General features: G+C 35.1%; 49 protein-coding genes (2 of these 49 cut by a window edge). 31 read left to right on the forward strand and 18 right to left on the reverse strand.

Annotation, left to right across the window (positions count from 1 at the left end):
* Positions 1–181: the final stretch of a MocR-like pyridoxine biosynthesis transcription factor PdxR gene (gene pdxR / locus BGI23_RS03030; protein ID WP_070805180.1), read on the forward strand. It extends 1220 nt beyond the left edge of the window; 181 of the gene's 1401 nt are visible here — the last part of the coding sequence; the start codon falls outside the window, past its left edge; the stop codon is at positions 179–181.
* A gap of 34 nt (positions 182–215) precedes the next feature.
* Here the strand turns inward: pdxR and BGI23_RS03035 are convergent, their stop codons facing one another.
* From BGI23_RS03035 to BGI23_RS03045, 3 genes are all read right to left on the reverse strand, one after another.
* On the reverse strand, positions 216–728 hold the full coding sequence (locus tag BGI23_RS03035) for a GNAT family N-acetyltransferase (protein WP_000351212.1): 513 nt from the start codon (positions 726–728) through the stop codon (positions 216–218).
* A gap of 146 nt (positions 729–874) precedes the next feature.
* The gene (locus BGI23_RS03040; protein ID WP_070805181.1) at positions 875–2329 is read right to left on the reverse strand and encodes a sensor histidine kinase; all 1455 of its coding nucleotides are present in this window, start codon (positions 2327–2329) and stop codon (positions 875–877) included.
* Positions 2330–2394: 65 nt separating this feature from the next.
* On the reverse strand, positions 2395–3066 hold the full coding sequence (locus tag BGI23_RS03045; protein WP_000238949.1) for a response regulator transcription factor: 672 nt from the start codon (positions 3064–3066) through the stop codon (positions 2395–2397).
* Between the two features lie 329 nt (positions 3067–3395).
* Here BGI23_RS03045 and BGI23_RS28585 point away from each other — a divergent pair, with 329 nt between their 5' ends.
* Positions 3396–3518, forward strand: a complete 123-nt coding sequence (locus BGI23_RS28585; RefSeq protein ID WP_001068392.1) for a hypothetical protein — start codon at positions 3396–3398, stop codon at positions 3516–3518.
* 357 nt (positions 3519–3875) lie between these two features.
* Here the strand turns inward: BGI23_RS28585 and BGI23_RS03055 are convergent, their stop codons facing one another.
* Both BGI23_RS03055 and fdhD read right to left on the reverse strand, forming a co-directional pair.
* Complete coding sequence (locus BGI23_RS03055; protein WP_000405875.1) at positions 3876–4382, reverse strand: GNAT family N-acetyltransferase; 507 nt, start codon at positions 4380–4382, stop codon at positions 3876–3878.
* A 229-nt stretch (positions 4383–4611) separates the two neighbouring features.
* Positions 4612–5418, reverse strand: a complete 807-nt coding sequence (gene fdhD / locus BGI23_RS03060; RefSeq protein ID WP_070805182.1) for a formate dehydrogenase accessory sulfurtransferase FdhD — start codon at positions 5416–5418, stop codon at positions 4612–4614.
* 300 nt (positions 5419–5718) lie between these two features.
* Here fdhD and fdhF point away from each other — a divergent pair, with 300 nt between their 5' ends.
* The 7 genes from fdhF to BGI23_RS03100 all read left to right on the forward strand — a co-directional run bounded on the left by fdhF (position 5719) and on the right by BGI23_RS03100 (position 17267).
* Positions 5719–8655, forward strand: coding sequence for a formate dehydrogenase subunit alpha (gene fdhF / locus BGI23_RS03065; protein ID WP_070805183.1), 2937 nt, complete (start codon positions 5719–5721; stop codon positions 8653–8655).
* 12 nt (positions 8656–8667) lie between these two features.
* Entirely contained in the window at positions 8668–9150 is a 483-nt protein-coding gene (locus BGI23_RS03070) for a helical membrane plugin domain-containing protein (protein WP_044791413.1), read from the forward strand.
* Positions 9151–9332: 182 nt separating this feature from the next.
* A complete protein-coding gene (locus tag BGI23_RS03080) occupies positions 9333–11204 on the forward strand; it encodes a glycerophosphoryl diester phosphodiesterase membrane domain-containing protein (RefSeq protein ID WP_070805185.1) in 1872 nt (623 codons plus the stop codon).
* Positions 11205–11574: 370 nt separating this feature from the next.
* Complete coding sequence (gene ald / locus BGI23_RS03085) at positions 11575–12708, forward strand: alanine dehydrogenase (RefSeq protein ID WP_001219742.1); 1134 nt, start codon at positions 11575–11577, stop codon at positions 12706–12708.
* A gap of 103 nt (positions 12709–12811) precedes the next feature.
* Entirely contained in the window at positions 12812–14227 is a 1416-nt protein-coding gene (locus tag BGI23_RS03090) for an amino acid permease (RefSeq protein ID WP_001284877.1), read from the forward strand.
* A 266-nt stretch (positions 14228–14493) separates the two neighbouring features.
* Positions 14494–14871 carry an ArsR/SmtB family transcription factor gene (locus BGI23_RS03095; RefSeq protein ID WP_000918377.1) on the forward strand — a complete coding sequence of 126 codons (378 nt, stop codon included), beginning with the start codon at positions 14494–14496 and terminating at the stop codon, positions 14869–14871.
* A gap of 23 nt (positions 14872–14894) precedes the next feature.
* Positions 14895–17267 (forward strand): heavy metal translocating P-type ATPase, encoded by a 2373-nt coding sequence (locus BGI23_RS03100; RefSeq protein WP_070805186.1) that lies wholly within the window; start codon positions 14895–14897, stop codon positions 17265–17267.
* A 352-nt stretch (positions 17268–17619) separates the two neighbouring features.
* On the opposite strand, the gene BGI23_RS03105 is transcribed toward BGI23_RS03100, so the two are convergent.
* On the reverse strand, positions 17620–19083 hold the full coding sequence (locus BGI23_RS03105; protein WP_000222900.1) for a nicotinate phosphoribosyltransferase: 1464 nt from the start codon (positions 19081–19083) through the stop codon (positions 17620–17622).
* Positions 19084–19283: 200 nt separating this feature from the next.
* Here BGI23_RS03105 and BGI23_RS03110 point away from each other — a divergent pair, with 200 nt between their 5' ends.
* The 3 genes from BGI23_RS03110 to BGI23_RS03115 all read left to right on the forward strand — a co-directional run bounded on the left by BGI23_RS03110 (position 19284) and on the right by BGI23_RS03115 (position 22555).
* On the forward strand, positions 19284–20543 hold the full coding sequence (locus tag BGI23_RS03110) for a helix-turn-helix transcriptional regulator (RefSeq protein ID WP_070805187.1): 1260 nt from the start codon (positions 19284–19286) through the stop codon (positions 20541–20543).
* 14 nt (positions 20544–20557) lie between these two features.
* A complete protein-coding gene (locus BGI23_RS28080; RefSeq protein WP_000733137.1) occupies positions 20558–20686 on the forward strand; it encodes an NprX family peptide pheromone in 129 nt (42 codons plus the stop codon).
* A 168-nt stretch (positions 20687–20854) separates the two neighbouring features.
* A complete protein-coding gene (locus tag BGI23_RS03115) occupies positions 20855–22555 on the forward strand; it encodes a M4 family metallopeptidase (protein WP_070805188.1) in 1701 nt (566 codons plus the stop codon).
* A gap of 63 nt (positions 22556–22618) precedes the next feature.
* Here BGI23_RS03115 and BGI23_RS03120 read toward each other — a convergent pair whose 3' ends face one another.
* Entirely contained in the window at positions 22619–23167 is a 549-nt protein-coding gene (locus tag BGI23_RS03120) for a TVP38/TMEM64 family protein (RefSeq protein ID WP_070805189.1), read from the reverse strand.
* A 377-nt stretch (positions 23168–23544) separates the two neighbouring features.
* Here BGI23_RS03120 and BGI23_RS03130 point away from each other — a divergent pair, with 377 nt between their 5' ends.
* On the forward strand, positions 23545–24063 hold the full coding sequence (locus BGI23_RS03130) for an RNase A-like domain-containing lipoprotein (protein WP_070805191.1): 519 nt from the start codon (positions 23545–23547) through the stop codon (positions 24061–24063).
* 15 nt (positions 24064–24078) lie between these two features.
* A complete protein-coding gene (locus BGI23_RS03135) occupies positions 24079–24351 on the forward strand; it encodes a hypothetical protein (RefSeq protein ID WP_070805192.1) in 273 nt (90 codons plus the stop codon).
* 46 nt (positions 24352–24397) lie between these two features.
* Here the strand turns inward: BGI23_RS03135 and BGI23_RS03140 are convergent, their stop codons facing one another.
* The 3 genes from BGI23_RS03140 to BGI23_RS03150 all read right to left on the reverse strand — a co-directional run bounded on the left by BGI23_RS03140 (position 24398) and on the right by BGI23_RS03150 (position 28277).
* Entirely contained in the window at positions 24398–25660 is a 1263-nt protein-coding gene (locus BGI23_RS03140; protein ID WP_070805193.1) for a VanW family protein, read from the reverse strand.
* Between the two features lie 234 nt (positions 25661–25894).
* Positions 25895–26911: an LCP family protein gene (locus BGI23_RS03145; RefSeq protein ID WP_070805194.1), complete on the reverse strand. Its 1017-nt coding sequence runs from the start codon at positions 26909–26911 to the stop codon at positions 25895–25897.
* A gap of 187 nt (positions 26912–27098) precedes the next feature.
* A complete protein-coding gene (locus BGI23_RS03150) occupies positions 27099–28277 on the reverse strand; it encodes a NupC/NupG family nucleoside CNT transporter (protein ID WP_070805195.1) in 1179 nt (392 codons plus the stop codon).
* 91 nt (positions 28278–28368) lie between these two features.
* Here BGI23_RS03150 and gloA2 point away from each other — a divergent pair, with 91 nt between their 5' ends.
* From gloA2 to aspA, 3 genes are all read left to right on the forward strand, one after another.
* Positions 28369–28755, forward strand: a complete 387-nt coding sequence (gene gloA2, locus BGI23_RS03155; protein ID WP_070805196.1) for an SMU1112c/YaeR family gloxylase I-like metalloprotein — start codon at positions 28369–28371, stop codon at positions 28753–28755.
* Between the two features lie 107 nt (positions 28756–28862).
* Positions 28863–30161: a hemolysin family protein gene (locus BGI23_RS03160; protein ID WP_000353305.1), complete on the forward strand. Its 1299-nt coding sequence runs from the start codon at positions 28863–28865 to the stop codon at positions 30159–30161.
* 162 nt (positions 30162–30323) lie between these two features.
* Complete coding sequence (gene aspA / locus BGI23_RS03165; RefSeq protein WP_070805197.1) at positions 30324–31757, forward strand: aspartate ammonia-lyase; 1434 nt, start codon at positions 30324–30326, stop codon at positions 31755–31757.
* 39 nt (positions 31758–31796) lie between these two features.
* On the opposite strand, the gene BGI23_RS03170 is transcribed toward aspA, so the two are convergent.
* On the reverse strand, positions 31797–33416 hold the full coding sequence (locus BGI23_RS03170) for an L-lactate permease (protein WP_070805198.1): 1620 nt from the start codon (positions 33414–33416) through the stop codon (positions 31797–31799).
* A gap of 811 nt (positions 33417–34227) precedes the next feature.
* On the opposite strand from BGI23_RS03170, the gene BGI23_RS03175 reads away from it, so the two are divergent.
* Together BGI23_RS03175 and BGI23_RS03180 are read left to right on the forward strand one after the other, a co-directional pair.
* A complete protein-coding gene (locus BGI23_RS03175) occupies positions 34228–34515 on the forward strand; it encodes an ArsR/SmtB family transcription factor (RefSeq protein WP_000081429.1) in 288 nt (95 codons plus the stop codon).
* A 191-nt stretch (positions 34516–34706) separates the two neighbouring features.
* Complete coding sequence (locus BGI23_RS03180) at positions 34707–34886, forward strand: acid-soluble spore protein H (RefSeq protein WP_000382683.1); 180 nt, start codon at positions 34707–34709, stop codon at positions 34884–34886.
* Positions 34887–34927: 41 nt separating this feature from the next.
* Here BGI23_RS03180 and BGI23_RS03185 read toward each other — a convergent pair whose 3' ends face one another.
* Both BGI23_RS03185 and BGI23_RS03190 read right to left on the reverse strand, forming a co-directional pair.
* Positions 34928–36313: a peptide MFS transporter gene (locus tag BGI23_RS03185; protein WP_000338322.1), complete on the reverse strand. Its 1386-nt coding sequence runs from the start codon at positions 36311–36313 to the stop codon at positions 34928–34930.
* A 381-nt stretch (positions 36314–36694) separates the two neighbouring features.
* Positions 36695–37660: an ABC transporter substrate-binding protein gene (locus tag BGI23_RS03190; protein WP_070805199.1), complete on the reverse strand. Its 966-nt coding sequence runs from the start codon at positions 37658–37660 to the stop codon at positions 36695–36697.
* A gap of 172 nt (positions 37661–37832) precedes the next feature.
* Between BGI23_RS03190 and BGI23_RS03195 the strand changes: the two genes are divergently transcribed.
* Genes BGI23_RS03195 through BGI23_RS03205 form a run of 3 tightly spaced genes read left to right on the forward strand, consistent with a single transcriptional unit; the run spans position 37833 to position 40726 of the window.
* A complete protein-coding gene (locus BGI23_RS03195) occupies positions 37833–38837 on the forward strand; it encodes a FecCD family ABC transporter permease (RefSeq protein ID WP_000925218.1) in 1005 nt (334 codons plus the stop codon).
* Positions 38834–39892: a FecCD family ABC transporter permease gene (locus BGI23_RS03200; RefSeq protein ID WP_000760066.1), complete on the forward strand. Its 1059-nt coding sequence runs from the start codon at positions 38834–38836 to the stop codon at positions 39890–39892. The genes BGI23_RS03195 and BGI23_RS03200 overlap by 4 nt, the downstream gene beginning before the upstream one ends.
* 12 nt (positions 39893–39904) lie before the next feature.
* A complete protein-coding gene (locus tag BGI23_RS03205) occupies positions 39905–40726 on the forward strand; it encodes an ABC transporter ATP-binding protein (RefSeq protein WP_061131300.1) in 822 nt (273 codons plus the stop codon).
* Between the two features lie 32 nt (positions 40727–40758).
* Here BGI23_RS03205 and BGI23_RS03210 read toward each other — a convergent pair whose 3' ends face one another.
* On the reverse strand, positions 40759–41490 hold the full coding sequence (locus BGI23_RS03210) for a class I SAM-dependent DNA methyltransferase (protein WP_070805200.1): 732 nt from the start codon (positions 41488–41490) through the stop codon (positions 40759–40761).
* A gap of 213 nt (positions 41491–41703) precedes the next feature.
* On the opposite strand from BGI23_RS03210, the gene BGI23_RS03215 reads away from it, so the two are divergent.
* From BGI23_RS03215 to BGI23_RS03225, 3 genes are all read left to right on the forward strand, one after another.
* The gene (locus tag BGI23_RS03215; RefSeq protein ID WP_000095906.1) at positions 41704–42894 is read left to right on the forward strand and encodes a glycine C-acetyltransferase; all 1191 of its coding nucleotides are present in this window, start codon (positions 41704–41706) and stop codon (positions 42892–42894) included.
* Between the two features lie 44 nt (positions 42895–42938).
* Positions 42939–43904 (forward strand): L-threonine 3-dehydrogenase, encoded by a 966-nt coding sequence (locus tag BGI23_RS03220; RefSeq protein WP_000723139.1) that lies wholly within the window; start codon positions 42939–42941, stop codon positions 43902–43904.
* A 112-nt stretch (positions 43905–44016) separates the two neighbouring features.
* Positions 44017–44439: an NUDIX hydrolase gene (locus tag BGI23_RS03225; RefSeq protein WP_070805201.1), complete on the forward strand. Its 423-nt coding sequence runs from the start codon at positions 44017–44019 to the stop codon at positions 44437–44439.
* Between the two features lie 39 nt (positions 44440–44478).
* Here the strand turns inward: BGI23_RS03225 and BGI23_RS03230 are convergent, their stop codons facing one another.
* The 3 genes from BGI23_RS03230 to BGI23_RS03240 all read right to left on the reverse strand — a co-directional run bounded on the left by BGI23_RS03230 (position 44479) and on the right by BGI23_RS03240 (position 48916).
* Positions 44479–46362 (reverse strand): vWA domain-containing protein, encoded by a 1884-nt coding sequence (locus BGI23_RS03230; RefSeq protein WP_070805202.1) that lies wholly within the window; start codon positions 46360–46362, stop codon positions 44479–44481.
* A 3-nt stretch (positions 46363–46365) separates the two neighbouring features.
* A complete protein-coding gene (locus BGI23_RS03235) occupies positions 46366–47259 on the reverse strand; it encodes an ATP-binding protein (RefSeq protein WP_070805203.1) in 894 nt (297 codons plus the stop codon).
* 127 nt (positions 47260–47386) lie between these two features.
* Positions 47387–48916, reverse strand: a complete 1530-nt coding sequence (locus tag BGI23_RS03240; RefSeq protein ID WP_070805204.1) for a cardiolipin synthase — start codon at positions 48914–48916, stop codon at positions 47387–47389.
* 232 nt (positions 48917–49148) lie between these two features.
* Here BGI23_RS03240 and BGI23_RS03245 point away from each other — a divergent pair, with 232 nt between their 5' ends.
* The 3 genes from BGI23_RS03245 to BGI23_RS03255 all read left to right on the forward strand — a co-directional run bounded on the left by BGI23_RS03245 (position 49149) and on the right by BGI23_RS03255 (position 51920).
* Positions 49149–49385: a hypothetical protein gene (locus tag BGI23_RS03245; RefSeq protein ID WP_070805205.1), complete on the forward strand. Its 237-nt coding sequence runs from the start codon at positions 49149–49151 to the stop codon at positions 49383–49385.
* 30 nt (positions 49386–49415) lie between these two features.
* Positions 49416–49754, forward strand: a complete 339-nt coding sequence (locus BGI23_RS03250; RefSeq protein WP_001106394.1) for a hypothetical protein — start codon at positions 49416–49418, stop codon at positions 49752–49754.
* A 459-nt stretch (positions 49755–50213) separates the two neighbouring features.
* Positions 50214–51920 (forward strand): putative bifunctional diguanylate cyclase/phosphodiesterase, encoded by a 1707-nt coding sequence (locus BGI23_RS03255; RefSeq protein ID WP_070805206.1) that lies wholly within the window; start codon positions 50214–50216, stop codon positions 51918–51920.
* A 29-nt stretch (positions 51921–51949) separates the two neighbouring features.
* Here the strand turns inward: BGI23_RS03255 and BGI23_RS03260 are convergent, their stop codons facing one another.
* Positions 51950–53347, reverse strand: a complete 1398-nt coding sequence (locus BGI23_RS03260; RefSeq protein ID WP_049111644.1) for an amino acid permease — start codon at positions 53345–53347, stop codon at positions 51950–51952.
* 449 nt (positions 53348–53796) lie between these two features.
* Here BGI23_RS03260 and treR point away from each other — a divergent pair, with 449 nt between their 5' ends.
* The 3 genes from treR to treC all read left to right on the forward strand — a co-directional run.
* Positions 53797–54507, forward strand: coding sequence for a trehalose operon repressor (gene treR / locus BGI23_RS03265; RefSeq protein WP_070805207.1), 711 nt, complete (start codon positions 53797–53799; stop codon positions 54505–54507).
* Positions 54508–54647: 140 nt separating this feature from the next.
* Entirely contained in the window at positions 54648–56075 is a 1428-nt protein-coding gene (treP, locus tag BGI23_RS03270; RefSeq protein ID WP_070805208.1) for a PTS system trehalose-specific EIIBC component, read from the forward strand.
* A 13-nt stretch (positions 56076–56088) separates the two neighbouring features.
* A protein-coding gene (gene treC / locus BGI23_RS03275; RefSeq protein WP_070805209.1) for an alpha,alpha-phosphotrehalase crosses the window boundary here: on the forward strand, positions 56089–57671 show its 5' portion. It continues 79 nt past the right edge of the window; the window shows 1583 of its 1662 coding nt (coding positions 1–1583); it begins with the start codon at positions 56089–56091; its stop codon lies beyond the right edge, outside the window.

Consider the following 57671-nt stretch of genomic DNA (forward strand, 5'->3'; position numbering starts at 1 on the left):
AGAAGAGGAACTCATTCAAGAAGCTGCGAAATATAGTATTAAAATATATCCTGTTTCTACGTACTATAAAGACGGTACTGCACCTGAAAATGTAGTTTTACTTGGGTTTGCGATTTTATCAGAAGAAGAAATTGCGAAAGCGATTCAATTATTGCATAAGGCATGGTATACAAGAAAATAAAAAAACATCCTCCAAGCATGAGGATGTTTTTTTATTATTTATTTTCATCTAAGAATAAGACCATATGCTCTTCGTCCCAATATTGTCCGTTATATTTTAATGAACGTTCTTGCACACCGAATGTTTTAAATCCTAATGATTCATAAAGTTTTTTTGCTCCATCGTTGCCAACAACAACATCAAGCATAACTTGTTCCACCTCTAAAGATTTAGCAAGCTCAAGACATTCTTTAATAAGTGCTTTTCCTGCTCCAAGTCCGCGTGCTTTTGGAGATACATATACAGAACCGATTTTGGCTTTATGTTCTTGTTTTACATATGGTTTCGTTTCCAGTGTTGCAACCCCGATTAATTTTCCATCTTTGAATGCGCCTAGCGTATAGTTTTCATCTTGTGCTAATTTTTGTGCTTTATATTCAATCGCACACTCTTTATTAATAATATCTTCATAAGAAGAGCTAAAAGCTTCAGGGTTTTGCTTTAATCCTTCTACACGAAGTTCTAAGTAAATTTCCGCTTCGTCTTTTGTTAATACATGGATATCCAATTATATCACCCTCCAAATCTTTGACAAATGTATCTTTATTTTATATTGAAATAAGAATAATTTCAAAAGCTTAGCTTATATAAGCTGATTTTATGAACAAAATAACACCAGTAGTTTTTACTACTACTGGTGTTTTCACACACATATTATTCAAAAGGTAGCTCAATTATAAAGTTTGTTCCTACGTCTAATTTGCTTGTTACTAGAATGGAACCGTTATGCAATTCTACAATTTCTTTCGCAACAGCTAGCCCGATACCTTTTCCTCCAGTAGCTCTCGTTCTGGATTTATCAACACGATAAAAACGATCAAAAATATGCGGAATATCTTCTTCAGGAATACCTTCTCCTTCATCTTGTACACTTATTGTAAAAGAATTTGTTTCTGCGAGTACGCGTATCGTAATAGTAGTGTTTTCTAGTGAGTGTTGATAAGCATTGTGTAATAAATTTAACATAACTTGTTCCATACGTCTTTCGTCTATGCAAACTTCTAAATCATCTTTGCAATATACATGAAGTTGCATTTGTTTATTTGTTAATGTTGTTTTTGTTTTTTCAACCATTCGTTCTAAAAATGGTCTAAGAAGTACTTTTTGTTTTTTTATAACAAACTGGTGTTGTTCTAATTGTACAAGCATAAATAAATCTTGGACGAGGTCGGTTACACTATCTGTTTCATCCTCGATGATTTGCAAGTATTCTTCACGCTCTTCTTTCGTTAAAGAGTCTCTCTTTGCCACTTTCGCATAACCTTTCATATAGGTTAATGGAGTTAATAATTCATGAGCAACACTAGCGAGAAACTCACCTCTTTCTTTTTTCATATAAGTCAGTTCACTGGATAAATCTTCAATCGTTTTTGCTAAGCTTCCAAGTTCATCATTCCGTTTAATACCTAATTGAATTGGCTTATTTAATTTTGACATTTTTTCTGTTGCCCTCTTCATTTTGATGAGCGGTTCTGTAATAACACGAGAAAAAATAAAGACAGAAATAGTCGTTAAAATAATCGTCAAAACACTAATAATAAGAAATTGCTTCATGAGTTTAAGTAACATGTTTTCTAAGAAAGATGTTTTTAATAACATATATAACTTTCCTTGAAACTTTGTTGTGTTAAGTGGGCTTACTGTGGTGATGAATTTTGATTTTTTCCAGTTTCTTTCAACGATTAATCCGCTTTCTGGGACAGATTCTGTTTTACAAGTAAGTTGTTTTTGCATTTCTTTTGTTACGGGTTCTGAGGTGGAAATAATTTTGCCGTTATGGTCAGTAATAATAATAGCTATATCGGAGTTAGAAATTGATTCCGATTCAACTAAGTGTGCAGCCGCATTCGCAATATCGAACTCGGGGTACACGGGGCGTTTAGGATTTTTATTATGTTCAGTGTGTTGCATTTCTTTATAATATTCATCCCGTCTCTCGCGGTTTTTAATTTTTTTACTATAGCGATTACCTTTTTCTAAAAGAGCGAGTGTTTCCTCTTCAATGCGCATTTTAGAAATACTTTTGTAAAAAGATACGAAAGCAATCGTTTCAATGCATAAAGCTAATATTAAAAAGTATGTCCCGATTTTAAGTGAAAGTTTACTCATTTTCTCACCATACCTTATTCATAATAAAGGGTCAGTGGTATACTAGTTTCCACTGACCGAAGTGATTATTCACTTTTCCATTTATATCCGACCTTATAAACAGTTTCTAAGTAATTTTCAACTGGAAATCCTTTTTTCCGTAATTTATCGCGGATATTACGAATATGTGAATCGATTGTTCTATATTCAATATCTGTTTCATAGCCCCAAATTTTCTCGATTAAATCATCTCGGCTATAAGCACGGTTTGTATTTTGTAAAAATAGTCCAAGTAACGAAAACTCGATAGGTGTTAGTGAGATTTTCTCATCATAAACTGTGACAGTATGTTTCGTTTTATCCCACTCAATACCATTGAAGCTGACAAATCCATCTTTCTTAGTACGACGTAATATAGCCTCGATTCTTGCGACTAATACATGTTCATCAAATGGTTTTGTAATATAGTCATCTGCGCCCATAGTAAGACCTTTCACCATATCGTAATTTTGATTACGAGCTGTTAGCATTATAATTGGAACGTTGGAGATTTGACGAATTTGATAGCAAGTATCCCATCCATCCATATTCGGCATCATAACATCTAACAAAATAATATCGAAGTCTTTTTGTTCTATTAATTTTAGTGCTTCAAGGCCAGAGGTAGCTTTCATACAAAAATAGCCGCGAGGGCTTAAGAACAGATCTAATAATCGTAACATACGTTCTTCATCGTCTACTAATAAAATTTTTACCATAATCTTGTGCACCCCAAACTGTTCATTCTACTTGTATAGTTTACATGAAAATAATAAAAAACTCTTTTTATGTGATTGAGTGGAGGAGTTATTTTTCGCTCAGAGTAATTGACATAAAAAATGCACTAGTTTTGCACAACTATTTTTTATAATAGAAAACGTAGCGACACAAAATACCCTATGTTGCGACATAACGTCATGTCATTTTATTTATAAAATGACAATTCCATTCTATTGTGTATGTGAGATAGAGAGGGTTTTCGTATTCACCTCGCATCGGATAAGAAAAATTTCCTATCTCACACTTTTTTTAAAAGGAGATCATACACATGAATCCAAAAGAAGAAATTTCAAAAAAAGAAAAGCAAGATCGTAATACGGTTGTCATGTGTGTTGCCGTATCTATGGTTATTATTATAAGTTGTGTAAATAAAATTTTGGGGATTTTATAATATAAAAAAAGCTTATTGCTTCTTAAGAAGCAATAAGCTTTTTTCGTTGTTAGGGGGAGTATTTTTATATAATAAACCAAGGTAAAATTGCTAATCCAGAAGTTACAATTGCTGTAGTAAATATTAAAAGCATAGCTCGTTTGTTTTGTTTCATGTCACATTCTCCTCTACATATCAAGTACATGCGATCAGCGTGGGATGTAGTTCCCCACTGAGTAAAGTTTCACTTTATATTTTTAGTATAATGAATGGAAAGGTTTGGTACGATCGATAAAGGTGACATGAAGATTACATTGTTGTAATGAAAAAAGCATCTTTCTTAATAAAAAGATGCTTTTGGAAAACTAGATTGAAGTATTAATCATTTAAGAATAGAACCATATGTTCTTCGTCCCAATATTGACCGTTATGTTTTAATGAACGCTCTTGTACGCCGTAAGTTTGGAAACCTAATGACTCATATAATTTTTTTGCTGCATCGTTACCAACTACAACATCGAGCATAAGTTGTTCTACATGTAATTTATCGGCATTTTCAATAATTGCTTTAATAAGAGCTCGTCCTGCTCCAAGGCCACGTGCTTTAGGGGAAACAAAAACGGAACCGATTTTTGCTTTATGTTCTTGTTTAATGAAAGGCTTTGTTTCTAAAGTAGCAATGCCGATTAAATCGTTATCTTTGAAGACCCCTAGAGTATACTTATCCGGATTGCTTAATCGTTTTGCCATAGCAGCTACAGGATCCTCATGTTTCAGAACATCTTCATAAGAAGAGCTAAAAGCTTCCGGGTTCTTCGTTAAACCTTCCATACAAACTTTTAAATATATTTCTGCGTCCTCTGTCGTTAATAAGCGAATTTCCATCGTTGTAACCTCCTTGGGTGATTTTAAATAAAATAAATCCATTATTTTTATAAGAATGTGTATGCGTTTTGTTAGCAGTCTCTTTTAATGTGTAAAAGAATGAAAAGATATATGCTACAATATTTTGCTTTAATATGTAATGAAATTATATATTAACTTTATTAACTATTCAAGTGTTTAATATATTACATTTTTATAACTAAAATAGCTCCTCAATCGAGGAGCTATTTTAGTTATTCGATTGATAACCATCAATTCGATGTGGATGTGTGTAAATATTGCAGGATTCATTTCTAATAAATCCTACGACTGTAATGCCTAAATCATGGGCGAGTTGCAATGCTAGTTTTGTTGGAGCGGACTTAGATAGAACAATTTCACATCCGATTTTTGAAACTTTGAGTAAAATTTCGGATGAAATACGCCCGCTAAATGCAATGATTTTTCCTTTGACAGATATATCGTTACGCAAACAATGGCCGTATATTTTATCTAATGCATTATGTCTTCCGATATCCATTCTTGATATAAGGATATTATTTCGATCACATAGCGCGGTATTGTGAACACCGCCGGTTTGGCGAAATGTAGTGGAAGATTGTTGTAAAGTATTCATTAAGTGAAAACATTCTTCAGGAGTAATTGTCACATGTATATTATGTAAATTTTTTGCTTTTGCGGCATCGTTAGCGAAAATAAAACCTTGTCTACCTTTTCCGCAGCAAGAAGTGATGTATCGTTTATTATATAAATTTTGATAGAGCGGATTTACTTTGGATGATGTTACATGGACAATTCCGTTATCTTTTTGAACCCATAGTTCTCCAACATCTTTATAGGAAGAAATAATCCCCTCAGAAATTAAAAAACCAATTACCATATCTTCGATGTAATTTGGTGTACATACGACTGTTACATATTCTTCTCCATTTAATTTAATAGTAATAGGAGATTCTGTAACAATCTCATCAGTTTGTTTTGAAAATGTACCAGAGTAATAGCGTACAATTGTATAACTCTCTTGCGTAGGCCCCATATGAAATTCCCCTTTTATATGTATTTTCTCCCACATTCATCATAAAACATTGAAAAAATAAAAACATCTATTAGAAGGAAGGTATCAGATTATTTTGGTTATTATTGTATATATACGATATAATAGAAATGTAGAATAGTGAAATTTTCAAGCTTTCGTATTGATACCTTATAAACATCTAGAATCGACTTCATAAGAAAAGTATTTGAGCAGGGCGTTTCAAAAATATGTACAGTAATCCATTTATGAAAACGGATTCATAAATGTGTTGTACAGTTGGTTGTAAGGAGAGGGGAAACTATGGCAGAACAGACAGTCCGTGTAACCGTAGATGGTAAAGAATTTTCAGCATCAGGTGAAAAGACGATACTACAATTATTTAACGAGAGTAATTTGGAACATCCTCAAATTTGTCATGTACCAGAAGTAGATCCAATTCAAACTTGTGATACGTGTATTGTAGAAGTAGATGGGAAGTTAATGCGTGCTTGTTCAACGAAATTAGAGAACGGTATGCATATTGAAAGAAAGTCACAGCGTGCGAAAGAGGCGCAGACTGAGGCGATGGATCGAATATTAGAGAATCATTTATTGTATTGTACCGTATGTGATAACAATAACGGTAATTGTAAGGTTCATAATACAGTACATATGATGGGAATTGAAGAACAGAAATATCCGTATGAGCCGAAAGTAAGTGCTTGTGAAGTGGATATGTCACATCCGTTTTATCGGTATGATCCAAATCAATGTATTGCTTGTGGACAGTGTGTAGAAGTATGTCAAAACCTACAGGTTAATGAAACGATATCGATAGACTGGAGCTTAGATCGTCCTCGTGTTATATGGGATCATGGTGTAAGTATAAATGATTCATCTTGTGTAAGTTGTGGGCAGTGTGTAACAGTATGTCCATGTAATGCGTTAATGGAAAAATCAATGTTAGGTGAAGCTGGATTCATGACAGGATTAAAATCAGATGTGTTAGATCCGATGATTGATTTTGTAAAGGATGTAGAGCCTGGATATAGTAGTATTTTAGCAGTTTCAGAAGTAGAGGCTGCGATGCGTAAGACGAAAGTGAATAAAACAAAAACTGTTTGTACATTTTGTGGTGTCGGTTGTTCATTCGAAGTATGGACGAAAGATCGCCATATATTAAAAGTGCAACCTGTTTCTGATGCACCGGTTAATGGCATTTCCACATGTGTAAAAGGTAAATTTGGATGGGACTTTGTAAATAGTGAAGATCGAATTACGAAGCCATTAATTCGCCAAGGAGATATGTTTGTTGAAGCTTCATGGGAAGAAGCATTAGAAGTTGTGGCTTCTAACATGCAACATATTAAATCAGAATACGGAAGCGATGCATTTGGATTTATTTCTTCTTCGAAAGTAACGAATGAAGAAAATTATCTTATGCAAAAACTAGCTCGTCAAATATATGGAACAAATAATGTAGATAACTGCTCGCGTTATTGCCAATCTCCAGCAACTGATGGTTTATTTAAAACTGTCGGTATGGGCGGCGATGCTGGAACAGTGAAAGATATAGCTGAAGCAGGCCTTGTCATTATCGTTGGTGCGAATCCAACAGAAGGACATCCTGTACTCGCGACGCGTGTAAAACGTGCTCATAAATTACAAGAGCAAAAACTGATTGTAGCAGATCTTCGTAAACATGAAATGGCAGAGCGTGCGGATTTATTTATTCATCCGCGCCAAGGTACAGATTACGTATGGCTTGCTGGTATTACGAAATATATTATTGATCAAGATTGGCATGATAAAAAGTTCATAGCTGAAAATGTGAAGAACTTTGATGAGTATAGCACAATGTTAGAAAAGTATACGCTTGATTATACAGAAGAAATTACGGGAATTTCGAAAGAAAACCTGAAAGAAATGGCTCGTATGGTATATGAAGCAGATGGAACTTGTATACTTTGGGGAATGGGTGTAACGCAAAATACAGGAGGAAGTACAACATCTGCTGCCATTTCAAATTTACTGCTTGTTACGGGGAACTATCGTCGTCCTGGTGCAGGCGCATATCCATTACGAGGTCATAATAACGTACAAGGTGCTTGTGATATGGCGACATTACCAAACTGGCTTCCAGGTTATCAAGCAGTATCGGATGATACGCTTCGTGCTAAGTTTGAAAAAGCATACGGCACAACGATTCCGAAAGCACCAGGATTAAATAATATCGCAATGTTACTTGCGGCAGAAGAAGGAAAACTACGTGGTATGTATGTCATGGGGGAAGAAATGGCTTTAGTCGATTCCAATGCGAACCATGTGCAACATATTTTAGCGAATTTAGACTTCCTCGTTGTTCAAGATATGTTCTTATCAAAAACAGCTCGTTTTGCTGATGTTATTTTACCAGCGGCACCAAGCTTAGAAAAAGAAGGAACGTTTACGAATACAGAGCGACGTATTCAAAGATTATATGAAGTATTAAAACCACTAGGTGATTCAAAACCGGATTGGTGGATTTTACAAAAAGTTGCTCGTGCACTCGGCGGGGATTGGAATTACGAAAGTCCAAGTGAAATTATGGACGAAATCGCATCGCTTGCACCGTTATACTCTCAAGCAACGTACGATCGTCTAGAAGGATGGAATAGTTTATGTTGGGGTAGTCATGATGGTAGTGATACACCGCTATTATACGTAAACGGATTTAACTTCCCAGATAAACTAGCTCGTTTATCATTAGATGAATGGGTACCACCAGTTGTAGCGTCAGATGAGTATGATTTACTTTTAAATAATGGACGTATGCTAGAACATTTCCATGAAGGGAATATGACGAATAAGTCGGCTGGTATTTTATCTAAAGTATCTGAAGTGTTCGTTGAAATTTCACCTGAACTTGCTATAGAGCGCAATGTGAAAGATGGTGGTCTTGTAGAATTAGCATCACCATTTGGCAAAATTAAAGTACAAGCGCTTATTACTGAGCGTGTAACGGGGAAAGAGCTATACTTACCGATGCATGCAACGATAAATGAAGAAGCGATCAATATTTTAACTGGGACGGCAACAGACCTTTATACGTGTACACCGGCGTACAAACAAACGATGGTGAAAATGCGTGTATTACGTGAAAAAGGAAATCGTCCGTTACCATCTTCAAACCCGCGAGATAAAAAGCGTAATCCGCAAAATGGTGTTGAAATCGAGCAAAAATGGCAAAGAAAACAATACGTATCACTCGTGGACTAGGGGGCGGAGATAGTGGCGAAAGAAATTACTTTAATTAAAAAGAAAGTTGTAACAGAGGAAGAACAGAAACAGCAAGTAGCAAATGAACTTCTAAATGAGCTATCTAATAATCGTGAAGCAGTAGAAGAAACGATGCAGCTGTTAGCGCAGTTACAGAAGGCTGGAATATTAGATGCGGCGATTAGTTTACTTGCTGCGAAGGAAGATGTTTCAAAAATCGCTGTGGAGCAATTAAATCGTGAACCAGTTAAAAATGCACTTAACAACATGATGGGGGCGGGGGAAGCACTGTCCTCAGTTGACCCAGAAGTAACAAAGCAAATCACATCGAGTTTAGTCACTGGATTGCAATTTGCAACAGATGAATTAAAGAGTGGTAAAAAAACAAAAGTGATGGACTTCTTTAAAGTGTTAAAAGATCCAGATATCAATAGAGCCATCACATTCGGATTTAGCTTCTTGAAAGCATTTGGACAAGGGTTAGAGAAAAAATAGAGTAAGTGAAAAAGTGATGGGAAGTAGCCATCACTTTTTTCATTGTATGTATAAGAGTGTTCATGTTAAGCGGAATATATTATTATTATTATTATTATTATTATTATTATTATTAAAGGGATGGGTTAGAAATGGAAATGTGGAATCCATCTCAAATATCGTTTTAGAATGTGGAGGAATATATGCAACACCGTAAAAGACTATCTATACCAGGAGTAATGAGACATTCCTTTCAAACTGTTAGATTTGCCTTTTGGAATGTGTTAACATTCCAACTTGCTTATAAATTGTTAGCAGCGATTGTGTTTATCCCACTTTTTGGTATTATTTTCAATAAGTTGTTGTACTTTGGTGGGTATGCAAACGCAACAAATGACGAGTTATTAGCATTTTTGAAAACACCATACGGAATTTTGGCGATCGTAATTTTATCTATATTGGCATTGTTCCTGATCTTTACAGAGTTTGCAGTACTTATTATCATTTCGTACTTCGCTCATAAAAGGCAAAAGGTGAGATTACGTCCAATTTTATATAAAACAGTAACGTATTTACCTTCTCTGTTTACATATTGCTTACCTGGCTTTGTTTTGTATGCAGTTGTACTATTACCACTATTAAGTATGGGATATAAATCTGCATTGATTCCTGAAATTCAAATTCCTAATTTTATTACAGGTGAACTATTTAAGACAACAATGGGGCAAGTTGGATATTATACTTTCTTTGCTGTAGTTGCCTATTTGAACCTTCGTTGGATTTTTGTTTTACCTATTATCGTTTTAGAGGAGAAGCCGTTCCGTACGGCAGCACGCAAAAGCGCAAACTTAGTAAAAGAAAGCTTCTTTAAAGTTTTGTTCTTTTTAGTAGGTTTTTTCATATCTGTAGGAATTGTTTTTCTTTTATGTGTAGGAGTTTATTTACTTTGTCTGTGGGGAGTATATGAATTTACAAACCCAGAAGGGACATTTGCACTACTAGCAGAGTCAACTATTTCAGTTTTCCTAACAAGTACATTGTATCTATTTAGCTTTATTATGACGCCGTTCTATATTATGGCGTTAACAAGATTGTATTTACAAAAGGTCCCAGTCGAAGATGTTTTATTAGAAGAAGGATTAGATTATTCAAAGACGAAGGCAGATAAATGTTTCTTCCAAAAACATCGTTGGAAATTTATTGGTGTATATATTGTAGGAATTATTACGGCGGGAATGGTTGTTGCTTTCATTGTGACCTTTATTACAAATACATATAAAGAACCGATTATTATGGCTCATCGCGGTTATATTTCAAAAGGTGTAGAAAATACGAAAGAAGCTGTGCAGGGAGCTATTGATGCGAAAGCAGACTACGCTGAAATTGATGTACTACAAACGAAAGACGGTGAACTAGCAGTTATACATGATTTGAAGTTGAAACGTCTTGCCAATGCTAATGTTCATGTTTCGGATTTAACGATGGAAGAGTTAAGGCAGCTTACCCTTAGTCAAGATGGTTTTTCAGGACAAATCAGTACGCTGGATGAAATCATTAAGTTGGCAAAGGGTAAAATCAAACTCAATATTGAAGTGAAGCTTCATGGGGGCGAAAAAGACTTTGTAAACAAAGTATTAAAAACGATTAAAGATAATGAATTTGAGAAGCAATGTGTTATTCAAACGTTACATTACCCGCTTATTAAAGAGTTTAAGCGTGCAAATTCAGATATAAAAGTCGGATATATACTATATGCAAGTAGAGCTAACTTAAAGAATGTGAAAGCTGATTTTTATGTAGCGGAAGAATATATGTTAAATAAGAAGTTAGTAAGAGAAGCAAAGAAGTTAAACAAGCCAATTTACGTATGGACAGTAAATGATATGGAAAGTTTAAAGGGATATTATAAGTTAAACGTAGATGGTATCATTACCGATTACCCTGAATCGGCACGTGAAACAATTAAGATGTTAAAAGAGCAAGAAGCGGAAGAAAGTGATCTGTTTGATAAAATTACGGAAACAACAGATGATTTATTTTCCAAGTTATTTATAAGTTACCCAGCTGCTGGCTAAATGCCTGCAGCTGTTTTTTTTACAAAAAGAATATATCTCTAAAGTATTGTGTAAATTAATAACTGAATATGTATACGGCATCATTGGTATTTCTTACATTGTTACATTATTGTCGAATAATAAATGATTGCTGCTTATTTTAAAGGAGTATAATAAAAATAGAGTGATAGATAATGAGATGGAACAAAGAGGCTAATAGAATCAATGTTTTATATATTTACACTATTCTAAATATATAAACTTTAAAAATGTAGTATGTTAGCGTTTTCATAACTTTTAAGTTATGCTAGAATAAGGACATAAGTTATTAATTATTACAAAAAGAAAAAAGACTTTCTTTTTTCTGTTAATTATAAGGGGGCATTTCATTATGCGTATTGGGGTACCAGCAGAAATTAAAAACAACGAAAACCGTGTGGCAATGACACCAGCAGGTGTTGTACATTTAATTCGTAACAATCACGAAGTATTCATTCAAAAGGGTGCAGGTTTAGGATCTGGTTTCACAGATGCTCAGTATGTTGAAGCAGGAGCGAAAATTGTTGATACAGCTGAAGAAGCTTGGAACATGGAAATGGTTATGAAAGTTAAGGAACCAATTGAAAGCGAATACAAACACTTCAGCGAAGGTTTAATTTTATTCACATACTTACACTTAGCTCCAGAACCAGAATTAACAAAAGCATTAATCGAAAAGAAAGTTGTTTCTATTGCATATGAAACAGTACAATTAGAAAACCGTTCTCTACCATTACTTGCACCTATGAGTGAAGTAGCTGGTCGTATGGCTGCACAAATTGGTGCACAATTCCTTGAGAAGAACAAAGGCGGTAAAGGAATTTTACTTGCAGGTGTTCCAGGGGTTAAACGTGGTAAAGTAACAATCATCGGTGGTGGACAAGCTGGTACAAATGCTGCTAAAATTGCAGTTGGACTAGGTGCGGATGTAACAATCATCGACTTAAGTGCAGAACGTCTTCGTCAATTAGATGACATTTTCGGAAACCAAGTAAAAACTTTAATGTCTAATCCGTACAATATTGCAGAAGCTGTAAAAGAGTCTGATCTTGTAATCGGTGCAGTATTAATCCCAGGTGCAAAAGCGCCAAAACTTGTAACAGAAGAAATGATTAAATCAATGGAACCAGGTTCTGTTGTTGTAGATATCGCGATTGACCAAGGTGGTATTTTCGAAACAACTGACCGAATTACAACTCATGATAACCCAACTTACGAAAAACACGGCGTTGTTCATTATGCAGTTGCAAACATGCCAGGTGCGGTTCCACGTACATCAACTCTTGCATTAACAAACGTAACAGTACCATACGCAGTACAAATTGCTAACAAAGGCTACAAAGAAGCTTGCTTAGGCAACTCTGCATTACTAAAAGGTATTAACACATTAGATGGCTATGTAACATTCGAAGCAGTTGCAGAAGCTCACGGTGTAGAGTACAAAGGTGCTAAAGAATTATTAGAAGCAGAAACAGTATCTTGCTAATACAAGCATTATACAAAACAAAATCGAACAATATATAAACCAACATGATAAGAGCTAAGAGTGAATATCTCTTAGCTCTTCTTGGCAAAAGGGGGCATACATCGTGGCCAACCTATTTAAAAAGAAATCCGTTACGCAATTGTTAGGGGAAAGTAAAAGTAAAACTTTAACGAAAACGCTAGGGGCATTTGACCTAACAATGCTAGGGATTGGTGCGATAATTGGTACAGGAGTACTAGTATTAACAGGATTAGTAGCAGCAAGAGATGCTGGTCCAGCAGTTATCTTTTCATTCATGATTGCAGCGATTGTTTGTGGATTTGCAGCGTTGTGTTATGCAGAAGTTGCATCTACACTTCCGGTTTCAGGTAGTGTGTACACATATTCATATGCGACAATTGGTGAGTTTATTGCCCATCTAATGGGATGGACATTACTATCTGTATATGTCGTAACAACTGCCGCAGTAGCAGGTGGATGGACAGGTTATTTTAATAACTTAGTGAGTGGATTCGGATTAGAAATTCCAACAGAGTTGTTAAAGATTCCATCACAAGGTGGGATCGTGAATTTACCAGCAGTAGTCATTACATTAGTTTTAACTTGGTTACTATCAAGAGGTACGAAAGAAAGTAAGCGTGTGAATAACATAATGGTATTAATTAAAATTGGTATTGTTATTTTATTCATTGCAGTTGGTGCGTTCTACGTACAACCAGAAAACTGGACACCATTTGCACCATACGGTATTAGCGGAATCTTTGCCGGCGGAGCAGCAGTATTCTTTGCTTTCTTAGGATTTGATGCATTAGCAACTTCTGCTGAAGAAGTAAAAAATCCACAACGTGATTTACCGATTGGTATTATTGCTTCGTTAGTTATTTGTACAATTATTTATGTTGTAGTATGTCTCGTTATGACAGGTATGGTTTCTTATAAAGAATTAGATGTACCAGAAGCTATGGCATATGTGTTAGAAGTTGTAGGACAAGATAAAGTAGCGGGTGTAATCGCAGTTGGAGCTGTAATTGGTATTATGGCTGTAATCTTTGCTTACATTTATGCAACAACACGTGTATTCTTCGCGATGAGCCGTGATGGTTTATTACCAAAATCATTTGCGAAAATTAATAAAAAGACAGAAGCACCAGTATTCTCAACTTGGTTAACAGGTATTGGTAGTGCTTTAATTGCTGGATTTATCGATTTAAAAGAATTGTCGAATTTAGCGAATATTGGAGCATTGTTAACATTTGCGATGGTAGGTGTGTCAGTTATTATTCTTCGTAAAACACATCCGAACTTAAAACGTGGCTTTATGGTACCACTTGTACCAACGCTACCGCTTATTTCAATCGCATGTTGTCTATTCTTAATGTTTAACCTACCATTAACAACATGGATCTACTTTGGTATTTGGTTAGCAATTGGAGTAGTTGTATACTTTGTTTATTCGAAAAAGCATAGTCATTTAAAAGACGATGGAAGTTCGCAGGATAATTTAGAACAAGCTAATTAAAAGCTTAGTTAAAAGGGATATAAGTATAGTAAGCCTTGTGCGTCTAGGGAACGCGCAAGGCTTTTTCTTTTGTGTAAAGTGTATATTCTTTTTTGTATGAGAATGTAATGGATGCGGAAAATATGTGTAGATCTTTTTAAAATGTGAACGAAATGTTCAAAAAAATGTATGAGATTTCATTGACACATATGAATGGGCGCTCATATAATAAAGGTATAAGATATATGAATGATTGTTCATATGTTCAAATAAAGAGGTGAGCTATAATGGCTGGAAATAAAGTAGAAACACCACAAGAGACATGTTCTCAAACGATAATTCATGAAGAAGTTGTTGATCAAGTAAAACAAACAATTCCAACGGATGAAAGTTTAAGTAAAGTAGCAGAATTATTTAAAGTATTAGGCGATCGTACACGTACAAGAATATTACATGCGTTATTTGAAGCTGAAATGTGTGTTTGTGATTTAGCGTATTTATTAGGAATGACACAATCATCTATTTCACATCAGCTTCGTGTGTTAAAGCAAGCGAAACTTGTAAAGAATCGTAAAGAAGGAAAGGTCGTTTATTATTCGTTAGCTGACCAACACGTAATTCATATCTTCGAGCAAGCGTTTGAACACGTAAACGAGGAAGAATAAATAGAACGCGAGGAGGGAGAACGATGGCTGAAGCATTAGTGAAAAAGAAACTGATGTTAGAAGGTTTAGATTGTGCAAACTGTGCAATGAAAATTGAAAAAGGCGTTGGGAATATAGAAGGAGTAAATTCTTGCTCTGTAAATTTTGCAACAAAAACAATGGTTTTAGAGACAGAACAAAATAAAGAAAACGAAGTTGTTACAGAAGCAAAACAACTCGTTACAAAATTAGAACCGCACATTAAAGTGCAAGAAGAAAAAAGCACAAAAGTAGCAAAAGAAGTATTTATATTAGAAGGTTTAGATTGCGCAAATTGTGCGATGAAGATTGAAAATAAAGTGAAAGAAATGCCGACTGTTTCAACAGCAACTGTTGATTTCGTATCAAAGAAGTTACGAGTTGAGGTAGCGAATAAAAGAGAATTAGAAGCGACTGTAGCCAATATAACAAATGTCGTTCAAAAGTTAGAACCAGATGTGAAAGTTCTTCGTGAAGAAAAGGGTGGTCATGACCATGGACATAGTCATGATCATGATCATGGTGAAGCAAATGTGAAAAAGATGGTAGGACGATTAGTGGTTGGCGGAATTTTGACAGCAATTGCTGCATTAGCTGGCTTACCACAAATGATCACAATTCCGTTATTCGTCTTTGCGTATGTATTAATTGGTGGAGATATCGTTTGGAGAGCAGTAAGAAACATAACTCGTGGCCAAGTGTTTGATGAGAACTTCTTAATGGCAATTGCAACACTAGGAGCTTTCGCAATTCAACAATACCCAGAAGCGGTTGCAGTAATGTTATTCTATCAAGTAGGAGAACTATTCCAAAGTATTGCGGTAAACCGTTCTCGAAAATCAATTACTTCATTAATGGATATTCGTCCTGATTACGCGAATGTAAAGATTGGAAATGAAACGAAACAAGTATCACCAGAAGATGTACAAATCGGCGATTATATTATCGTGAAACCTGGTGAGAAAGTACCGTTAGACGGAAAAGTAGTTGAAGGAACATCAATGGTAGATACTTCAGCATTGACTGGTGAATCTGTACCACGTGAAGTTGAAATTGGAAATGATGTATTAAGTGGTTTTGTGAACCAAAATGGTGTATTAACAATTGAAGTTACAAAAGAATTTGGTGAATCAACTGTATCAAAAATTTTAGATTTAGTTCAAAATGCAAGCAGTAAAAAAGCGCCAACAGAAAACTTTATTACGAAGTTCGCGCGTTACTACACTCCAGTTGTAGTAATTACAGCAGCGATCATGGCGTTTATTCCACCACTTATTTTAGAAGGAGCTACATTCTCGGATTGGATTTATAGAGCTTTAGTGTTCTTAGTAATTTCTTGTCCGTGTGCGTTAGTTGTATCTATTCCTCTTGGATTCTTTGGAGGTATCGGTGGTGCATCTAAAAGTGGTGTGTTAGTAAAAGGGAGTAACTATTTAGAAGCTTTAAATGATGTGAAATATATTGTTTTTGATAAAACAGGCACATTAACAAAAGGTGTCTTCAAAGTTACAAAAATGGAACCGAGCGAAGGTATTACAAATGAAGAATTATTAGAGTATGCAGCATTTGCTGAAGTGTATTCTAACCATCCAATTGCACAATCGATTCGAAATGCATATGGAAAATCAGTTGATGAAAAAATGATCGATGATTATAACGAAATTTCTGGTCACGGTACAGTCGTAAAAGTACAAGGAAAAGAAATTTTTGCAGGTAATGCTAAATTAATGAGAAAAGAGAACATTACATTTAAGCAACCAGAAACAGTAGGTACATTAGTTCACGTTGCTGTAGATGGAAAATATGCAGGTTATATTGTTATCTCTGATGAGGTAAAAGAAGATTCAAAACAAGCAATTCAAAAGTTAAAAGAACTAGGTATTAAGAAGACAGTCATGTTAACTGGTGATGCAAAACCAGTTGGTGAAGCTGTTGGTAAAGAATTAGGTTTAGATGAAGTTCACGCAGAACTATTACCGCAACAAAAAGTAGAAGAGATTGAAAAAATTGATGCAGCAAAGCATGGAAAAGAAAAAGTTGCTTTCGTTGGTGATGGTATTAATGATACACCGGTATTAGCGAGAGCCGATGTTGGTATTGCGATGGGTGGTTTAGGATCAGATGCAGCAATTGAAGCGGCAGATATCGTTATTATGACTGATGAGCCTTCAAAAATTGCAACAGCTGTAAACATTGCAAAACGTACACGACGCATTGTGTGGCAAAATATTATCTTTGCATTAGGGGTAAAAGGATTAGTTTTACTACTTGGTGCTTTCGGTATTGCAACAATGTGGGAAGCTGTTTTCTCAGATGTTGGTGTAACACTACTGGCAGTGTTAAATGCAATGCGTGTACTACGAGTGAAAGATTTATAAAGTGAAACTTTAATCAGTGGGGGGTTTCATCCCCCGCTGATTATTAGCCTTCACCAATCGGGCTTTTACGGACAGTTGATCCCCCATCTAACGCCCTTGCTTTTGCTGAATTTTGAGGTGGGGGGTCTTACTGCCCGTTAATGCGGGATAAAAAAGAGGACGCAACCTGCGTCCTCCTTTTTAGGTTATTCTGTTGAAATTGACTCAATAAAATAATAACAAATATTATTTCGAAAATAAATAACGTAATATTAAAATTTACAAATAAAAAATATTTGTCTTGTTATTTTAATATATTTTTTACAAAGATATATAGCATTGAAGAAAACAGAGAAGGAGCAACTTCTCTGTTTTATTTTTGTATATTTTTTTCAACTTGTTCTCGAACAGTTTGAATGTAATTCATTTTATGATCCCAGCATTCTTGACTTAAATCGACAGGGTACTCTTCAGGATTTAAAGTTCGCATATACTCTTCCCAAAATAACGCGAGACTCTGTTCATTGTATTTTTGAATATCCAATATGTCAGGTAGTTCATATGTTCTTTCACCGTTAACGAAAATGTCTTTATGCAGTTCGCGCGCTTCAAAGTTTGTTACAAATTTACTTATATACGTGTGAACAGGGTGAAACATTTTTAAGCGTTCTTCTTTTCCTGGTTCTTCACAATCTAATGCAATATAATCGCCTTCTGCATGATCATTAACTCGGTTGATAATGCGATAAATTCGTTTCAGTCCTGGAGTAGTGATTTTTTCCGGGTTAGATGAAATTTTAATTGTATCATTTAACTTTCCATCAGTATCTTCAATCGCAACGAGTTTATAAACAGCCCCTAATGCTGGTTGCTCAAAGGACGTAATCAATTTTGTTCCAACGCCCCATACATCAATTTTTGCTCCTTGAGATTTTAAATGCATAATGGTGTATTCATCTAAATCGCTAGAAGCAATAATTTTTGTATTTGTAAACCCGGCTTCATCTAGTAGTTTTCTTGCCTTTTTAGATAAATAAGCCATATCACCACTATCGAGGCGAATTCCGTAAAAATCGATGCGATCCCCGAACTCTTTTGCCACGCGAATTGCATTTGGAACACCAGATTTTAATGTGTCATATGTATCAACGAGAAAGACGCATTTTTTATGTGTCTCAGCATATTTTTTGAAAGCAACATATTCATCACGGTATGCTTGAACGAAAGAGTGTGCATGTGTGCCGGCTACAGGTATTCCGAAGCGTTTCCCAGCCCGTACGTTACTCGTAGATGAGAAACCACCGATAAAGGCAGCACGTGTACCCCAAAGGGCTGCATCGAACTCGTGGGCACGTCTTGTGCCGAACTCTAAAAGTTCATCGTTATTTGCAGCGTGCTTCATACGAGCTGCTTTCGTTGCAATTAATGTTTGGTAATTCACAATGTTTAACAGGGCGGTTTCAATAATTTGTGCTTCGCCGAGCGGTGCATCGACACGTAATAAAGGCTCGTTATTAAAGACAACTTCACCTTCTTGCATACTTCGAATCGTCCCAGTGAATTTCATATTTTGTAAATACTGAAGAAATTCTTCTTCAAATTGTAATTCTGCTAAATAAGCGATATCGCTTTCGGTAAAGCTGAAGTTTTCTATGTACTCTACAATTTTTTCAAGGCCAGCAAAAACAGCATAACCGTTCTCGAATGGAAGTTTTCGAAAGTATAAATCAAACACCGAGCGGCGGTTATGAATACCATCTTTCCAATATGTATAAGCCATATTAATTTGATATAAATCTGTATGTAAGGCATAGCTATCGTCTTTATAATAAGTCATCGCGAAACCACCTCCATAATTTGGTTATAGTATACCAATTTTTCACCGCTTGTAGCAAAGAATGGATATGAAGGTGTAGTCAAGAGGGAAAAAAATGAAATAATGCATATTTTTTAGAAAATTAACATTTATCAATTTATATTTCTCAAGATTTTATGTATTATTAAAGTAATGGGGGTAAATGAGAATGGAGGAGGACAATGCAACAAACATTAGAAAAAATAGGCAAACAAGTCTTTTACAAACGGCTACAGCAAAAAATGACACAAGAAGAATTATGTCAGGGCATTTGTTCTGTCTCATACTTAAGTAAAATCGAAAATGGAAAGATCGAAGCATCAGAAGAGATTCTACAATTGCTCTGCGCAAGATTAGAAATTGCCGTGACGGATTTGAGAGATGTAGAAGAAGATGTGAAGGTGAAGCTGGATGAATGGTTGAATGCATTAGTTCATTTGGACAAGCCACAAGTAGAACGCATATATGAAGAGCTGCAAGGTGAAATGAAGCATGTTTTGGATTTTGAAATTATAAATTATTATAAGTTACTTTATACGCGGTATTTAATGATGAAGCGAGATTTACCTGCTGTAGAGGAAGAATTGGATAAGTTGAAAAAGGTGTATAAGAAATACTCACCTTTCCAGAAGATGTTATATACGTATAATAAGGCATTGTTATATTCTGTGCAGTACAAATATACACAGGCATTGGAATACTTGTTAAAGACAGAAGCGATGGCGAAAGAGTTAGGTTATTATGAAACAGGAATATATTATAATTTAGCGCTAACTTATAGTCAGATGGAAATAGACCACATGACATTATACTTTGCTAACGTGGCATTAGAAGGCTTTAAAAGTGAATATAAATTCAGAAATATAATTAATTGCAAGTTTTTAATTGCTTTTAGTTACACTAGAAAAAAACAATATAACGAAGCTATGGAAATTTATAATCATATCATAAGGGAAGCGACTTCTTTTGCTGATAAAGATAATATTCTATCTATTGCTTTGAATAATATTGGTTACCTGTATTATCGTCAAAAAAATTATACTAAGGCAAAAGAGTACTATATAGAATGCCTAAAGTATAAAAAAGAAGAGGATATGAACTATATTGATGCTATGTATGAGCTTTCGTTACAGTGTATTCAATTAGGAGAAATTGAGGAAGCGGCTAAATGGATTGAAAAAGGCATCATTGCTGCAAGAAAAGATGATAGATATAAAGGGATGCTATATTTATTATTAAGTTTACGATACAAGCATTTTGAAGAAAGGGATGTTTATAAAAAATTTCTAGAAATAGAAGTAGTTCCTTTCTTTAAAGCAGAGGAAAATATAAAAGATTTAAAGAAAATATACTTAGAACTAGCTGAATACTTAGAAGAATGTTCAGATTTTAAAGAAAGTAATCGCTACTATAAGTTAGCGATAAATTTATTAGAAGAGTAAGGAGGAGAAATAATATGAAAAAGTTAATTGCAGGAACATTTGTAGTTATGGCGATTGCGGCGGTGGTATTGGATATTCAGTATGCATGGAAGCCAGATACTCTTGGTCAAGAAGCTAAAACAGTTCAACAAATTAATTCATAATTAAAAACCCCTTTCCAACCGGAAAGGGGTTTTTTCAATATTTGTTCCTCAAAATTCTACAAAACTTGAGAAAAAAATTAATTGAATTTTTAGTATATTAATAGTGGAAACATAATGCTAATATGAAACTACTCTTTTTCAAAAAATAATTTATTAGGGGGAAGGTTCATGAAAAAGAAAAGTTTAGCGTTAGTGTTAGCGACAGGAATGGCAGTTACAACGTTTGGAGGGACAGGCTCTGCATTTGCAGATTCTAAAAATGTGCTCTCTACGAAGAAGTACAATGAGACAGTACAGTCACCGGAGTTTATTTCTGGGGATCTAACTGGAGCAACTGGTAAGAAAGCAGAATCTGTTGTGTTTGATTACTTAAACGCAGCAAAAGGTGATTACAAGTTAGGGGAAAAGAGTGCGCAAGATTCTTTCAAAGTGAAACAAGTGAAGAAAGATGCTGTAACTGATTCAACAGTAGTACGTTTGCAACAAGTATATGAAGGAGTACCTGTATGGGGTTCTACGCAAGTAGCTCATGTGAGTAAAGATGGCTCTTTAAAAGTATTGTCTGGAACAGTTGCGGCTGATTTAGATAAAAAAGACAAGCTGAAAAATAAAAATAAGATTGAAGGCGCAAAAGCAATTGAAATTGCGCAAAAAGATTTAGGGATTACACCTAAATATGAGGTAGAACCAAAAGCGGACTTATATGTATATCAAAATGGTGAAGATACAACATACGCATATGTTGTGAATTTAAACTTCTTAGATCCAAGTCCAGGAAACTACTACTATTTCATTGAGGCAGAAAGCGGTAAAGTATTAAATAAGTTTAATACAATCGATCATGTGACAAATGATGATAAGTCACCAGTTAAACAAGAGGCTCCTAAGCAAGATGCAAAAGCAGTTGTAAAGCCTGTAACAGGAACAAATAAAGTAGGAACTGGTAAAGGGGTATTAGGAGATACGAAGTCGCTTAATACAACATTATCTGGTTCATCTTACTATTTACAAGATAATACACGCGGAGCAACAATTTTCACATATGATGCGAAAAACCGCTCAACATTACCAGGAACATTATGGGCAGATGCAGATAATGTTTTCAATGCAGCGTATGATGCAGCAGCAGTAGATGCTCATTACTATGCAGGTAAAACATATGATTACTATAAAGCTACATTTAATAGAAATTCTATTAATGATGCAGGAGCACCGTTAAAATCAACAGTTCATTACGGAAGTAATTATAATAATGCATTCTGGAACGGATCACAAATGGTATACGGAGATGGTGATGGTGTAACGTTCACTTCATTATCTGGTGGAATTGATGTAATTGGTCACGAATTAACGCATGCAGTTACGGAAAATAGTTCTAATTTAATTTATCAAAATGAATCAGGAGCTTTAAATGAAGCGATTTCTGATATTTTTGGTACTTTAGTAGAATTCTATGATAACCGTAACCCAGATTGGGAGATTGGTGAAGATATTTACACACCTGGTAAAGCGGGAGATGCGCTTCGTTCTATGAGTGACCCTACAAAGTATGGTGACCCAGATCATTATTCTAAGCGTTACACGGGTTCAAGTGATAACGGTGGGGTTCATACAAACAGTGGCATTATTAATAAACAAGCTTATTTATTAGCAAATGGCGGTACACATTACGGTGTAACTGTAACTGGTATCGGTAAAGATAAGCTAGGTGCAATCTATTACCGTGCAAACACACAATATTTCACGCAATCTACTACATTTAGTCAAGCGCGTGCTGGTGCGGTACAAGCTGCAGCTGATTTATATGGTGCGAATTCTGCAGAAGTAGCAGCAGTTAAGCAATCATTTAGTGCTGTTGGTATCAACTAAGGTTTTAGAGGATAGCTATTAATAAAATACCTCAAAAATAAAGAAGGAGCATAGGCTCCTTCTTTATTTTTTTCTCCATTTTTTCCACAAATAATACAACCCAATGCAACCTGCGATTGTAACAATCCACTTCGCTTCATTTGTTCCGTTCATGACATGATAAGCAGAATATACCTCGATTAATAATGCCGGTATTTTACCTATTGTACTGGCAATACTGAAGGATAGTAATGACATTTTGCCTAGAGCTGCAAATAAAGTCACGATACTAGACGGAATGAAAGGAATGAGGCGGAACGATAGGACGAGTAGAAAGGCCTCTCTACCTTCTACATAAAGTAGGTGTTCTACCTTTGGATACTTATTTACTTTGCTGTGAGTGAATTTCTGAAGACCTATACGATAAATATAAAACGAGATAATAGCCCCTAATGCCTCACCAGCGATCGAAATAATAGTTCCATTTGCTACACCAAAGAGCTGTATGTTAATAGCGGTCAAAAAAATACTAGGGATAACACCTAAAAGACTAATGACTATGTTGATTAAGATACTAAGTGGAATTGCGATTGAATAATAGTCTGTTAAGAAGTTTTGAATTGTTTCAGCCATTGTTTAAAATCCTTTATCTTTTTTTGCATTACACCATATTTCCATTGTATAGGCAAGTGCAAATTTACATAATGTAGAAAACGTTGATAAAACACCATTAATATACCTTGTATAGGTATTGGGTATGTGTGATAAGGGGTATATTTCAGTGACTTAAAAAACACCAAATAAACCCTTTGTTTAAAGGCTTTATTTGGTGTTTTTATAGGTATTTAAAATCGGGAAATAATTATAAAAATATAGGGGTATATTTATAAAAGGTCAAAAATAGCGGTTTTATGAAAAATAGATGAGGAATTTGAAAAATGTATATGTTTTTTCGGTGTGAAATTGACTTTTAGTGAAGTTACGATAATAATCATGAAAGAGGTGATATGATGAAACGAATAAGTAGTCTTTTCGTGAGTAGTTTATTGGCACTCATGTTAATCTTAAGTGGATGTGCAGGAAAAGAACAAAAAACAGAGAAACAAACAGGGAATCAATCGACATCAGTAGAAAAAATTAGTGATAATATTTTAGATGAAATGGAAGGGCCACCTAAAAATGGTCATACGATTGAAAGACATGTAGGCAAATCAGAAGAGGATTTGAAGAATCGCTTGAAGACAGATAAAGTATCAGCAGCAAGTACATACTATGACAAGGAAACAGCGACGAAAGCTGTAAAAGATAGTTTGAAGCAGCATGATAAGGAAATTCAAGATTGGTTAAAAAATTCTAAAGAGGCTCGTCTCGTATTAAATACAACACATTCATTCCCGGTTGGAAAAACGGTAATAAAGAAAAATATGAATGTAAAAGACAAGTTAGTCAAAACTGTTACTGTTTTAGCGAGAGATAAGTCAGGAGATTTAGGATATAAGATCATTACTTCTTATCCATCTGATAAATAAGAAGGGGGAGTAAATATGTATACGACATTACAATATTTTTTCAAATCGTATTGTACGTTAAGTATCCATGAAGATGAAATAGTAGGCGTGATGGAAGAGTTTATAGAGCAAGAAGACGAAGAAATTGTTTTGAAATTACGTGATGAATTATTATATATGAAGAAAAAGGATGCTTGGGAAGAGGCGTGCGTACTAGCTGCGAAGCAAGGAAATCGTATGTGGTCGTTAGAAGAAACGAAAGACCACCTTACAACCTTTTTAGTATTATTGCAAAAGAAAAAGGCGTGACTTATTCACGCCTTTTCTTTTTGGAATTTGTTCGTTTAATAGTGTCTTATTGTTTTGGAGCGCTTTTATATACGCTTTTTGAAATTTGCCCATTAGATATTACTTCACCGTTTTGTGTAACTTTTTTATATGTAACTGCTGTTATTTTATCATTAGTCCTACTAATTACTTGAGAAGAAACTTCAACATTTTTACCAGTATTTGTGCCGAAAATACGTGTAGTAATACTACCTCCATTTGAAAATGCTTGAATATAAATATGATTGCCTGTATTGTTTTTAAATTTTAAATCTGGACCATAATCTGCTACTGCTGCATCTTGCCCAAGTGGTAAATAATTTACGGGCATAGAATGATTGCTTCGAGAAACAATTCCTAAATCTGCTCTTAAAGCTGCGCTATATAAAGTACTACTCACTTGGCAAACGCCTCCGCCTGCACTTTGTATAACTTTCCCTTGTGAATATACAGCTGCGGATTTATAACCATGAGCAGCATCCGTTACGCCAACGCGGCCATTAAAACTAAATGTTTCATCAGGTGCGACAATCACTCCACTTAAAGTATTAGCTGACTTATTTACGTTAAAGGATTGATTCCCATTACGGCCAGCCATTGGAGTTGAATATTCAGCAATTACTTCTTTAATCCCCATTTTCTGTATATCTTCTGTAGAACGTTCAGGCTTTAATAGTGTAACGGGTAATGTAACGTCAGATGTGCCAGAAGTAATGGCTTGCCGCGTTAAATCAGTTAACTTTTCTTTATCGATTTTTTCTCCATTTTGGCTCTGGCTAATATTTACTGTAGTGCCTTCAATATTTAATTCAGCATTAACGGGATTTTTTAATGTTTCATTATATTTATCCTTCATAAAGCTTTTATAAGCAGTTGTATTTAATTGAGGTGTTAATTTATAGGCACGTTTTAATTCACCGTTCTCAGCTTGTTTCCGCATTTTATAACGATTTATTGCGTTGCCTTCTTGTTCTTTAAAGATTTTGTCGATAATATCTTTTTCTTTATAATTTATCCCTAAATCTTTCCATGTGTAAGTTTGTTTATCGTTTTGGAATATGTACGTAAGTGATTTTTGATCTAATTCAGTGATTTTTTGATTAATAATAGCTTGAATATCTTTTTTATTTTTTCCATCGAGAGAAATACCTTCAAATGTAGTATTGGGTAATGCAGTAGTATCTAATTGATTATTTAGTTTGGATACATATTGATATCCGCCAACACCGCCAACACAAAGTAATATGCCTCCAGCAATTGCAGAACCGATCAGTATTTTACTTAGCTTCATGTATTTCCCCCCAGAAATTTTTGTATAAATATATGTATTACATTTTTTGTATAAAAATGATGAAAATAACATTATGTACGTACTAGTATACTATTATTTTCACTATGTGCGTAATGTTTTTATAAAAAATGTTACACTGTTGTAATAATTGTCTCTTTTTGTCACAATGTGTATGAAAAATATGTTGAAAATTATAATAAAAAGGCTGTCTAGAAAGTTCTAGCAGCCTTTTTATTATAATTTTTTATGTTCATTTTTATTCGTAACACCGAGATGTTCTTGTAGTGTTGTCGAAATCGTATTGATGCTTTTTTCGTTTGGAACGTAATAATAAATACCACCTATATATTTATCAGTACCTTCTACTTGCATTTTGTCCATTTTTAAATTGGAATCCATTGAATTTTTTGCAATTGTCATCATATCATCAAAAGTTAAATTTGTTTTTAAGTCTTTATCGACAGCGTCTAATAGACCACCGATCTTATTAATGGAATTAAGTGATAGTGCTTTTTGAGCGATAGCTTCTAAAACAAGTTGTTGTCGTTGACCGCGCATATAATCACTATCGATATGACGAGTTCTTGCTAGTGCCAGTGCTTCCTCTCCATTTAAATGTTGACGTCCCTTTTTAAGGTGAACAGCATCTGCTTCATCTTTACTATTTTGTTCTGTGAACTCCACTGGAACATCTACAGTAATTCCACCAAGGGAATCGACAATTTTGATAAAGGATTTAAAGTTGAATTTTACATAGTAATCAACTGGAACATCTAAAAAGTTCTCTACCGTATCAATCGTGCTATCTACACCACCGAATACGTGCGCATGTGTAATTTTATCGTATTTATCACGTGATTTAATGTATACACGTGAATCACGTGGAATACTGACAAGCTTAACAGATTTATCGTTTTTATTAATTGTGGCAAGTAATAGTGCATCTGTACGAGTTGCTTTTCCGTAATTTTTGTCCCTGATTTCACTTTCATCAACTCCCATAATGAGTACAGAAATGTTATCAGTCATAGGTTTAACGGCTTTTTCACGTTTGCTGGATTTATCCCCACGGCCCAGTTCAGAATAGGCATTACTTAACACAGACTTTGCTTTACTGTATATATGGAAGGAATAGCCTCCGGCTCCAAGTGCTACAACCAGTAATGGAATAAGCAGGAACCAAAGTAGGCGTTTTTTCTTTGAGCGTCCTTTTTTGGCTCGAGTATCTTTGTTCATATCGGATTTCATCATTTTTTCTCCTTTAAAACTATCAAAGTATATACATCTAGAAGCGCATTTAAACACATAAAAAATATTGTACGCTAAATAAAAGCGATTGTACATGTATAAAAAATAGATGTCTTGATTATTTATAAAGACATCTATTCGTTATTGTATACAAAAGATAGGGAGAAGAAAATGATAAAATTTTACCTAATTACAACATAATGCTTACGATAATTGCAGATAAAATGCTAACGAGAGTTGCTCCGTATAGTAATTTAAGGCCAAATCTGGCAACGACGTTTCCTTGTTCTTCGTTTAATCCTTTTACCGCACCTGAAATAATGCCGATAGAAGAAAAGTTGGCAAAAGAGACGAGGAAGACAGAAATAATACCAACTGTACGAGGAGAAAGGCTATTAGAAATTTTACTAAGATCCATCATGGCTACAAATTCATTCGTTACAAGCTTCGTTGCCATAATGCTACCAGCCGAGACAATTTCGGAACTTGGTACACCGATAAGAAATGCAATTGGTGCAAAGACGTAGCCGATTAATTGCTGGAAAGTAATGCCGAATATAATGAGGAATAGATCATTAATGCAGCTAATTAATGCGACGAATCCGATAAGCATAGCACCGACAACGATAGCTACTCGAAAGCCATCTAGAATGTACTCTCCAAGCATTTCAAAAAAGCTTTGCTTTTCGCCTTTTATTTCTAAAATATCTTCGTCATCCCTCACGTCGTAAGGGTTAATGATAAGTACGATAATAAAGCCGCTAAATAAATTGAGAACGAGTGCGGTTACTACATATTTAGGTTCGATCATTGTCATATAGGCACCTACGATAGACATAGATACAGTTGACATGGCAGATGCACAAAGTGTATAAAGACGGTGTTTTGGAATTTGAGCTAATTGTTTTTTGACCGTAATAAAAACTTCTGATTGGCCGACAATGGCAGAAGCGATAGCATTGTAAGACTCTAATTTCCCAAGACCATTTATTTTGCTAAGGAAGTAACCGATCCAACGAATGAAAAATGGTAGTATTTTGAAATGTTGCAGTATACCAATTAAGACGGAAATGAAGACAATTGGTAATAAGACAGTAAGGAAAAAGGGCATTTCACCTTTATTGGCAAGGCCGCCAAATACGAAGTTTATACCATCAGCAGCATACTCGAGTAGCTTTGTAAACAGACTGGAAATGACCCGAATAAGTATGAGACCGATTTCTGTATTTAATAACAAATAGGTTAAAATTAACTGTATAATAAGCATGATGAAAATAGGTTTCAATTTAATATGTTTCTTATTGTTACTAGCAATATAAGCAAGGAAGAAAACAACGATAAGTCCTACGAAAAAAGTAATAAATTTCATAGTAAGCCCCCTAATAGAGATATTCTGCTATATATGTTTTTCATTTCAAGGGAGAATATGCATCTTTGGTAAAGAAAGGAATAGAGAGAGTATGAATATATGTAGAGTACACCACGTTGCAATTATTTGTTCAAATTATGATGTGTCAAAATATTTTTATACTAGGATATTAGGTTTTGAAGAGGTAAATGAGGTATATAGAAAGGAACGAGATTCTTATAAGTTAGATTTATGTGTAGGGGGAGAGTATCAAATTGAATTATTTTCATTCCCAAGTCCGCCTGAGCGCCCGAGTTTTCCAGAAGCGTCTGGACTTAGACATTTAGCATTTGCTGTTACAAATATAGAAGAGGCTGTAAAACATTTAAACGAATGTGGTGTTGAAACTGAGTCGATACGTATTGATGAAATAACCGGAAAAAAATTTGTTTTTTTCCAAGATCCGGATGGTTTACCTTTAGAATTGTATGAGGTTTGAAATTGGTGAATTTTATATAGGGTTGCTTTTGAGTAAATGAAGAAACTAAAGTGAAACTTCTTTTTTAAAGGAGGTGTCACTTTAGCTAAGAAAGCTAAAGGATATATGTGGATATTTTAAAATTACTGATGGTAGTCATTCTTATTGCATTAACAGGTTTTTTTGTAGCTGTTGAGTTTGCAATTATTAAGGTGCGTAGCAGTCGTATTGACCAACTCGTTAGTGAGAAACGACGAGGAGCATTGGCAGCAAAAAAAGTAACTTCAAATTTAGATGAATATTTATCAGCATGTCAGTTAGGTATTACCATTACCGCTTTAGGGCTTGGGTGGTTAGGCGAGCCGACTATAAAACATTTACTAGAGCCGTTGTTTTTAAAACTACACCTATCTTCTGCAATTGCAAGTACAGTTTCGTTTATTATTGCTTTTGCAGTTATTACGTTTTTACATGTTGTTATTGGTGAACTTGCTCCAAAGACGTTCGCGATACAAAGAGCAGAGCAAGTTAGCTTATTATTATCGAAACCACTTATTTATTTTTACCGAGTAATGTATCCGTTTATTTGGGCTTTAAATGGTTCAGCAAGGCTTGTAACAGGGTTATTCGGATTACATCCAGCTTCTGAACATGAAGTTGCTCATTCGGAAGAAGAATTACGATTAATCTTATCTGAGAGTTATGAGAGCGGAGAGATTAATCAAAGGGAATTTAAATATGTAAATAATATTTTTGAATTTGATAATAGAGTGGCAAAGGAAATTATGGTGCCTCGTACGGAAGTTGTAGGTTTATATGAGGACGAACCATTTGAAACACATATTAAAATAATCGCACAAGAAAAATATACGAGGTATCCTGTATTTGGTGAAGATAAAGATGAAATCATTGGAATGGTTAATGTAAAGGATTTATTTATTCGTTATATGGATGGTAATCGGGACGAGGAGTGTTCGATTATGCCATATACAAGGCCGGTCATTGAAGTGCTAGAAAATATTCCAATTCATGATTTACTATTACAAATGCAAAGAAAACACATTCCATTAGCTGTGTTGTATGATGAATATGGTGGGACAGCTGGGATTGTTACATTAGAAGATATTTTAGAAGAAATTGTTGGGGAAATTCGAGATGAATACGATGAAGATGAACACCCGCCTATAGAGCATATAAGTGAAGGGTGTAAAATCGTAGAGGGGAAAGTGCTTATTAGTGAAGTAAATGATTTATTTGGCATACACTTAATCGCTGATGATGTAGATACAATTGGTGGGTGGATTATGGTACAAAAGCAAATCGTTGCTGAAGGAGATATTATTGAAAAACACGGCTTTTCTTTTAAAGTTCTGGAAAAAGATATGCATCAAATTAAACGAGTGGAAATAAAGAAGGGAGAAGAATGATTTTCTATAAAAGGTATATATAGAAAATTAAATGTTTGCGCTTTCAAAAAAGGTACTATATAGTGAAGGTGGACACTGAAAAATTCTTCTGAATGATACTCGTATTTTTAGAGGGCGAATTTTTTAAATAGGGATTTAGAATGAAAAGTATAGGTGATGAAAATGATAGCAACGAAGGATATACGTATAGAAAAAGATTTTTTAGGTGAAAAGGAAGTACCAAGTAGAGCTTATTACGGTGTACAAACATTACGTGCGGTAGAAAACTTCCCGATTACAGGATATCGCATCCATCCGTCACTCATTACGGCAATGGCAATTGTGAAAAAAGCGGCGGCACTTGCAAATATCGATACTGGTTACTTAGCGAAAGACATTGGGCACGAAATTGCAGAGGCAGCGCAAGAAATTGTTGATGGAAAATTCCATGATCAATTTATCGTAGATCCAATTCAGGGCGGTGCTGGAACTTCTATTAATATGAATACGAATGAAGTAATTGCTAATCGAGCGTTAGAACGTATGGGATATGAAAAAGGCGAGTATGCAAAAATTAGCCCAAATACGCATGTAAACATGGCTCAGTCAACGAATGATGCGTTCCCAACGGGAATTCATATTGCAACTCTTATGATGTTAGAAGAACTTCTTATTACAATGGAAGAACTTCATGCTACTTTCCGTGCAAAAGCAAACGAGTTCGATCACGTTATTAAAATGGGACGTACGCATTTACAAGATGCTGTTCCGATTCGTCTTGGACAAGAATTTGAAGCGTATAGCAGAGTGCTTGCGCGTGATATAAAAAGAATTAAACAGTCTCGCCAACATTTATATGAAGTGAATATGGGGGCGACAGCTGTTGGTACGGGATTAAATGCAAACCCTACCTACATTGAACAAGTGGTTAAACACTTGCGAACATTTAGCGGATTCCCACTTGTTGGTGCAGAACATTTGGTTGATGCAACGCAAAATACAGATGCATACACAGAAGTATCTGCAGCATTAAAAGTATGTATGATGAACATGTCTAAAATTGCGAATGACCTTCGTATTATGGCATCTGGTCCACGTGTTGGATTAGCAGAAATTCAATTACCAGCTCGTCAACCAGGTTCATCTATTATGCCGGGGAAAGTAAATCCTGTTATGGCAGAAGTAATTAATCAAGTTGCTTTTCAAGTAATTGGTAATGATCATACAATTTGCTTAGCGTCAGAAGCAGGACAATTAGAGTTAAACGTAATGGAGCCTGTGCTCGTATTTAATTTAATTCAATCTATTAGTATTATGAATAACGGATTCCGTGTATTCCGTGAATATTGTATTAAAGGAATTACAGCAAATGAAGAACTGCTGAAGCAATATGTTGAGAAAAGTGTTGGAATTATTACGGCAGTTAACCCTCATATTGGTTATGAAGCAGCATCTCGCATTGCACGTGAAGCAATTGAAACAGGAAAATCTGTTAGGGAGCTATGTTTAGAGCATGGTGTACTGACAGAAGAAGAATTGGATATTATTTTAGATCCATTCGAAATGACGCATCCTGAAATTGCTGGGGCTTCTTTATTAAAGGATAAGAAGATGTAATGTGAAAAACACCGATCCATTTGGATCGGTGTTTTATTTTTAAAAGATATTAAATACAGCGTTTAATTGAAGTAAGCTAATGATAGCTAAGAAGATTAAACTGTATTTCATTGCTGTTTTAAATAGGGCAGATTCTTTACCAACTAGTCCAACTGCTGCACAAGCAACTGCTACAGATTGAGGTGAAACCATTTTTGCCATTGTACCACCTACTACGTTTAAGGCAACAAGAGTAGAAGGAACGATGTTTAATTGATCTGCAGTTACTGCTTGAAGCGGTGCGAATAATGAACCACTTGATACTACTGATCCTGTAATGAATACGCCGATCCATCCTAAGATTGGAGAAAGAATTGGGAATGCATTACCAGTAGAAGAGAATGCAAGTCCAAGTGTAGATGACATACCAGAGTAGTTTTCTACGTAAGCTAACGCGATAACGCTACAGATTGTATATACTGGAGCTTTTAGCTCTTTCATTGTTTCAACCATTAATTCTTTAACCATTTTACCTTTAACGCGGTACACGATAAGTGAAACGATAATTGCTAATACGATTGCAGTAGTTGTAGATGAGAATACATCAAATTTGAAAACAGCTGCGAAAGGTGTATCAGCTTTTGTAATTGGTGTAGTTTTCATAACAGCATTATGAAGACCAGGGAATTGAATGTTAAATACTAAGTTTGCTAGTGCACCATCCGGAGCAAATAAAGCTTTAATTGGTTTTAAATTAAAGATTGTTACGAATGCAGTTAAGAATACGAATGGAGACCAAGCATATAAAATTTGATTGAATGTATGAGATTCTTTTTCTTCTTGTTTTTCTTCTTTAGCAGAAGATTTTGGCTGCCAAACACGTAAGAATAATGCAAGAGAGATCATACTTACAACGGCTGCGAAAATATTAGTAAGTTCTGCACCTAAGAAGTAAGTTACAACGAACTGAGTAATTGCGAAAGAAATACCACTTACAAGAATACCTTGCCAAGTTTCTTTAATACCTTTAATTCCATCGACCATTGAAACAAGTAAGAAAGGTAATACAATACTAATGAATGGTAAAATAAGAACAGTTTGACGACCGATAGTTAATGCATCAAGTTCAGTTAATTGTGCTGGTACTGTAACTGGGATACCCATAGCACCCATAGCACCACCAGCAATATTAGCTACTAAACAAATACCTGCTGCTTTTAATGGATTAAAGCCCATACCTACAAGTAGTGCAGCTGTAATAGCAACTGGAACACCTAGACCAGCTGCGCCTTCTAAGAAAGCACCGAAAGAATAAGCGATTAATAATACTTGTAAACGTTGATCATTTGTAATACTTGAAATACTATCACGAATGATGTTGAATTGCTCTGTTTTAACAGTTAATTTGTAAAGGAAAATTGCTGCGATAACGATAGTACAAATTGGGTAAAATCCGGATAAAATACCGAATCCGGCAGATGCTACAGCTACTGTTGCTGGCATTTTATAAACGAATATAGCAAGAATAATAGCGACAATCACACTGTAAAGCCCAGCGATATAACTTTTCATTTTCAGTCCCATTAAACAAATGATGAAGCAAAAAATTGGAAGTGCTGCGATTAGAGCAGATAACCAAATATTGTTTAATGGGTCATAAATTTGTGTCCAAGTACTCATAATAATGACAACTCCTATCTATTTTATGTGAAGAAATTCACATTATTTGTGAAACTATTCACAATCAACTTACATGCTTAGTATATTCTCCTTCAACACTATTGTCAACGTGAAAAAGTATAATTATTCCATAATAGTGTTAAAAGAAATGCTTTGTTCATAAAGTAGACAAAAAGCCCACTCAAATCTATTTGAGTGGGTGAGATAAATGATTTGCATATTCTTTACTTAGAGTTGTTTATACATTATTGATCCTACAGCTCTATAATAGAGACCGTCTTTGTATTAAATATAGAGCTGCAGAATGTACCGCTCGCCCTATTTGATCAAGTTAGGAGTGGGACAGGAAATGTATTTAATAGGAAGTATTCCATCATAGTTCAAGCTAGTGAATATGAATTAAAAAGTAATAAGTTAATATTTAATGTTACGGCAGCTTTTTTTACTGAAAATTCCTTTTAGCGTAACAAAGAGGTTAAATATAACCCAAATACGTTACGATAGGTTATCAATTATAGACGGTATTTTACAATATCATTACTGCACATTGCAATGAGGTAAAAATATAACAAAAAGCCTGATAAAACAACGTTTGCAAGCAAAGTATTTGCAGTCCGTTGTTTTGCTTTTTCGTTATATCATATAGTATAATATTCAAAATCAGCAAGGAATTTTTCCTGAGTTTTTTGTTGGTTAAGGTGGAAAAAATTTTCAGCTTTATAGGTTGATAAAGTTATGTCGTAACAGGAAATATAAGAACAGATATATAAATAAATAAAAAGAAAATAAAAACGAAAATGAGGGGAACTTTATGAGCCAAAATCAATTCGAATGTCGTATTTCAGAAGAAGATGTACAAATGTTAAGAGCGTTAGCGCATCCGTTGCGTCTACGCCTAGTAATGGAACTAATGCAACGTGGAACATGTAATGTAACACAATTACAGGAAGTGTTAGAAATTCCGCAATCAACAGTTTCGCAACATTTAACGAAATTAAAACAAAATAAAGTAGTACGCTTTGAACGACGAGGACTAGAAGTGTATTATCAAATTCATAATGATAAAGTAAGTGAAGTAGTAAAAACATTATTTTCTTAAAATTTGAATATTATGGAAAAAGACGTATAGGATATACGTCTTTTTTTATTTGTCAGAAAGGTAACATGAGAGAAAATGTTGGAATGTAAGGAAGAAAAGGCTATTAATTAACATGCTGCTATATGGAATATATTCTAAAGGGAAAAGAAAAGATAGAAAGGAGTGTAGCAAGTAAAAGGAGGAATGGTAGTATGGATGTAAAACGTGTGAAACAAATTTTATCTTCTTCAAGTAGAATTGACGTTACATATGAGGGCGTACCAGTATGGATTGAGAGCTGTGACGAGCAGAGCGGGGTTGCTCAAGTGTATGATGTATCTAATCCTGGAGAAAGCGTTCACGTGAACGTGACGGCTTTAGAGGAGAAGTAATAGAAAAGACGCTTCTGATTTTAGAAGCGTCTGTTTTTGTATTATTCCATCATACTCGCAACTTTTTTAGAGAAGAGAAGGAGTACAAGTCCTAAGACGATAACGATAATGCCAATACTTGCAAATACTTCAAGGTATCCTAATGATTGTGTAAAGGAAGCAAGTTTACCAGCTAACCAGTTAGCCATACCTGAACCAGCTAACCATACACCCATTAGTAATGATGCTAATTTAACAGGTGCAATTGCACTTACCATTGATAGACCGATTGGTGATAAGAATAGTTCTCCAATGGTATGGAACATATAAGTGATAACGATGAATAATAAGTTTGCTTTAACAGTTATATCAGCTTCGCTACTTCCAGTTTTTAGAACCGCTAATGTTAAAACAAGGTAACCTATACCTAGTAAAATCATACCAAATGCCATTTTTGTTGGTATTTTTAAATCGCCACGCTTTGATTTAGAAAGTTTTAACCATAGCATAGATACGAATGGTGCAAGTAGTACGATGAACGCTGGATTAACGGATTGGAACCAAGATGTTGGAATTTCCCATCCAAAAATTGTACGATCAACAAATTTATCTGTATAAAGTGTTAAAGAACTACCAGCTTGTTCAAAGCCTGCCCAGAAGAATACTACGAAACAAGTTAAAATTACAATTGCCCAAGTGCGGTTTTTTTCTTGTTTTGTTAAAGGTTTCTTTTCGACTGCAGGTTGATTTTTTGTTTTTTTACCAACAACTGTTGTTCCTGCTGTACCAAGATAGCGAGGAGCTAATAAGTTGAAAACAATTTGTCCAATAATCATACCGATACAAGCTGCTAAGAATCCGTATTTATATCCCATAACCATAACGCCATCAACGCTTGTTTTAAAGAAATCTTCTGCTAAAAATCCACAAATAAGTGGAGCGAAGAAAGCACCTACATTAATACCCATATAGAAGATAGTAAATGCACTGTCACGACGTGAATCATTTTCACTATACAATTCACCTAACAGTGTAGAAATATTTGGTTTGAAGAACCCATTACCAATAACTAATAGTATTAATCCTAGAAATAGTCCTGTTTTTGTATTCATTGAGAATAGTACAAAGTTGCCGATTGCCATAATAATTCCGCCGAGAGTAATGGCATGACGTCTTGTAATATAATGATCCGTTAGCCATCCACCTATAATTGGCATGAAATATACTGCCGCTGTAAAAGTACCATATAATTGCACTGCAAACGCCTTATCAAATCCTAACCCGCCACTAACCGCAGCAGTCGTTAAATAAAGAACTAAAAGGCCACGCATTCCATAATAACTAAATCTTTCCCACATTTCTGTTAAGAACAACAAGTACAATCCTGGTGGATGTTTTTTTGGTGATTGTTGCTCTCCAGCTTTGTCTAATTTTAAAGCTGCATCCATTTTTGTTTCCCCCTAATCCTGTATAACGGATATTTATGTAATCATTTTAATTTACAAAATATTTAGAAGTCAATAGAATTATATGGAAATAGAAAGAAAATTTCTAAAAAAGTTCTATTTTACTTCGACCGTTACTGTATTTTGCCCTGAAAACAAGATGATAAGCGTTTTCAAATGTAATAATTGAATTCTAAAAGAAAATAAAATAGTGATTAATCAGAAAATTTAGATTAAAATATTTATTCTGATATAGAGAAAATATATTCTATTTACTTTTATAATATAACATATTGGGAATAAAAATACAAAATGAAATAATGTGACATTTAAGTGAATTGAAAAATAACCAGCTCCATAGAAGGGGAGCTGGTTAGGGAAATACTATTTAACAAAGCGTTTTTCGATATCATCTAATAGTAGGTTAGCAGCCATTACACCGCCAGCAGTATTCCAAATCACATCGTCAACTTTGTATGCTTTATTATTTTTCACTGCATTTAAATTTTTAAATAGTGGATCATTGATATATTCTTTTTCTAATTCAGAGCCTTTTTTCTCATTTCCTTTATCGAATGTGAAGTAGAACAATACATCGCCATCCATTGCAGAAATACGTTCTTTAGATACGTTACGCTCTGCGAAGTCATCTTTATTTTGATCGCCAGGACGTTTAAATCCAAGTTCTTTTAAAATAACACCAGAGAATGTATCACCATGATAAATACGAACATCACCAGGCATGAAGCGAACCATAGAGATTTCTTGATTTACTTTATCACCTAGTTTGGCTTTTAAATCTTTCATACGTTTATCGTAATCAGCTAAAACCTTTTGGCCTTCTTTTTCTTTATTTAATGCTTTCGCATAAAACTTGAAGTTATCTTTCCATTCACCGCGTAATGTTTCAGAGAACACAGTAGGTGCAATTGCTTTTAGTTGCTCGTACACTTTTTCGTGACGCATTTTGTTACCGATAATTAAGTCTGGTTTTAAAGAAGCGATTGTTTCTATGTTCACTTGTCCTTCATCACCAACAACTTTTACATCTTTCATTTTATCTTTAATATGTGGATACCATGGATCACCAGTCCAAGATTTTACAGCCCCAACTGGTTTAACACCTAATTCAAGTAAAGCTTCAGTACCTTCATTTGTTAAAATGACTACACGTTTTGGATTAGCAGGAACTTCTGTTTTACCCATTGCATGTTCCACAGGAATCATTTCTTTTTTCGTATCTTCTTTTGATTCTTCTTTCGTATTTGATTTTCCACAAGCACTTAAAAGTAGTGAAAAGGCTAATAAAAATACAAATACTGTAAACGATTTCTTTCGCATGAAATTCATTATGTACCCCCTACATAGTGAGAATTTTTTTCAATAGCAAGCATGATATTAAGCCTTTATCTTTAGATTGTCAATACATACGGTTGAAAATAATTCTCATTTCCGTTGACAATGAGAATTAAGTTGAAATACACTTACAACGTATCATTATACATTGAAGGGGAAACGCTGCATGTTATTAAAAACAAATCGAGCAAAATGGATTGGATTATTTGTTGGGATCATTGCAGTCATTACTTGTATTTGGGGAAGTATTATTTTCGGATATACAAATACGAGTTGGAAATTAGCGTTAGATGCTTTTTTCCATTTTAATGGGTCCAATGAACATATTATTATTCAAAATGTGCGTCTACCAAGAGCATTAATTGCAGCGAGTGTTGGTGCTAGTTTAGCCATTGCAGGTTGTCTTATGCAAACTTTAACGAAAAATCCACTTGCTTCTCCAGATTTTATTGGATTAAATTCAGGTGCTGCTTTCTTCATAGTTGTAGCAATTGTTATTTTTTCCGTGACATCATTATCAGCCTTCACGTGGATTGCCTTCTTAGGGGCAGCAATTGCAGCTGTACTTGTATTTGCTTCTAGTTCTTTAGGAAAAGAGGGGACAACGCCTCTTAAGTTAACGTTAGCAGGGGTGGCAATTAGTGCGTTATTTTCATCATTAACACAAGGATTACTTGTTTTAAATGAAAAGGCGCTTGAAGAAGTATTATTTTGGCTTGCCGGATCTGTGCAAGGAAGAAAGTTAGAAATTTTACAATCAGTATTCCCGTATTTATTAATAGGCTGGATGGCATCTATTATGATGGCAGGGAAAGTAAATACATTGATGATGGGGGAAGACGTTGCAAAAGGACTTGGTCAAAGAACGATTTTAATGAAATCATTCGTACTACTTATTATTGTCCTGTTATCCGGTGGTTCAGTTGCGGTCGCTGGTCCGATTGGGTTTATTGGTATTGTTACTCCGCATTTTGCCAGATTTCTTGTTGGGGTCGATCACAGATGGAGAGTACCGTATAGTGGTTTGTTAGGTGCAATACTATTAATCTTAGCTGATATAGCAGCAAGATATGTCATTATGCCACAAGAAGTACCAGTAGGGGTTATGACAGCATTTATTGGGGCCCCATTCTTTATTTATATTGCACGTAAGAGAGGGCTTAGCAAATGAAGAAGTATATTCCGTTTCGTATAGGAAAAGGCGGGCTCTCGTTTTTAATGTATAAACGAGCTTGTCTCGTCTTATTCAGTTTACTAGTTGTTTTAATAGGATTATTTTTTGCGAGTGCAGGTATGGGAGACATGAAAATTGCTCCTTATGATGTATGGCAAGCGATTACTGGAAATGGCGATGCGATGTCCAATATGGTTGTAAATAAGTTTCGTATGCCTCGTATTTTAATTGCTATCCTTGTAGGAATCGCACTTGCTGTAGCAGGATGTATTTTACAAGGGCTCGTTCGAAATCCACTTGCTTCTCCGGATATCATCGGGATTACAGGTGGTGCAAGTGTTGCAGTTGTATTATTTTTAGCTATATTTAGTGATAAAAATAATGCGCTAACTGTAAGCATTCATTATATGCCGTTAGCAGCTTTTATTGGGGCAACGATTGTAGCACTTTTTGTATATTTATTTGCATGGAGAAATGACGGATTATCACCGATTAGTCTTGTTTTAATTGGTGTTGGTTTTTGGGCATTAACGAAAGCGGCAACGACTTTGTTTATGTTGTTAGCGCCAATTTACCAAGCGAGTCAAGCGAATGTATGGATTACAGGCACTGTTTATGGTTCTTCTTGGCAAAACGTCATGGTACTTGCGCCGTGGGTTCTCATTTTAACGGTAATATCATTTATAGCTGCTAGACATTTAAATGCGCAAGAGCTAGGGGATGATATTGCGGTAGGGCTTGGTGTTCCTTTAACGAAGTCACGCATATTTATGTTATTACTTAGTACAGCTTTAATTGGTGGAGCAGTTGCCTTTGCTGGTGGAATTGGATTTGTCGGTTTAATGGCACCTCATATTTCACGAAGACTAGTTGGTTCTTTATACGGTGCATTACTCCCGGTTGCGGCTATTGTCGGTGCAATTTTAGTACTTGCTGCAGATTTAATTGGGCGTACAGTTTTCACCCCACTTGAAATTCCAGCAGGGGTATTTACATCAGCAATTGGTGCACCTTATTTTATTTATTTACTTTATAAAAGTCGGAATTCATAAAGGAAGATGAATATGCAAAAAGCATTGGAGACGAAACGTTTGACGTTGTCTTACGGTGAAACAATTATTATTGATGAGTTGAATTTAGAAATTCCAAAAGGTGAAATTACCATCTTTATCGGTTCTAACGGTTGCGGGAAATCGACCTTATTACGTTCACTAGCTAGATTATTAAAACCAACAGCTGGTGACATTTTGTTAGATAATCAAGCCATTCAAAATATGCAAACGAAGCAAATCGCTCGTCAAATGGCAATTTTACCGCAAGGACCGCAAGCGCCAGAAGGGCTTACAGTATTGCAACTTGTAAAGCAAGGACGTTATCCGTATCAAACATGGCTGAAGCAATGGTCAGAAAAAGATGAGGAAATGGTACAGAAAGCACTTGCAGCAACAGGTATGACAGAATTTGCTGAGCGTGATGTACATGCTCTTTCAGGTGGACAACGTCAACGTGCTTGGATTGCAATGACGCTTGCACAAGATACAGATATTATTTTATTGGATGAGCCTACTACCTATTTAGATATGACTCACCAAATTGAAGTGCTAGATTTATTATTCGAATTAAATGAAACAGAACAAAGAACAATTGTTATGGTACTACACGATTTAAATTTAGCATGCCGTTATGCAGATAATATTGTAGCCATTCAAGATAAACAAATATATGCACAAGGTAAGCCAGAAGAAGTAGTGGATGAGAAACTAGTACGTGATGTATTCCGAATGGAATGTCAAATTAGTACGGATCCGTTATTTGGGACGCCACTTTGTATCCCGCATGGAAAAGGAAGACGTGTACGTAAAGAAGTTGCTCATGCAATGAGATAAAGAAAAAGACGATGAGGAAATCATCGTCTTTTTTATTTTCGGCAAGAGAATAAGAGAAAGAGGGGAATACGTAAACGACGTTCATATTCTTCCTCGCTTTGAAAATAAGTTTGATCTGGTGTAGCTTCTTTTAAGTTTGTAATTGTAAATCCAGTTTGTTGTAATAGTGTGAAATATTCTTCCGTTGTACGATGATATTTAATAACTTCTTGATCAATCCAAGGTTCAACGCGTTTTCCCGTTTTAAAATACTCATCGACGAGCCAGCTTGTTCTCTTTCCGCTCGTTTGCAAGCTTTCAAATGAAGAAGTAATAACAGGGTGTTGAACGCTAAAAGTAAAGATTCCATTTGTTTTTAAAGTTTCGTACACATTTTGAAAAATGATAGGAAGATGTTCGATATAATGTAGGGCGAGTCTAGATGTTACTAAATCAAAAGTAGCAGGAGGGTATGTGTAGTCTTTGAGGTTTAAAAAATGGACGATCCCATTTTTATTTTCTAGTTGTTTTTTAGCTTTTTCATACATAAGTTTGGAGCCTTCAATACCAGTGTAAGAGTGGCAGTCTTTTTCTAATAATTCCTTGCCAAATTTTGCGTCACCGCAGCCTAAATCGAGGATTTTCTTTCCTTTCACATCACCAACGAGTTGAAAGAAGGTTGGTTTTTCTAGTGATTCATTTGGGCTATTTTCCCGGTATCTTCGTTTCATATATTGTTTAAAAAATGCTTCGTTATTATATACATCAGATTCAGTAAATGCCATGATTGAAGCCCCCTTACATATTTTTTTTATTCTACCAAATATGAAAAGTAAATGATAGATTTCTTGCAATGAATCATATATAATCTAAAATTGTAAGCGGTTACTTTAAACTATTTTTCTATAATAAATTCTGAAAACGTGTTAAGCTAGTAGAGGGATTATTAGAACTATTAAGATAATAATTCGCTTACATGAACGATGGGAGGCTTCACGATGTCTAGTAAAACACTTGCGAAATTTTTAGAAGAAAATTTAGAGGATTTAAAATCAAAGGGGCTTTATAACGTAATTGATCCGCTCGAAAGTTCAAATGGACCGATCATTACAATTGGCGGAAAAGAATATATTAACTTATCTTCAAACAACTATCTTGGATTAGCAACAGATAGCCGTTTGCAAGAAGCTGCAATTGGTGCCATTCATAAGTACGGCGTTGGAGCAGGAGCGGTTCGTACAATTAACGGTACTTTAGATTTGCATATTAAATTAGAAGAAACAATTGCAAAGTTTAAACATACAGAAGCAGCGATTGCTTATCAATCAGGATTTAATTGTAATATGGCAGCGATTTCAGCCGTTATGGATAAAAATGATGCGATTCTTTCAGACGAGTTAAACCATGCTTCTATTATTGATGGTAGTCGTCTATCAAAAGCAAAAATTATTGTTTATAAACATTCTGATATGGAAGATTTACGCCAAAAAGCAATCGCGGCGAAAGAATCAGGGCTTTACAATAAATTAATGGTAATTACAGACGGTGTTTTCTCAATGGATGGAGATGTTGCAAAATTACCAGAGATTGTTGAGATTGCAGAAGAATTAGATTTAATGACATATGTAGATGATGCACATGGTTCGGGTGTACTTGGAAAAGGTGCAGGAACTGTAAAACATTTCGGTCTGTCTGACAAAGTTGATTTCCAAATTGGTACATTATCAAAAGCAATTGGGGTAATTGGTGGATATGTAGCAGGGAAACAAAACTTAATTGACTGGTTAAAAGTTCGTTCACGTCCATTCTTATTCTCTACAGCATTAACACCAGCTGATGCAGCAGCTTGCATGAGATCAATTGAAATCTTAATGGAAAGCACAGAGTTGCACGATCGTTTATGGGAAAATGGTCGCTATTTAAAACAAGGATTAAAAGAACTTGGCTTTAACATCGGAGAAAGTGAAACGCCAATTACACCTTGTATTATTGGTGACGAAGTATTAACACAAGAATTTAGTAAACGTCTAAATGAAGAAGGCGTATATGCAAAATCTATCGTGTTCCCAACTGTAGCTAAAGGAACAGGACGTGTTCGTAATATGCCAACAGCAGCTCATACGAAAGAAATGTTAGATGAAGCAATTCGTAAGTATGAAAAAGTAGGGAAAGAAATGGGCATCATTTAAGTAAAGACATCTTTTGAATAGCTTGCAAATGAGGAGTGGGGAAAATGAAAAAAATTCTAGTAACCGGTTCTTTAGGGCAAATTGGTTCTGAACTAGTAATGAAACTTCGTGATGTATACGGCGCATCAAATGTTATTGCAACAGATATTCGTGAAACAGATAGTGAAGTAGTAACGTCTGGTCCATTTGAAACGTTAGATGTAACAGATGGACAAAAACTACATGATATCGCAAAGCGTAATGAAGTAGATACAATTATTCATTTAGCAGCTTTACTTTCAGCAACGGCGGAAAAAAATCCGCTATTTGCATGGAATTTAAATATGGGCGGACTTGTAAATGCATTAGAAGCAGCTCGTGAATTAAACTGTAAGTTTTTCACGCCGAGTTCTATCGGTGCATTTGGTCCATCAACGCCGAAAGATAATACGCCACAAGATACAATTCAACGTCCTACTACGATGTATGGGGTAAACAAAGTAGCAGGAGAATTACTATGTGATTATTATCATCAAAAGTTTGGCGTTGATACGCGCGGTGTACGTTTCCCAGGCTTAATTTCTTACGTAGCTCCTCCAGGAGGCGGAACAACTGATTATGCAGTTGAAATTTATTATGAGGCGATTAAAAAAGGCACATACACCTCATACATTGCAGAAGGAACATACATGGATATGATGTACATGCCAGATGCTTTACAAGCGATCATTTCATTAATGGAAGCTGATCCAAGTAAGCTAGTGCATAGAAATGCATTTAATATTACAGCAATGAGCTTTGAGCCAGAGCAAATCGCAGCATCAATTCGTAAACACATTCCGACGTTTACAATGGACTACGCCGTAGATCCAGCTCGTCAAACAATTGCTGATAGCTGGCCAAACTCTATTGATGCAACAGCAGCAATGAAAGAGTGGGGCTTTAAAGCAGAATACGATTTAGACAAAATGACAACGGACATGTTGGCTAAGTTAAAAAAAAAGCTCACAGCTGAGTTAGTGATGAATTAATAGGAAGGGTCAATTCTTAGGAATCGACCCTTTTTATTTGTATTTTAGGAATATACAAATAATTACAAATGTGATAGAATGAGTTAATTTGTGTGTAAAGGGGAGAAGCAACATGCAAAGAGTTGATGTCGTATATGCACTAATACATGACGAAGAAACAGATAAAATATTAATGGTACATAATGTAGAACAAAATGTTTGGTCATTGCCGGGTGGGGCTGTTGAAAAGGGTGAAACGTTAGAGAAAGCTCTAGTAAGGGAAGTAAACGAAGAGACAGGTTTAACGGCTATGGCAGGTGGACTTGTTGCGATTAATGAAAAATTCTTTGAAGAATCAGGGAATCATGCACTATTATTTACATTCCGAGCAAGTGTAGTAAAAGGGGAACTTATGGCAGAAGATGAAGAGGAAATTTCCGCAATAGAGTGGGTGGATCGATCAATCGCAAATGAACGATTCCCATTCTACGATGGAGGATTCGATTCATTATTAACAGTAGCCATTCCATACAAGTTTCAGCCAGAAACAAAGTGATTGAAAGAAAAAAAACAGGAGCACAAGGCTCCTGTTTTTCTATTCAATCGTCTTCAGTAATAACTTTTTCAATAGTGGTTTAATCTTCAGACGTAAATCTTCAGCGTGATTTGCAACTAAGAAGTGATGGTTATAAATGTTCTTCATTAATTGATACGTTGCTTCTTTCGCTTCGCCTTCTTCGATGAAAATTCCGATTACTTCCATACCACTTTTACGAGCAAGTTTGACAGCTTCATGCGTATCTAAAATACCATCTTGTTGGTAGTCTAGCGCAGAAGGCTCACCGTCTGTGAAGACAAGTAAGAATTTATGTTTTTCTGGTCTTTTTGCAAGTTTTTCAGAAACGATACGAATAATATATCCGTCGCGGTTATCTTCTTCTTCGCGAAGCTGCATAATTTCTGGACCAACGTTTGGTAACGTTGAGTTTTTATACGTTACAACTTCATGGATAACGTTCGGCTTATCTTCAGGTTTCGCACTAGAAGCATCTTCCCAAAATCCGCTAATAGCGTGCGGGATTTTTAAAGATTTCAACGCTTCATGGAATAGGACCACACTCTTTTTCGTTTCTTCCATTTTGTTATACATAGAACCAGAGCAGTCTACTAATAGTTGGAATGCAACGTCGAGCTCTTGTGATTCTTGCCCTTTTTTATAAAACATGCGAGGCTGCTTTTCAGTATAAATACGAAGGAATTTCTTACGAAGTCTTCCGTAATATTTATCACTATTTGCATTCGTTTTATTTTCAATCGTTTTTTCGATAATTTTCTTTAATTCTTTTACATCTTTATTAACGACTGATTTGATAGCTTGGTAATCCTTTTTCTCATCAGGATTTGGTTTACGTGCTTCTTTAAATGTATGAGAAGCGCCAGTGTTATATTTACCATATGCACCATCATTTTGACTAGAAGCGTGAGAAGCTCTTGCGTCTTTTGTATCAGCACCATCAAAGTTAGATTGTGTACTTTTTTGAGAAGTACCTTGTACAGAGCCAAGTGCTTGGTCGCCATCTTCTGATTCGCGAGCAGTGTCACCCATCATATTTGTTTTTGTTCCGCTTTCTAATTCAAAGCGTAAAAAGTTCTCGTTTTCATTGTTTTTATTTTCACGGTGCCATGTTGAGAAGCTTTCATCCATTTTGTTTTTATTTTCATCGTCATCTATGAGCTGCGTATCATCATTTGCTAAATCTTCGACGCGACAGTTTTTTTCATCTTCAATGACAGATAAATAAAGCGGTGCATGCCCGAAATAGTTGTTCAGCATATCACTTTCAAGAAGCTCCTCTAAGCGATAGCGAATTTTCTCAACGATATACATAATATCTTCCGTATTACGAGCTTGGAATGTTTCATGCAAAATCGCTTCAATTTGCTCGAAATATTCATTATTAAACATTTCATATTTATCGCTCGTTAATGAAAGATAGCATAGACAAAATAGGCGATCACCGTGATAGTTACGAACGCGATTGATTTCATTTTGTGAGCTAAAGTAATTGCGATACATTTCTTTTCTTCTTTTAAAAACATGCTTTGTGCCAGGGCGTAAGTTTTTTACGATTTCCTCAACACGTAAATCTTCTAATAGAACAAATAATTGTGTTAAAAACTTTTTTAATGGTGATTCTTGCAATTCAATTGCATAAGAACGAATTAAAGTCATGTCCGAGTAATGTTTATTACCAAGTGCTTTTAAAAACACTTCGCTTTTTAATCCGATTACTGTATCCTCTTCTTTTCGATCATCCCAAAAGTGACTAATGACAACCTTCTTTTCAATTTCGTCGTAGTATGCTTTATAGCCATACTCAAGGTAGGCATCATCTTCTTTGAGAAGGGCATACATTAAGTTTTCCATTTGTAGAAACAGCGACGCATCAATTTTTTTGTCACTAAAAATTTGTCTCATGAATTATCCCTCAAAGAAATAACTTTCTGCTAATTCACGGACAGTCATTTGTTCTGTTTCATCGTTTAATTTTGCAATAATACTACGTTCAATTGCACGCATAACAGGAATATATACACCTAAATCACATGCATCGATAATGCCACGAATACTTGCTGCTTCTTCACTTACGCGGCCATCACGAGCTAAAGGCATAAGATCGCTTGCAAATGCAACAAACTTTTCAATTGTTGTAACATCTTTTAATTTTGATTCTGCTAATAATAATTCTTTTAATGTATCACCTTGAATGTAAGGAACTTCAATAATAACGAAACGGTTTTTTAACGCTTCGTTTAGTTCACTTGTACCAACGTAACCTTCATTAATTGCAGCGATTACGCGATATTCGTCATCACCGTATACAACTTCTTGTGTAAACGGGTTTGTAATCATTTTACGGTAATCTAATGCACCGTGAAGAAGTGGTAACGTTTCAGGTTTTGCCATATTGATTTCATCAATATATAGGAAATGACCGTTCTTCATTGCTTTCATAAGAGGACCGTTAACGAATGCAACTTCAGATGCGCCATCTTTCGTTTGTAGTGTGTTGTATCCTAAAATACCTTCTACATCTAGGTCGACAGAACAGTTAATGCTATGCATTGGTTTTTGGAATAAAGAAGAAAGCGTTTCAGCTAGTACTGTTTTACCACTACCAGTCGGCCCTTTTAATAGAATGTTTTTGCCAAGAAGAAGTGCTGTAATGGCATCTTCGATAATGCTATTATCAGATGCTTTATATATTTTTGTACCGATTAAATGTGCATTTTCACCAGCTTCTTGCTTATTCTTTTCGTGAATTGTAGAGAGCTGTTGTTTTAAATCAGCATGTATATGAAATTGTTCTAACATGTATTTCCCACCTAACATTATTTTCATAAAGTAATACATCTTATGATAACTTGTTTTAATATGGTATGCAAAGAAAAGGAGAGGGGACAAATATAAAAGAAAAAGCAATCAATAGTACATTGATTGCTTATAGTAAAGGAGAAATGAGCCTCATAAAAGACTCTAATATTCGTTTTTTGATACTTCTTTTTTGGAAAGCGTTCCATTTAATTTCAGTGGAATGTTTAAAGTCTTCTTCAAAATCACGTTTAATATCATGAACAGTTTCTGATTCATACAGTACGCTAATAATTTCGTAATTCAATTCAAAGCTGCGTACATCCATATTTGCTGTTCCGATTGTTGCAATTTTATCATCAACAATTACAATTTTTGCATGCATAAAGCCATCTTTATAACTATAGATGGAGGCACCAGCTTTTAAAAGTGGAGTGAAGTAGGACTGGGATGCTTGATCACTAATAATACTATCACTTTTACCAGGATATAAAATGCGTACATCTATGCCAGATATTGCACTTAAACGTAATAATGTTAAAGTTTCTTGATCTGGAATAAAATATGGTGTAGCAATCCAAATAGATTTTTTTGCAGAGCCCATAATAGCTAATAACGTATTACGAATGCTTTTATCATCTGAGCTTGGTCCGCTCGCTACAATTTGCACAGCACCTTCTGCACTTGAAATTTCTTTACCTGGGAAGTATTGTCTATTCATAAATTGATCCCAAGAATAGGTTTTTAACCCACTAGATGCATAGAGCCAGTCCTCTAGAAAAATTGCTTGTAATTTATATAACGCTTTTCCTTCGATTTTTAAATGACTATCACGCCAAACGGGAAATTTTTTTGAACGGCCAAGATATTCATCACCAACATTGAGTCCCCCCGTAAAACCGATTTCTCCATCTACAATTACAATTTTACGGTGGTTACGATAATTAACTGTTTCAAGTAACCAAGCTGAAAAAATAGGATCAAATTCAACAATTTCAATCCCAGCTTCTTTCATAGGTTTTAAAAAGCGTCTTCTTAACGTATTACTTCCTAATCCATCATAAAGGAAACGTACAATAACACCAGCTTTTGCTTTATTTATTAACGCATCCCTAACTTTTGTACCAATCTCATCAGATTTATAAATATAGTATTGAATATGTATGTGATGTTTTGCTTGCTCAATAGCTTGCAAAATTTCTGAGAATGTTTGATCTCCGTTTGTTAAAAGTTTTGTAGTTGTTCTATCTGCGGCAGGCCCGCCTCCAAATTTTTGTACGACTTCTGTTAAATGGGCGGAGCGTTCACTTAATGGGACTTTGAGTGATAACTCTAGCCGTCTTCCTTCTAATATTTCACGGAATAATTTTCTTTGTTCTTCTGAACGATGGAGATGCTTTTTTCTTCTCCAACGGCTACGTCCGAAAATAGAGTATAAAAGCACACCTATAACGGGAAGAAGTGCTAATACTAAAAACCACGCTAAGGTACTTTGAGGAGACCTATTTTCGATAAAAATAACGAATGAAATTCCTACAATTGTGATGGACCAGAGAACGCCGACAAATGTATATAACGAAATATAAGATGTATTTAATAGGAAAAGAACGATAGATACAATTGTAAATATTAATAGTAATTGGATGATAGGTTTCTTCATTTCTATATAATTCCTCTAATCTTTCCTCAATATAGACTTCCTAAATAACAGATGTATTGTGACATTTTTATCCGACTTTAATGGGCAGTAAGACCCCCACTGATTAAAGTTTCACTTTATTATAAAGTGTTTTCTGTTTTTTACAAAATGTAGGTATATCCCCATACTTTCCGCATTTGTCCTACATACAGTGTATTGTTACGTTTTTAAAGAGAAAAGGAGGGTGAATAAAATGTATGGTCGTCCAATTGAAGGGTTTGGTCACGGTGGTGGTTTCGGTCACGGAGGTTTTCATGGTGGTTTTGGACATTCACCATTTTTTGGTGGAGGTTTCTTTCCAGGGTTTGTAGCAGGAGCATTACTCAGCCCTGGATTTGGTTATGGGGGATATGGTTATCCGTATTACTCGGATTATTCTTATTATACAGGTTACCAACAAGATCCATATTATTCTTACAATACCTATTAAGATGAGAAAATGGAAAAGGAGAGGGGAAATATGAATTATATAGAAAATAACGGATTGTATTATCGTAATCATCATCATGGAGGGCACCATCATAACGGCGGACATCACCACCATGGAGGGCACAATCACCATGATCATCATCACCATCACGGAGGTGGATGGGGCTGGGGTGGCGGCTCATGGGGCGGTGGATTTTTCCCTGGAAGTTTTGCTGGAGGTGTGTTAGGTGGGCTTACAGCTGGCGCACTAACGGGTGCAGCAGGTGGAGGCTACTATCCAGCGCCGTACCCAGTAACTTATCCAGCGCCATATCCAGTTCCATATCCAACACCATATCCGGGGTATCAACAAACACCATATCCGTATTAAACAAAAAAAGAGGCTATCCTCTTTTTTTGTTTAATACGGTATTTATTTATAAAATACTTCCAAAATTAAGGTGAAAATATGTTAATATTTTGTTATTATAATTCAAAAAACATATATAATAATTTTAATTTATCCCGCATTAAAGGGCAGTAAGCCCCCCACCTCAAAATTCAGCGGAAGCAAGGAAGTTAGGCGGAGATCAACACTCCCCACTGATTAAAGTTTCACTTTATATATATGTTCTTGAAGAGTTGTATAGAGTTAGCTATAAGAAACTGCTACGTATAATTGAAAAGGTATTATATTGCTTTTTATTACAAATAATATTATGTTATTTTAATCGGCATATTTCAAAATTTGATGTATGTAAAGGACGATTATTAGGAAATGAAATATCTCTATTTCTATGAAAAGAAACAAGTTGTGTTTTAGTCAGATAGGAAGCAAGGAGAGATGCGCATGCTAGAACAAAGAGGTCATGCATTATATGAATCTTCATTGCGAGATTTAAAGTTAGCATTAGATGAGTCTTCAATTGTTGCGATTACAGACCGAAAGGGTCTTATTACATATGTAAATGATAAGTTTTGTGAAATCTCCAAATATACACGAGAAGAGTTAATAGGGAAAGATCATCGTATTTTAAATTCAGGACATCACCCGAAAACATTTTTTCAAATGCTATGGAAGCGTATTTTGAGCGGAAAAGTATGGAGAGGTGAGATTCGAAATCAAGCAAAAGATGGTACATATTATTGGGTTAAAACAACAATTGTTCCATTTTTAAATGAAAAAGGAGAGCCATATCAATTTATTGCGATTCGAAATGATATTAGTAGTAGGAAAGAAGCAGAACAGAGGTTACGGTTAAGCGAAAGTCGTTATAGGGAGCTTGCGTATCATGATGCTTTAACGAGTTTACCGAACCGTTTACAATTAATAACGACTGTTAACGAATTAATTGCAGATAAAAGAGAGTTTGGTATGATTTATTTTGATTTGGATCGTTTTAAATTAGTAAACGATACGCTAGGTCATATGATAGGAGATTTACTTTTAAGCGAAGTTGCTTCACGGTTGCATTATGTGCTAGGAGAGAAAGATGTTCTGGCTAGGCTGGGTGGCGACGAATTTGTGTTGTTAACAAAAAATCATACACAAGATGAGATGAGGCAGCTAGCGACATCTGTATTGTCATGCTTTCAGGCACCATTTATGCTTGAAGGTCATGAAGTATACATTTCAGCTAGTCTAGGACTGTGCTCATATCCGCAAGATGGACAAGATGTAGAAACTCTATTGAAGAATTCGGATTTAGCTATGTATAGTGCGAAAGAACAGGGGAGAAATGCAGCGTGTTTCTTTACAGGTGAGTTACGTGCGAAAATAAATCGTAGAATGAAAATTGAATTTGCTTTGCAAAAGGCAATTCGTGATGAAGAGTTAGAGGTGGCGTTGCAGCCTATTATTGATTTGAAAACGAAGAAATATACTGGTATTGAGGCTTTAGCACGTTGTTCAACAGAAGAAGGACCGATTTCGCCAGACGAATTTATTCCAGTAGCTGAAGAATCTGGACTTATTATAAAACTAGGAGACTGGGTATTAGAAAAGTCATGCCGCTTGTTTAAAACATTGCCGGAGTATGAAGAAGGATTAAAGTTATCTGTGAATTTATCCATACAACAATTAATGCAAAAGCGTTTTATTATATCTGTACGTAGCATTTTAAGGAGAACTGGTTTTCCTGCGAATCGTTTAATTTTAGAAATAACGGAAAGCATTGCTGTTCGTCATTTTGATTATATTATTGCTACATTACAAGAATTAAGAAATATGGGTATTTTAATTGCTTTAGATGACTTCGGAACGGGCTATTCTTCCTTATATTATTTAAAACAATTACCGCTGGATATAGTAAAAATTGATCGTAATTTTATTCGTGAATTTCATTATGATCACGCACAGCCAGAGCGAACGATTGTAAAATCTGTTATTGAAATTGCTCATAGCTTAAATCTAGCAGTAGTTGCTGAAGGGGTAGAGACAGTAGAGCAAGAAAGTTTATTACAATCTATGGGTTGTGATTATGTGCAAGGATTTTATTATGCGAAACCTTTATCTGTAGGAGAGTTAAAAAAAAAGTTAATTACAGATTTTGAATAAAAAAGAGAAGCGGGTAGCTTCTCTTTTTTTTAATTCATTTTCTGGGAGTTTTTCATTAGTATTGGATAGAGGATAAGACCTAATACGAACAATCCGATTCCTAAGAAGAACGTTTTTAAATCAGCAGTTCCCGTTTTTATAACCCAAATAGAGTATACAAATGCTAATGTAGTGATGATCCCGTCCTTTATTCGAGAACCGGGCATTATATCATACGTTTCTCCTGTAATAACTAATTTGAATTGGTACAGCGTCGAAACAAGGTATGGAATTAAATAAGCTAATGTTGCTACAACGATAGCGAAATTATAAGCTTCTGATACAGTACCAGAAATCGTTGAAAATAAGAAAATTTGCGTCATCACATTTGTAATCAATAATGATTTTGAAGGACTCCCTTTTTTATTTGTTTTTGCGAACAGCTTAGGGAAAAGTCCGTTCTTTGCAGCCTGGTAAGGTACTTCTGAACTAACAACAATCCAGCCCACTGTAGATCCAAATAAAGATACAAGTGCAAGTAGAGCCATGATATAGGCACCTTTATTGCCAATTGCTAAATTTAGTGCGTCTACTAATGGTTTTTGAGACTCTTTTAAAGCATCTTGCGGGAGAGCGCCCATTGTAAGTAGAGTAATTGACATGTAAATAAGAAGAGCGATAATTAATCCAAAAATGGTAGCTTTTTTTACATCGCGCTGAGATTTTGCACGATTAGAAAGCATGACAGCCGATTCAATACCGATGAACGCCCAAAGTGTTGCAATAGCAGCTGAATTGATTTGTCCACCTAAAGAAATGGATTGTCCTGCTTCATTCATAAATGTTTGCCCGTCTCCGAAATTAGAGGCATTGAAAATGAATAATGTGATTACAATAAACATTGTAAATCCAATAATTTTTGCAATAGTAGCAAGAAGATTCATATTTCCAGCACGATCAATATTTTGAGAAAGAATATATTGAATTCCCCATAACATAAGGCTACATACGAGGAACGTTAATCCTTTTCCAAGTTCTAGTGAAAATCCGTTCGTTGAAAAGAGAATTTGCTTACTTTGTAAAACTGGAAAGAATGTTGATAAATATCCAGCAAAGGAAATAATAACAGATGCTGTTGCAGCCCAGTTCGCAGCCCAATATCCCCATGCCATACTATAGCCTGCAACTTTACCCGCTTTTTTTGAAGGGAACATCGCTTGAGCATAGCTTTGTGGCCCCGCTTTTAATTCTGGTTTTCGGATTGCTAAATTTCCAAATACGAGTGCAATCATAAATACGCCAAGTCCTGTAATACTCCATGCAAGTGTAGAACCCATTGGACCTGATACTTGTGCTAAATTCGCTGGGAGCATAAATACGCCACCGCCAACCATATTCCCGATAACAAAAGCTGTTAAAACCCATAATCCCCATTTTTTCGTTTCCATTTTTGTTAACTCCTTTGTAGTAAGATTTGCTTAAACATCATTTTTTACTAGCTTTTTGGCAATAAAAAAAGAGCCATGTAGATAAAAAATACCTACATGGCTCTTCGCCTAACGTAGGTACAACGGGAATAACCCTTGTACCTACGCGTAATTTTTCCGCTAGGTTTCAAGGGTTACGTATGATGATGATGTTTTTGTGCAAATGTAACTACAATTGTTGTATAAGTAAGCATAGTTCTTTGCTCCCTTTCTCCTCTGATTTTGAAGTTAGTATACTACATGTTTTTTTGAATGAAAAGAAAAATATAAAAATTTTTATAAAAATACGTTTTAGAGATTAAATATTTACCTTTATTTTTCCTATACTGGAAAATAAGTGAGAGATTGGCAGAAGAGTGTAGCATGGTATAATACATATAGAACTAGAAGGTGACAAGGGGCTATTGTAGATGATGAGTAAGTATGAACAAATTTATACAGAAATCAGTAATTCTATTGATAATAGGCAATTAAAAGAGGGATGCAAAATCCCATCAGAAACTGAATTAATGAAGCAATATGAAGCGAGCCGCGGTACTGTAAGAAAAGCTGTAGATTTATTACAAGAACGTGGATATGTTCAAAAAATACACGGAAAAGGTGTTTTTGTTTTAAAGCGAAAAAACATTGAATTCAACTTTGGTGGTATTGTAAGTTTCCAAGAAGAAAATGAACGTTTAGGACGCCATTGTATTACAGAAGTCGTGGAAATGGAGAAAGTAAAAGCGACAAAAGAGGTTGCAAAGCTATTAAATGTGAAAGAGAAAACAGACATAGATCATATTAAACGCGTACGAAATATTGATGGAGAAAAAGTAATTTTGGATATTAATCATTTTGTATCGGAATATATTCCTGGATTAACGAGTAAAATTGCAGCGGGGTCCATTTATAAATATATTGAGAAAGAACTAGGTCTTCATATTAGTTACTCACAGAGAGTAATTGAAGTGCAACCATGTACAGAGGACGATAGAAAGTATTTAGATTTAAATGGAACAGATTATGTTGTTGTCGTGAAAAACTTTACGCATTTGTATGATGGAAGTCAGTTCGAATATACAGAATCCCGCCACCGCTTAGATATTTTTCATTTTTCGGATGTGGCGCGGAGAAAATAAGGAGATGGAACGTAATAACGTTTCATCTCTTTTTTTATAAAAAAACGACAAACTCGTATATACGAGTGTTGACTAACTTATATATACGAGTTAATATGTAATTGTAAACGGTATCAAAAAAAGAAAAGAGGGACGGGAATATGGGGAAAGATTATCGTAAAACAGCAGAGGAAGTGTTGCAGTATATTGGTGGGAAAGACAATATTGAACAAGCTGCACATTGTGTGACTAGACTCCGTATCGCTTTAAAAGATGAAAGTAAAATAGATAATGATAAATTACAGTCTGTTTCATTAGTGAAAGGAGCGTTTCATAACGCTGGGATATTTCAAATTGTAATTGGTCCAGGGGATGTAGATCGTGTTTACGCTGAATTGATAACGCTTGCAGGTATGAAAAAATCGACTGTAGCTGATGTAAAAGATTCTGGAAATCAGAAGTTAAATCCAGCGCAAAAGTTTGTGAAAATATTTTCTGATGTATTTATGCCGATATTACCAGCGATCGTAACAGCTGGTTTACTAATGGGAATTAACAATCTATTAGGGGCGAAGGACTTATTTTTTGAAGGTAAAAATTTATTAGATGTGTATCCAAACTTAAGTGGGCTTTGGGATTTAATTAATATGATGGCGAATACAGCATTCGTATTCTTACCAGCACTTGTCGGTTGGTCAGCAACGAAGCGTTTTGGTGGTAGTCCGATACTCGGGATTGTTATGGGATTAATGCTTGTGCATCCAGCACTATTAAACGCGTGGGATTACGGAAAAGCAGCAACTGGTTTAGATGGTCAAAAGATTGAGTACTTCGATATTTTAGGATTATTTCAAATTGAAAAGGTAGGGTATCAAGGACAAATTTTACCTGTTTTAATAGCAGCATTTGTATTAAGTAAAGTAGAAATCTTTTTAAAGAAACATGTACCAAATGCAATTCAATTGTTAGTTGTACCAATTACAACGATTGTCGTAACAGGCGTGTTAGCATTAGGAATTATTGGTCCAGTTACACGTCATATTGGAGATTTATTAACAGCTGGATTAGTAGGTGTATATGAAACAGTACCAGTAGTTGGAGCGGTATTATTTGGAGCATTGTATGCACCACTTGTAATTACAGGTATGCATCATATGTTTATTGCTATCGATTTACAATTAATTGCACAACACGGTGGTACATTCATTTGGCCAATGATTGCCCTTTCTAACATTGCGCAAGGTAGTGCGGCACTTGCGATGTTCTGGATTTCTAAAAATCAAAATGATAAAAGTATGGCATCTACATCAGCAATCTCGGCATATTTCGGTATTACAGAGCCAGCTATGTTTGGTGTAAACTTACGAAATAAATTCCCGTTCTATGCAGCGATTATAGGATCGGCTGTGGCAGCAATATTTATTACGTTAAATGGTGTATTAGCACCTGCTATCGGAATTGGCGGATTGCCAGCATTTATTTCTATCATTCCGAAATCGATTCCAATGTTTATTGTCGGAATGATTATCGCAGTTGTAATCCCATTTACGTTAACGTGGTTATTTGCAAAACGAGTAAAACAGAAGTAGGAGGAAGTTAAACATGAAGGATTGGCATAAAAGTGTAGTTTATCAAATTTATCCGAAGAGCTTTAATAGCTATTACAATAAAGAAACCGGTGATATAAAAGGGGTTACAGAAAAACTAGATTACTTAAAAGAACTCGGAGTAGATTATATTTGGTTAACACCGATATACCAATCGCCACAAAATGATAATGGATACGATGTAAGTGATTACTACCGTATTGATCCATCTTACGGAACGATGGAAGAGTTTGAAGAGCTTTTAGAAGAAGCAAAAGCACGTAACATTGAAATTATGCTTGATATCGTTGTAAATCATAGTTCGACGGAGCATAAGTGGTTTAAAGAAGCGAAGGAAGATAAAAATAGTCCATATCGTAATTACTATATTTGGCGTGATGAAAAAAATAATTGGCAATCTAAGTTTGGTGGGTCTGCTTGGAAATATGATGAAAAGACAGAGCAATATTATTTACATCTATTTGATGAGACACAAGCGGATTTAAACTGGGAAAATGAAAAACTTCGTGAAGAAGTATATGATATGATGCGCTTTTGGCTTGATAAAGGGGTAACTGGATTCCGATTAGATGTTATTAATTTAATTTCAAAAGATCAACAGTTCTTAAATGATGACGGAAGTACGGCGACAAGCGATGGCCGTAAATATTATACAGATGGCCCGCGTGTTCATGAATATTTACAAGAAATGAACCGAAATGTTTTTGAAGGGAAAGAGGTAATTACAGTTGGAGAAATGTCATCTACGACAATTGATAATTGTATTAAATATTCAAACCCTGAGCGTAATGAATTAAGTATGACGTTTAGTTTCCATCATTTAAAAGTTGATTATCCGAATGGTGATAAGTGGACGAAGGCTGATTTTGATTTTATTAAATTAAAAGAGATTATGTCTAATTGGCAAATTGAAATGCAAAAGGGCGGGGGATGGAATGCGTTATTCTGGTGTAATCATGACCAGCCTCGTATTGTGTCACGCTTCGGTAATGATGAGAAGTATAGAAATGAATCTGCAAAAATGTTAGCAACGGCTATGCATATGTTGCAGGGGACACCTTACATTTATCAAGGTGAAGAAATCGGTATGACGAATCCTAAATTCGAGTCTATTGAGCAATATCGCGATGTAGAATCGTTAAATATATACGATATAAAGCTGGAAGAAGGATTATCAAAAGAAGAGATTATCGGGATTTTAAAACAAAAATCTCGTGACAACTCCCGAACTCCAATGCAGTGGAATGAAGAGATGAATAGTGGCTTTACAACAAGTACACCTTGGATTTCAGTGGCTGAAAACTTTAAAGAAATAAACGTAGAGAAGGCATTAGAAGATAAGGAATCTGTATTTTATTATTATAAAAAGTTAATTGAACTTCGAAAAACGTATGATGTAATTACAGAAGGAGAATATGCTATTTTGGATGAAAATGATCCTAAAATTTGGGCATATACTCGTACTACAGAAAGTGAAGTGCTACTTGTTATAAATAACTTCTATGGAGAAGAAATAACGTATTCTGTACCAGCTCATGTTCAATTAGATGGAATGAAACAAGAAGTACTACTGTCGAA

Source organism: Bacillus sp. ABP14, from assembly GCF_001831375.1.
Taxonomy (GTDB): domain Bacteria; phylum Bacillota; class Bacilli; order Bacillales; family Bacillaceae_G; genus Bacillus_A; species Bacillus_A paranthracis.

Excerpts from the sequence above, each read along its gene's own strand:
- BGI23_RS03220 (WP_000723139.1), top strand. The coding sequence starts at position 42,939 with ATGAAAAAAATTCTAGTAACCGGTTCTTTAGGGCAAATTGGTTCTGAA.
- gloA2 (WP_070805196.1), top strand. The coding sequence starts at position 28,369 with ATGAATATATGTAGAGTACACCACGTTGCAATTATTTGTTCAAATTAT.
- BGI23_RS03255 (WP_070805206.1), top strand. The coding sequence starts at position 50,214 with ATGCTAGAACAAAGAGGTCATGCATTATATGAATCTTCATTGCGAGAT.
- BGI23_RS03175 (WP_000081429.1), top strand. The coding sequence starts at position 34,228 with ATGAGCCAAAATCAATTCGAATGTCGTATTTCAGAAGAAGATGTACAA.
- BGI23_RS28585 (WP_001068392.1), top strand. The coding sequence starts at position 3,396 with ATGAATCCAAAAGAAGAAATTTCAAAAAAAGAAAAGCAAGATCGTAAT.
- BGI23_RS03245 (WP_070805205.1), top strand. The coding sequence starts at position 49,149 with ATGTATGGTCGTCCAATTGAAGGGTTTGGTCACGGTGGTGGTTTCGGT.
- BGI23_RS03150 (WP_070805195.1), bottom strand. The coding sequence starts at position 28,277 with ATGAAATTTATTACTTTTTTCGTAGGACTTATCGTTGTTTTCTTCCTT.
- BGI23_RS03110 (WP_070805187.1), top strand. The coding sequence starts at position 19,284 with ATGCAACAAACATTAGAAAAAATAGGCAAACAAGTCTTTTACAAACGG.
- BGI23_RS03225 (WP_070805201.1), top strand. The coding sequence starts at position 44,017 with ATGCAAAGAGTTGATGTCGTATATGCACTAATACATGACGAAGAAACA.
- BGI23_RS03115 (WP_070805188.1), top strand. The coding sequence starts at position 20,855 with ATGAAAAAGAAAAGTTTAGCGTTAGTGTTAGCGACAGGAATGGCAGTT.
- BGI23_RS28080 (WP_000733137.1), top strand. The coding sequence starts at position 20,558 with ATGAAAAAGTTAATTGCAGGAACATTTGTAGTTATGGCGATTGCGGCG.
- BGI23_RS03055 (WP_000405875.1), bottom strand. The coding sequence starts at position 4,382 with ATGGAAATTCGCTTATTAACGACAGAGGACGCAGAAATATATTTAAAA.
- BGI23_RS03105 (WP_000222900.1), bottom strand. The coding sequence starts at position 19,083 with ATGACTTATTATAAAGACGATAGCTATGCCTTACATACAGATTTATAT.
- treP (WP_070805208.1), top strand. The coding sequence starts at position 54,648 with ATGGGGAAAGATTATCGTAAAACAGCAGAGGAAGTGTTGCAGTATATT.
- BGI23_RS03215 (WP_000095906.1), top strand. The coding sequence starts at position 41,704 with ATGTCTAGTAAAACACTTGCGAAATTTTTAGAAGAAAATTTAGAGGAT.
- BGI23_RS03145 (WP_070805194.1), bottom strand. The coding sequence starts at position 26,911 with ATGATGAAATCCGATATGAACAAAGATACTCGAGCCAAAAAAGGACGC.
- BGI23_RS03135 (WP_070805192.1), top strand. The coding sequence starts at position 24,079 with ATGTATACGACATTACAATATTTTTTCAAATCGTATTGTACGTTAAGT.
- BGI23_RS03080 (WP_070805185.1), top strand. The coding sequence starts at position 9,333 with ATGCAACACCGTAAAAGACTATCTATACCAGGAGTAATGAGACATTCC.
- BGI23_RS03120 (WP_070805189.1), bottom strand. The coding sequence starts at position 23,167 with ATGGCTGAAACAATTCAAAACTTCTTAACAGACTATTATTCAATCGCA.
- BGI23_RS03100 (WP_070805186.1), top strand. The coding sequence starts at position 14,895 with ATGGCTGAAGCATTAGTGAAAAAGAAACTGATGTTAGAAGGTTTAGAT.
- BGI23_RS03195 (WP_000925218.1), top strand. The coding sequence starts at position 37,833 with ATGTTATTAAAAACAAATCGAGCAAAATGGATTGGATTATTTGTTGGG.
- BGI23_RS03095 (WP_000918377.1), top strand. The coding sequence starts at position 14,494 with ATGGCTGGAAATAAAGTAGAAACACCACAAGAGACATGTTCTCAAACG.
- BGI23_RS03170 (WP_070805198.1), bottom strand. The coding sequence starts at position 33,416 with ATGAGTACTTGGACACAAATTTATGACCCATTAAACAATATTTGGTTA.
- BGI23_RS03260 (WP_049111644.1), bottom strand. The coding sequence starts at position 53,347 with ATGGAAACGAAAAAATGGGGATTATGGGTTTTAACAGCTTTTGTTATC.
- BGI23_RS03240 (WP_070805204.1), bottom strand. The coding sequence starts at position 48,916 with ATGAAGAAACCTATCATCCAATTACTATTAATATTTACAATTGTATCT.
- BGI23_RS03190 (WP_070805199.1), bottom strand. The coding sequence starts at position 37,660 with ATGAATTTCATGCGAAAGAAATCGTTTACAGTATTTGTATTTTTATTA.
- BGI23_RS03180 (WP_000382683.1), top strand. The coding sequence starts at position 34,707 with ATGGATGTAAAACGTGTGAAACAAATTTTATCTTCTTCAAGTAGAATT.
- BGI23_RS03045 (WP_000238949.1), bottom strand. The coding sequence starts at position 3,066 with ATGGTAAAAATTTTATTAGTAGACGATGAAGAACGTATGTTACGATTA.
- BGI23_RS03250 (WP_001106394.1), top strand. The coding sequence starts at position 49,416 with ATGAATTATATAGAAAATAACGGATTGTATTATCGTAATCATCATCAT.
- BGI23_RS03230 (WP_070805202.1), bottom strand. The coding sequence starts at position 46,362 with ATGAGACAAATTTTTAGTGACAAAAAAATTGATGCGTCGCTGTTTCTA.
- BGI23_RS03235 (WP_070805203.1), bottom strand. The coding sequence starts at position 47,259 with ATGTTAGAACAATTTCATATACATGCTGATTTAAAACAACAGCTCTCT.
- BGI23_RS03205 (WP_061131300.1), top strand. The coding sequence starts at position 39,905 with ATGCAAAAAGCATTGGAGACGAAACGTTTGACGTTGTCTTACGGTGAA.
- BGI23_RS03140 (WP_070805193.1), bottom strand. The coding sequence starts at position 25,660 with ATGAAGCTAAGTAAAATACTGATCGGTTCTGCAATTGCTGGAGGCATA.
- fdhF (WP_070805183.1), top strand. The coding sequence starts at position 5,719 with ATGGCAGAACAGACAGTCCGTGTAACCGTAGATGGTAAAGAATTTTCA.
- BGI23_RS03200 (WP_000760066.1), top strand. The coding sequence starts at position 38,834 with ATGAAGAAGTATATTCCGTTTCGTATAGGAAAAGGCGGGCTCTCGTTT.
- BGI23_RS03040 (WP_070805181.1), bottom strand. The coding sequence starts at position 2,329 with ATGAGTAAACTTTCACTTAAAATCGGGACATACTTTTTAATATTAGCT.
- BGI23_RS03185 (WP_000338322.1), bottom strand. The coding sequence starts at position 36,313 with ATGGATGCAGCTTTAAAATTAGACAAAGCTGGAGAGCAACAATCACCA.
- ald (WP_001219742.1), top strand. The coding sequence starts at position 11,575 with ATGCGTATTGGGGTACCAGCAGAAATTAAAAACAACGAAAACCGTGTG.
- treR (WP_070805207.1), top strand. The coding sequence starts at position 53,797 with ATGATGAGTAAGTATGAACAAATTTATACAGAAATCAGTAATTCTATT.
- BGI23_RS03130 (WP_070805191.1), top strand. The coding sequence starts at position 23,545 with ATGAAACGAATAAGTAGTCTTTTCGTGAGTAGTTTATTGGCACTCATG.
- BGI23_RS03210 (WP_070805200.1), bottom strand. The coding sequence starts at position 41,490 with ATGGCATTTACTGAATCTGATGTATATAATAACGAAGCATTTTTTAAA.
- aspA (WP_070805197.1), top strand. The coding sequence starts at position 30,324 with ATGATAGCAACGAAGGATATACGTATAGAAAAAGATTTTTTAGGTGAA.
- fdhD (WP_070805182.1), bottom strand. The coding sequence starts at position 5,418 with ATGGGGCCTACGCAAGAGAGTTATACAATTGTACGCTATTACTCTGGT.